Raw genomic sequence first — 57,671 nt, forward strand, 5'->3', positions numbered from 1 at the left:
CGCGCCCGTGTGGCGCTTATCCCCGCATTTTGGTATCTCCACACGCTCATCATATCCACGCTAAGCGACACACTACACATGTTCGATCACCGGTGGCTGCAGAGCGACGTGGCTGGTCAGCGGCCTGCGCCGACCCAGGACGCGCCCGGCACCCCGCACGGGCCCGGGCCGCGGGACCGGGCTGGCACCGCGGACGTGGCCGGCTCGCAGGTGATGCCGGCTGGGTGGGTGGAGCCGTCGGCGGACCTGGTGGCCCTGTGGGCCGCGATCGATGCCGCGCTGGGCGAGCCGGACGTCCCCGCCAGCTACGCCGAGACGGCCGCGGAGCGGTTGGACGACTTTGACCTGGTGGAGCTGATCGCCCGGCTGGAGCGGGACGCGTCCCACGCCCGGGCCCGCCAGCTGGTCGCGGTCGAGGTCCTGTCGCGGCGGGCGTCGATGAACCCGTCCTGGCCGATCACAGTGGCCCAACCGAACGTGGCCGGGGAGGAGGTCGCCGCCGCGCTGGGCACCTCCCGGGCCGCCGGACGCGAGCTGGTGGACACCGCCCGCCTGTTCGCCGGCCCGCTGCTGGCCACCGCCACCGCCCTGGAGGCCGGGCAGATCGACTGGGGCAAGGCCCGCATCGTGGCCGCCGTGCTCGGCGACGTGGCGGTCCAGGTCGCCGCCGACGTCCAGGACCGGGTCCTGCCCCACGCCGGACGCCGCACCCACACCCAGCTGCGCGCCGACCTGGCCAAGGCGTTGATCGTGGTCGACCCCACCGACGCCGAGCAGCGCACCGTGCGCGCGGTCGACCACCGCCGGGTGTGCCGACCCAAGGTCCTGGCCGACGGGATGGCCGGGATCTGGGCCGTGCTGCCCGCCGCGGTCGCCGCCGCGATCGACACCGCCCTGACCGCCACCGCCCGCCACGCCACACACGCCGGCGACCCGCGCACCACCGACCAGCTCCGCGCCGACGCGTTCGCGGCCGCCCTGATCGGCACCGGCACCGGCGCCCACCGGCACGGCCCGGGCGGGTCAGGCGGGTCGGGCGACGCGGTGTCCTCCCACTGCCCCGGCGCCTCGTTCGGCCCCTCCGCCACCACACCCGCAGCCACCGAACCAGCCCTCGCCGGGGTGGCGCCCACTGGACCGGCCCCCACCGGACCGGCGCCGAGCGTGCCGAGCCCGCCGAACCCGCTCACCCTGGCCGGCGGGGTGCACGTGGACGTCACGGTGTCCCTGGCCACCCTGCTCGGCCTGGACGAGAACCCCGGACAGCTCGCCGGGTACGGGCCGATCACCGCCCAGACCGCCCGCCAACTGGCCGCCGCCGGGACCTGGCGGCGCCTGGTCACCGACCCGCTCACCGGCACCGTCTTGGACGTGGGCACCACCCGGTACCACCCACCCGCCGACCTCGCCGCGATGATCCGCGCCCGCGACCACCACTGCCTGTCCATGATCTGCGCCGTGGCCGCCGACCGGTGCGACCTCGACCACCGCGAACCGTTCCACCCCGACGGCACCGGCGGAGCCACCTCCGCCGCCAACCTCGGCCCCCTGTGCAGGCGCGACCACCTGATCAAGACCCACGCCCGATGGCACCTATCCACCGACCCCCAGACGCCGGGTTCGTACACGTGGACCACCCCCACCGGGCACAGCTACCCCTACCGACCCGACCCACCGCCCGGGCACGAACCCCCACTGACCCGCGACTTCGACTGGGACACCCCACCCCCGTTCTGACGCGCGACCCCACCGTTCTCACGCACACACCCCGGCCTGACGCGCGCCTCGGCCTGACGCGCGCCCGGCTCTGATCCCGAGTCCCCTTCTCGCGACGCACTGTGAGCCCCAAGCGCGCGACCCATCGTGGGCCCCAAGGACCCTGGAGTGCTGACAGCCTGTCGGGCGCCGCCTCCGGATCAGACCTTGCGGCGGTAGGCGCGCATGGCGAGCGGGAGGAACACCGCCACCAGTCCCACGCACCATACGAGCGTCCACCAGACGTGGTTGCCGATCGGCTCGCCCAGGAAGAGCCCGCGCATCGACGCGACCAGGTGAGTCAGCGGGTTGACGTTGACGAACCCCTGCATCCAGCCGGGGAGCGAGCCCGTCGGGACGAAGACGTTCGAGGCGAAGCTCAGCGGCATGACCAGCAGGAACATGATTCCCTGCACGGCACCCGAGGTGCGCACCTTCATCCCGACGAACACGGACACCCAGGAGAGCGAGAGGGCGAACAGCACCGCGAGCAGGCAGCCGGCCACGGCCGAGGCCACGTTCGTCTGGATGCGGAAACCCATGGCGTAGCCGATCGCGAACGTGGAGATGGTCACGAGCACGTAGCGCACGACGTCGCCGAGCACCGCTCCGATGAGTGGTGCCGACCGCGGGATCGGCAGGGACCGGAACCGGTCGAAGATGCCCTTCTCGAGGTCGGTGTTGAGATTCACCCCGATCGCGATCGCGCCCTGCGCGATGGTCTGGGCGAGGATGCCGGGCAGCAGGAACTGGAGGTAGTCGCCGGTCGAGCCCGCGACCGCACCGCCGAAGATGTACACGAAGATCACCAGGAAGATCACCGGCTGCAGCGTGACGTCGATCAGCGCCTCGGGGGTGCGCCAGGTCTTGATCAGGCTCCGCTTGGCGAGCGTGAGCGAGTGGCGCAGCAGGGGAAGGGGCCGGGGCTTGGCAGCAGCGACGGGGACTGCGACAACGACGCCGCTGCCCGACGCGTCGCCCTGACGCAGCGGCCCGACCGAGGGAGGACTGGCGGCGGGGTCGGCGGTGAGGTCGGCGGCGGGATTCGTGGCAGCGGTATTGGTGGTCATCAGGCCACTTCCTCGGTGGTGTCGGACGAGGTTCGACCCGTCAGGGTGAAGAAGACCTCGTCCAGGCTCGGCAGGTGCAGGGACATTTCGGTGACGGCGATGCCGGCGGACGCGAGACGCGCGACCGTGGCCGACAGGGCATCGCCGTCGGACACGGGGACGGACAGCAGGCCCTTGCGGGACTCCTCCGGCGCGCCGGCGGCGGACACCGCCGCGAGGATCGTCGCGGTCTCGGCCAGGCGGGTGACGTCGGAGGGGCGAACCTCGAGGGTCTGGCCGCCGACGATGCGTTTGAGCCCTTCGGGGGTGTCGTGCGCGATGACGCGGCCGTGGTCGATCACGGTGATCTCGTCGGCGAGCGCGTCAGCCTCGTCGAGGTACTGGGTGGTGAGCAGCACCGTGGAACCGTCCGCGACGAGCGAGCGGATCACGTTCCACATGTCCTCGCGCTTGGACGGGTCGAGGCCCGTGGTCGGCTCGTCGAGGAAGATCACCTCGGGGCGACCGACCAGGCTCGACGCCAGGTCGAGCCGGCGTCGCATCCCGCCCGAGTAGGTCTTCGCGGGCCGGTCCGCCGCATCCGTCAGATCGAACCACTCGAGCAGCTCCGCGGCGCGCTGCCGGGCCGCCGGGGCGCGCAGGTCCAGCAGGCGACCGATCATCACGATGTTCTGCCGCCCGGTGAGGTCTTCGTCGACGGACGCGTACTGGCCGGTCAGGCCGATGGACTGCCGCACCCGCTGGGCGTCGTGAGCGACGTCGTGCCCCGCGACGCGGGCGTGCCCGCCGTCGGCGGTGAGCAGGGTGGCGAGGATACGGACGGCGGTCGTCTTGCCAGCGCCGTTCGGGCCGAGGACGCCCAGCACGGTGCCGCGGGCGACGGACAGGTCGACGCCTTGCAGCGCCTTGGTCGTGCCGAAGCTCTTGGTCAGGCCCTCGGCCTCGATCACCAGGTCGTGGTGTGTTGTCATACCGCCGAGCCTGGCGGGCTCCGCTGAGGCGACGGTGACATCCGCCTGACACCGTGGGTGGATCGCAGCGAAGGACCGGCATCGGTCACCTGTCCGCGCAGGTCAGCGCGGGGCGCAGTCCGTCAGCGCGGGGCGCAGTCCGTCAGCGCGGGGTCGGCCGCCACAGGACGAGAGTCCCGGGCGCCGTCGTGCGGGCGGGGCGGCGGCCCCGGGGCACGGCGACGACCTCACCTCCGGGGCCGGCCGTGAAGACCCGGTGACCGGGCTCCGCGAGCGCGCGCAGGATCTCCACCTGGTTGCGCAACCGGTGGACCTCGGACTCCAGCGCGAGGATCCGCTTGATGCCGGCGAGATTGATGCCCTCCTCGTGGGAGAGCCGCTGCACCTCACGCAGGCTCGCGATGTCGCGCAGCGAGTAGCGGCGACCCCGACCGCGGGCCCGGCCGGGCGACACCAGGCCGAGCCGGTCGTACTGCCGCAGGGTCTGCGGGTGCAGGCCGGCGAGCTCGGCCGCGACCGAGATCACGAAGACCTGTGCGTCCTCGGGAACCATCTCCACCTCCGCCCGCTCTGCCGTGCGCCGTTGCGTCGTACTTCGTGCCGGTCGATCCACTGCCGGTCGATCCACTCGTCACTCCACCGCGCGGGCCGCCAGGTCGGCTCGCGGGTCGTCGCCCGCCGTCGCAGCGGCGAAGGCCTCGACCGCGTCCCGCGCAGCGCCGGTCAGCTTCTGCGGCACCACGACCTGGACGGTCACCAGCAGGTCGCCCGTGCCCTTGACCGTCGTGATGCCCTTGCCGCGCACGCGCAGCACCCGGCCCGACGGCGTGCCCTCGGGCACGCGGAGCCGGACCGTGTCGCCGTCGAACGTCGGGACCGTCACGGTCGCGCCGAGCGCCGCCTCGTCGAAGGTCACCGGCAGGTTCAGCCGCAGGTTGTTCGCGTCGAGGGTGAACACCGGGTGCGGGCTGACCTTCACGGTCACGACGAGGTCGCCGGCGGCTCCACCGGGCTCGCCGGCGCGGCCGCGACCGCGGAGCCGGATCTTCTGCCCGTCGCGCACCCCGGCCGGGATCCGCGCGGTGACGTTGCGTCCGTCGACCCCGAGGGTCACCGTCGAACCCTCGACCGCCTGCCGGAACGGCAGCGTGGTGGACGCCGCGAGGTCGACCCCCGGGCGGGGCGCACGGAACCCGCCGCCGCCACCACCGGCGGCGCCACCGCCGAACAGCCCGCCGAGGAGGTCCTCGAAACCGGCGCCGCCGCCCTGCTGGCTGTACCGCGCCTGCGGTCCGCCGGCCCGGCCCCCGCCACCGCCACCGAACATCCCGCCGAACATGTCCTCGAACCCGGCGCTCGAGCCGCCGCCTCGGCCCGAACCGGCGGAGAACCGCGGCCCGCCCGCCATCGCGCGCAGCTGGTCGTACTGCTGCCGCTGCTTGGGGTCGGACAGCACCGCGTAGGCCTCGCCGACCTCCTTGAACTTCGCCTCGGCCTTCGCGTCACCGGGGTTGTGGTCCGGGTGCAGCTTGCGAGCGAGCTTGCGGAAGGACTTCTTGATCTCGGTGTCGTCAGCGGTCTTCGACACGCCGAGCACGGAGTAGAAGTCCTTCTCCAACCAGTCCTGGCCGGTCATCGTGCCTCAATCTCTCGCCCATGGTTCTCGATGACGTGGTTCTCGATACACGCGCGTTCGCGCCCCGTGGGACTTCTCCCAGCGGGACGCGAACGCACGGCCGTGCCTTGTCGACCTGTCAGGCGTCCGGATCCGCGACGGCGACCCGGGCAGCTCGCACGACCCGGCCGGCGACCCGGTGACCGGGCTGCATCACGAGCGACACGGTCGGTTCGGTCACGTCGTCCGAGTGCTGGTGCATGAGCGCCTCGTGCACCTGCGGGTCGAACACCTCACCGATCGCGCCATACCGCTCCCACCCGAACCGGGTGAGCGTCGCCTCGAGCTTCTCGGCGATCGCCGCGAACGGCGTCCCCTCGAGCTCACCGTGCTGGCGCGCCAGGTCGATGTCGTCGAGCGCCGGGATCAGGGCCTCGAGGACCTGGCTGACGGCCTGGTCCCGCGCGACGCTCCGGTCCCGCTCGACGCGCCGACGGTAGTTGACGTACTCCGCCTGCACGCGCTGAAGGTCCGACAACCGTTCCTCGGCGAGCGCGACGGCACCGATCAGCTCGGCATCCGCGCCGGCGGGCTCGAAGTCGAGCCCCTCGAGCGGATCCACGTCGAACTCGCCCGACGAACTGTCGCCCGAGACCGGGGCGGGCTCGTTCGCCGCACCGGTCTCGGGGTCGAACTCGTCTTCCCCACCGGGGTTCACAGCGGGGTGCTCGGTCACTTCGACGCGTCCTCGTCGTCCACGATCTCGGCGTCGACGATGTCGTCGTCCGCACTGGCCGACGGCGTCTCGTCGTCGGCCGGGGCGGCGCCGTCGGCCGGGGCGGCCGAGCTCGCGGCGTACAGGGCCTCGCCGATCTTCTGGCTGACGGTCACGAGGATGGCCTGCTTCGCCTTGACCTCGGCGACGTCGGTGCCCTCGAGCGCCGTGCGCAGCTCGGCGACGGCGGCCTTGACCTCGGTCGTCACGTCCTCGGGCAGCTTCTCGGCGTTCTCCACCAGGAGCTTGTCGGTCGAGTAGACGAGCTGCTCGGCGGAGTTGCGCGCGTCGGCTTCCTCACGGCGCTCCTTGTCCTCGGCGGCGTGCGCCTCGGCCTCCTTGACCATGCGGTCGATCTCGTCCTTCGGCAGCGCGGAGCCGCCGGTGATCGTCATCGACTGCTCCTTGTTCGTGCCACGGTCCTTCGCCGAGACGTGCACGATGCCGTTCGCGTCGATGTCGAACGTGACCTCGATCTGCGGGACACCGCGCGGCGCCGGCGCGATGCCGGTCAGCTCGAACGTCCCGAGCGGCTTGTTGTCCCGGGCGAACTCGCGCTCACCCTGGAACACCTGGATCAGCACCGACGGCTGGTTGTCGTCCGCCGTGGAGAAGATCTCGCTCCGCTTGGTCGGGATGGCCGTGTTGCGCTCGATGAGCTTGGTCATCACCCCGCCCTTGGTCTCGATGCCGAGGCTCAGGGGCGTGACGTCGATGAGCAGCACGTCCTTGCGCTCACCCTTGATGACGCCGGCCTGCAGCGCGGCGCCGACGGCGACGACCTCGTCCGGGTTGACGCCCTTGTTGGGCTCCTTGCCGCCCGTGAGCTCACGCACGACGTCGGCGACGGCCGGCATCCGGGTCGAGCCACCGACCATGACGATGTGGTCGATGTCGCCGACCTTGACGCCCGCGTCGCGGATGACGGAGTTGAACGGCGCCTTGGTGCGCTCGAGCAGGTCAGCGGTCATCTGCTCGAACTGCGCGCGGGTGAGCTTCTCGTCCAGGTGGATCGGGCCGTTCTCGCTCATCGACAGGTACTGCATCGACACGTTGGTGCTCGTCGCGGACGAGAGCTCCTTCTTGGCCTGCTCGGACGCCTCACGCAGACGCTGGAGGGCGATCTTGTCCTTCGACAGGTCGACGCCGGTCGCGTTCTTGACCTGCTTGATCAAGTACTCGACGATCCGGTTGTCCCAGTCGTCGCCGCCGAGGCGGTTGTCGCCCGAGGTCGAGCGGACCTGGATGGTCGAGAAGTCGTCCTCGTCCTTGCCCACCTCGAGCAGGGAGACGTCGAACGTGCCGCCACCGAGGTCGAAGACGAGGATGAGCTCGTCCTCCTTGCCCTTGTCCAGGCCGTAGGCCAGCGCGGCCGCGGTGGGCTCGTTGACGATCCGGAGCACGTTGAGGCCGGCGATCTGGCCGGCATCCTTCGTGGCCTGGCGCTGAGCGTCGTTGTAGTACGCCGGCACCGTGACGACCGCGTCGGTGACGGGCTCGCCCAGGTACTCCTCGGCGTCGCGCTTGAGCTTGCCCAGGATGCGGGCCGAGATCTCCTGCGCGGAGTACTGCTTGTCGTCGATGGCGACGGACCAGTCGGAGCCCATGTGGCGCTTGACCGAGCTGATCGTGCGGTCGACGTTCGTGACCGCCTGGCGCTTGGCGACCTCGCCGACAAGCACCTCACCGGTCTTCGAGAACGCGACGACCGAGGGGGTCGTACGAGCTCCCTCGGCGTTCGCGATCACGGTGGGCTCGCCACCCTCAAGGACAGAAACCACAGAGTTCGTGGTGCCGAGGTCGATTCCGACCGCTCGTGCCATGGTCATTTCCTCCACTGCGTGCTGGTGCCCGCGACGACTTGCCGGGGCTCTTGAGCCTGCTGGGCTCAAGTCTGCAACGGTTGGCCTCGCGGCGCAAATTCGTGACGCCAGACTTGAGTCTGTCAGGCTCAACTACGTCGAGAGGCGGGGCATTCCCCCTGCCCAGGCCGCCGTGCGACCTCGATCCACCCGTGCTCGCCAACGGTGACCTTGGTGCCGTCGCCTCTGAGCGACACGGGAGGCGAACGGCTCATGCCCGACCCGAAGCGTCAGGTGGGACCGGGGTGATCTTGTCCGATCGCGGCCAGGCTGACGAACGGTTCCGACGACGCGCGTGCGACCAGCTCGCTGAAGGCGTCCGCGAAGAGCTGCTCATCGAGAGCCGTCATGTCAGTCCCCTGTGAGTCATCGATCGTCGAGTGCACCTCAGTGGTCGTCGTGATCACGCTCGGAGTCTGATCACGCTCGGAGTCTCGGCCATCGAGGTGGACGACGGATGACTGGCGTGCAGCTTCGTGACGCACCGCAGGTGACGATCACGCGAGTGCCTCAGAGTGCCGCCCGAGCCGCGTCGCGCTCAGACGAGCGTCGTGCCTCAGACGAGCAGCTGGTGCCGGGCGAGCTCGTGATAGAGCGCGCTGGCGACCAGGAGCTCGCTGTGGGTGCCGATCGCGACGACGCGGCCGGCGTCGAGCACGACGATCTGGTCCGCACTCGCGACGGTGGCCAGCCGGTGCGCGACGATCACCACGGTGCGCCCGACGGCGGCGGACGCGATGGCGGCTTTCATCGCCTGTTCGTTCCGGCCGTCCAGGCTCGACGTCGGTTCGTCCAGGAGCAGGAGCGGGGCGTTGCCGATCAGCGCCCGGGCGATCCCGAGGCGCTGGCGCTCCCCGCCGGACAGGCCCGCGCCGCCGTCCCCCACCACGGCGTCCAGGCCGTCGGGGTGCTGGTCGACCCGGGCGAGCAGGTTCACCGACGCCAGCACGCGCCGGCACTCCTCGTCCGTGGTGTCGGGGGCGGCGAGCACGAGGTTGTCGCGGATCGTGCCCGCCAGCACGGGCGCGTCCTGCTCGACGTAGCCGATCCGGGCGCGCAGCGCGGCTCGGTCCCGCGCGCGGATGTCCGCGCCCTCGAACCTGATCGTGCCCGCATCGGGTTCGTAGAACCGCTCGACCAGGGCGAGCAGGGTCGACTTTCCCGCGCCCGACGGGCCGACGATCGCCGTCGTGGACCCCCGCGGAACCGCGAACGTGACGTCGTCGAGGATGACGTCGGCGTTGCGGTCCCGGCCGGAGGCCCGGACGACGCTGCGGTACCGGAACGAGACCCCCTCGAACGAGAGCACCGGGTCGTCGTCGGTGAGCCGGTCGGGCTCGGTGAGCCGGTCGAGCGAGGGGACGACGACGGCGGCGTCGTGGGCGTCGGCGTGGGCGTGGGCGTGGGCGTCGTCGGCGGCGTCGGCTTCGTCCTGGGTGTCCTCATCCTCGGTCGGCAGGTCGAGGATCTCCTGGATCCGGGCGAGCGAGCCGAGCGCGCTGCGGACCGTGCTGATCGCACTGAACGCCTGCCCGAGCGGCATCAGCATCATGAACAGGAACAGGATGAAGGTGATCAGGTCGGCCACGGACAGCGTGCCCGCGGCGACCCGGTACCCGCCGACGCCCAGCACCGCGAGGAACGCGCCCTGGATGGCCAGCCCGCTCACGGGCCACAGGATCGCGCCGACCCGGGCGATCGCGACTCCGAAGCTGTACGCCGACTCGGCGTCGGCCTCGAGCCGGTCGCTCTCCCGCTCGGTGGCCCCGGTGGCCCGCACCGTGCGAATGGCCGTCAGGGCCCGTTCGACGCCGGCCGCGACCCGACCGACCGCCTCCTGCGACGCGCGCGTGAGGGTCTGGATCCGCGCGCTCGCCACCACGACGCTCACCACGGCGAGGCCGATCACCGCCACGGTCAGGCCGAGGAGCGCCGGATCGATCAGGGCCATGGCGACCAGCGACCCGACGAAGACCAGAGCGCCCCCGAGCGCGTCGACGAGCCCGCCGGTCAGCACCGCACGGAGCAGTGTCGTGTCCGACCCGACCCGGGACACCATGTCGCCGGTGCGCCGGGTGTCGAACTCGCGCACGGGCAGCCGCAGGAGGTGCCGGATCAGCTTGCGGCGGGCACTGAGGACGACGCCCTCCGCGGTGCGCTCCAGCAGGAACTGCTGCACGGCTCCGAGGAGTCCGGCGCCGACGAGCAGCCCGATCAGGACAGCCACCGCGGGGCCGTAGGGCTCGCCCGCGCCGACGGCGGTGATCACCCGGTTCACGGCGAGCGGCTGCGCGAGGCTCAGGGCGGCGGCGACCAGCGAGATGACCACCACGACGCTGAGCACCGGCCGGTGCTCGCCGAGGTAGGCGAACAGGTCTCGCAGCCGGGCCGGGGGTGCGGCGGGGACCTCGGCTGGGGCGTCCGGCGGGGCGTCCGGCGGGGCGTCGGGCGGGAGGTCGGGCGGGAGGTCGGGCGGGGCGTCGGGCGGGGCGTCGGGCGGGAGGTCGACGCCGTCAGCGACCGGCGTCACCCGCGGGTCCGTGTCACTCATCGGTTGCCCTCCTGTGAGCCGACGCCTGCGTAGCCGACGCCCGGGTGAGCCGACGCCCCGTGCGGGCCCCCTCGCCATCGCATCGCCAGCGTAAGACGACTCCGCGCGGAAATCGCGTGACCGGCACGGGGTGCCCGAGGCATCCTGACCGGGTGAATCCCGCCTGGCAGGTCCATCCCGTCCCGGTCCCCGACTCGCTCGAGGACGACGACGCCTGGGCGTTGCACGCCATGACCGACCTCGATCGGCTGGTCAACGAGGCGGTGTGGGGGCACGACGACCTCGCCTACCCGGCCGCCGCGAGTCTCGCCAAGATGCGCGACGAGCACTACACGCGCAGGGCCCACCTCGTCGCCGTCTCGCCCGATCGCCCTCGCGACGTGGTCGGGGCCGCCCTGGTCCGGCTGCCTCAGCACGGCAACTCCCACCTCCTCGAGGTCGATCTCCTGGTGCACCCGGAGCACGAGGGCCACGGGGTCGACGACGCGCTGCTGACCGCGACGCTGGCCAGCGCCCGGGCGGCGGGCCGCAGCGTCGTGGTCCTGTCGAGCGAGCACACCCGCGAGCCGGCGGCCGGCGACCCGGACGCCCTCGTGGCGCCGACCGGCAGCGGCCGGATCTCGCGCACCGACCCGGGCGCCACGCTCGCCGAGCGGTTCGGCTTCACCCTCGAGCAGGCCGAGCGCTACAGCCTGCTGCCGCTGCCGGTCGCACCCGAGCGGCTCGCCGAGCTGCACCGGTCCGCCGCTGCCCACGCGGGACCGGACTACCGCACCCTGACCTGGCAGGACCGCTGCCCGGACCGGTGGGTCGACGACTACGCGCGGCTGGAGACCCGCATGAGCACGGACGCGCCGTCCGCCGGGCTCGAGACCGCCGAGGACCCGTGGGACGAGCAGCGGGTCCGCGTCGCCGAGGCCGCCACCGCCGAGGCCGGCCGCGGCAGCCTGGTCACGGTGGTCGAGCACGTCCCGACGGGCACGCTGGCCGGCTTCACGATGGTCGAGTTCCCGCGGCAGTCACCCGAGATCGTGTTCCAGCAGGACACCCTCGTGCTGCGCGAGCACCGCGGACGCCGGCTCGGGCTGCTCATCAAGGCGGTCAACCTCGAGCATCTCGCGACGCTGCGACCGCACGCCCGACGGCTGCACACGTGGAACGCTGAGGAGAACGCGCACATGCTCGCGATCAACATCGCGCTCGGCTTCGTCCCCGTCGGGGTCTACGGCGTGTGGCAGAAGCACGTGGAAGCGGCCACTCACCGATAGCGTGATGGCCTCGCCGATCTCAGGAGGTCTCGTGGCCAAGCTCGACCAGTCCACCAAGTCCAAGCTCATCGGCACGGCGGTCGCTCTCGTCGGCGCGATGGCCGTGCAGAAGGCCGTCTCGTTCGTCTGGACGGCCATGAGCGGCCATCGACCGCCCCCCGACGACGACACCAGCGCCGGTCTCGGGGAGATCGCCGCGGCCGCCGTGATCACCGGCGCGGCGATGGCGCTCGTCCGGGTCCTGGCGGTCCGTGGCGCGCGGCGCGCGATCGACTAGAGGCCCGGCGCGGCTAGAGGCCCGGCGCGGCGTCCCGCGCATCGGCCTCGCTCTCGGCCGCGTTCTGGTCGGCCGTCAGCTCGTCGACCACGAGCAGCTCGCTGCGCACCTTCCCGGTCCGGTAGCCCGCGCGGCCCACCATGTGCGAGGCCACCGGCGAGGTCAGCAGCTGGAAGGCCACCACCAGCACGAGCATCCACACCGCCGGCCCGTTGCGCAGCCGCAGCGCGAGCCCGATCAGCACCAGGATCAGGCCCAGCACCTGCGGCTTGGTGGCGGAGTGCATCCGCGCGAGCAGGTCCGGGAAGCGCACGAGCCCCACCCCCGCGGCGAAGGCGAGCAGCGAGCCGCCGAGCAGGCAGATCGCCGCGACGACGTCGGCCACCGTGGTCCAGCTCATCAGCGCACCTCCCCGGGGGCGAACCCGCCGTGGTGCTCGGCGTCGTCGCTGCCGAGGTTCGCGGCCCGGTCGGCCTCGGCCCGCTGCGCCTCTTCGAGGGCGATCTCCTCGCGGGTGCGCACCTTGCCCTCACCCGCCGCCTCCCGCGAGGCGAACCGCGCGATCGTGACCGAGCCGACGAAGCCCACGAGCGAGAGCACGACCAGCACCGGGATGGTGTCGGCGCGCCGGTTGTACGCCGCCTCGAGCCCGACGAACGCCACCAACGTCGTGGTCACGACGTCGAGCGCGATCGTGCGGTCGAGGATGCTCGGGCCGCGTTCGGCGCGGTACACGGCACCCACGAGCGCCCCGGTCAGCAGGATCGTGCACACGATGGCGACGGCGATCATGTGGTCACCCCTCTCTTCCGGTTCGCGGCCGGCACCGGGCCGAGGCCGGCGGCGGCGAGCTGGGCGTCGGACGCGATCGCGCGCAGCACCCGCTCCTCCTGGTCGAGCACCGACTGCCGCGCCGCCTCGATGCCGCCGGCGGTGTCGACGTCGAGCACGTGCAGGTACAGCGTGCGGGTCAACCGGTGCGCCTCGACGACGATCGAGCCCGGCACGAGCGAGCACAGCTCGGCGGTCAGGGTGAGGTAGAGGTCCGACGAGCTGCGCAGGCGCACCCCGATCACCGCGCTCACCGGTGGTCCCGGCCGGAATGCCTGCACGCCGACCTGCACGCTCGCCACGACGAGGTCGCGCGCGAAGTGCGCCACCAGCCGGATCAGCCCGAAGGGTCGCAGCCGGCCACCGGAGGCGACCGCCGGCAACGGCAGCAGGACGGTCACCGCGAACGCGATGGCCAGCCCCGCGAGCACGTTGCCCAGCCGCAGGTCGCCCCACAGCAGGACCCAGACGATGGTCAGCCACAGCATCGTCGGCCACTGGACGGCCACCGCCCGGCGGCGCGGGTGCAGGCTCACGGGGTCACCGCCTCGGCCTCGTCGACGGCCTCGTCCGCGGCCTCGCGCGCCTCGGCCGCCTCGCGGGCCACGCGGTCCGAGATCCCCGAGCCACGGCCGCCGTCGGGCAGGACGGCGGTGATGTAGCCGTCGCGGTCGTCCAGGTCGTGCGCGGCGCGTTCGGTGTACGCGTAGAGCGGGCCGGCCACGACCGTGAGGCCGATGCCGAACACGACGAGCACGGCCGCGGAGCCGACCATGCCGCGGGGCAGGTGCACCGGCTCCACGGGGGCGGGCGCCGTCTGCCAGAACGCCTTGTTCCAGGCCTTGACCAGCGCGTACAAGGTCAGCAGGGAGGTCACCACGCCGCCGGCCACGAGGGCGTAGGTCATCGGCGTCCCGGCGGCGACGCCCGCCTCGAGCAGCCCGACCTTGCCGAGGAAGCCCGAGAACGGCGGGATGCCGGCGAGGTTCATCGCGGGCACGAAGAACAGCACCGCCAGCAGCGGCGCGATCTTCGCCAGCCCGCCGAGGTGGTCGAGGGACGTGGTGCCCCCACGGCGCTCGATGAGGCCCGCCACGAGGAACAAGGTGGTCTGCACCGTGATGTGGTGCACCACGTAGAAGATCGCCGCGGCCATCCCGGCCTCGCTCGACAGCGAGATGCCGAAGATCATGAACCCGATGTGGCTGACCAGCGTGAACGACAGCAGTCGCTTGATGTCGTTCTGGGCGACCGCGCCGAGGATGCCGACCAGCATGGTCGCCAGCGCCGCCCACATCAGCAGGTCGTCGGCGCGACCGCCGGGGAACAGCAGCGTCTGGATCCGGATGATCGCGTACACGCCGACCTTGGTCAGCAACCCGGCGAACACCGCCGTGACCGGCGCCGGCGCCGTCGGGTAGGAGTCCGGCAGCCAGGCCGAGAGTGGGAAGATCGCCGCCTTGATGCCGAATGCGAGCAGCAGCAGCAGCTGCAGCGCGAGCGAGATGCCCGGGTCGATCTCAGGCAGCCGCTGCGCGAGCTGCGCCATGTTCACCGTGCCCGTGGCCGAGTAGGCCAGGCCGATCGCGAACAGGAAGATCACCGAGCTCAGCAGCGCCACGACGATGTAGATCGTGCCCGACCGGATGCGCTCGGCGGTTCCCGTCAGCGTGATCAGCACGTAGCTGGCCGCGAGCAGCACCTCGAAGCCGACGTAGAGGTTGAACAGGTCGCCGGACAGGAACGCGATGGCGATCCCCGCCGCCAGCACGAGGTACGACGGGTGATAGATCGCGACCGGTGTCTCCTCGTCGCCGTCGGCCACACCCTGGGCGAGGGAGTAGACGAGCACGCACAGCACGACCAGCGCCGAGATCGCGAGCATGAGCGAGCTGAGGCGGTCGGCGACGAGGTTGATCCCGACCGGCGCCGACCAGCCGCCGACGTCGACGATCAGCGGCCCCGAGCCGGACTGGGCGAACAGCAGCCCGACCGACGCGACCAGGCTCAGCGACAGCACCACGAGCGTGATCACGCGCTGCGCCGACGCGTGCCGCCACAGCGCGAGCGCGAGCCCCGCGCCGGTCAGCGGGAGCATCACCGGCAGCGGCACCAGCCAGGTGAGGTCGCTCATCGCGGTCCCTCCGACGGGGTCGTCGCGGCGCCCGACAGTCCGATCTCGTCCCGGGCCTCCGCGGCGTCCCGTTCGAGGTCGAGCTTGGCCATGTCGGCGTCCGCGTCCTCGAAGATCGGCTCGTCGCGCGCGGCGATCCGCGCGATGCGCCGGTCCTCGACGTCGTCCTGCACCTCGTCGTGCCGGTGCAGCTGCCACGACCGGTATGCCAGGGCGAGCAGGAACGCCGTCATCCCGAGGGTGATGACGATCGCGGTCAGCACCATGGCCTGGGGCAGCGGGTCGCTCATCTCACCCTCCGGCGTGGTGCCCACGATCGGCGCACCGCCCGCGGCGCCGCCGGCGACCAGGAAGCTGAGGTTGATCCCGTTGCCGAGCAGGATGATCCCGATCAGCACGCGGCTCAGGCTGCGTTCGAGCAGCAGGTAGACGCCGGTCGTGACCAGCACCGCGATCACCACGACGAGCACGAGGTTCGGGCTCATGTCCGGGCTGACGTCCGGGCTCATCGGGTGGCTCCTTCGGCCGGGTTGCCGGCGCGGTTGCCGCCGGGGGTCGACGCGAGGTCGTCGGCGCCGGTCGCCTCGCCCTGCCGGTCGATCTCGGCGCCGAGGCTCCGGAGCACGTCGAGCACGAGGCCGACGACGACGAGGAACACCCCGAGGTCGAAGAACAGCGACGTGACCACATGAAGGGTGCCGATCAGCGGGATCTTCAGGTCGATGATCACGCTCTGCAGCGCCTCACCGCCGAGGATCAGCGCGAGGAGGCCGACGCCGGCCGACAGGAACAGCCCCGAGCCCAGCAAGAGCCCGGGGTGCACCGGGGCGGCCTCCCCCAGCTCGTACCGTCCGCCGGCCAGGTACCGCACGATCAGGGCGATGCCGACGACGAGCCCGGCCGCGAACCCGCCGCCGGGGGCGTTGTGCCCGGCGAACAGCAGGTAGACGGCGAACACGATCAGGGTCGGGAACAGCAGCCGGGTGACCACCTCGAAGATGACCGACCTGCGCTGGGGGGCCAGGGTGCGCTCGGCGCGCAGCCATGCGCGGGAGCCGGTGATCGCGCGCTGCTCGTCCGGTGCCGGCGCCGCGACGCCCCGGCGCCGCAGCGCGGCCATCTTGTTGTCGTCGCCGCCGCCCCAGACCCGGACGCCCTCGCCCTCGCCCTCACTGTCGGCGTCGAGGTCGCTCACCCGGTGGATGTCGCCGCTGCGGCGCTGCAGGAAGATCAGCGACGCGACGCCGGTCGCGGCCACCAGCAGCACCGCGATCTCGCCCATGGTGTCCCACGCGCGGATGTCGACCAGGACGACGTTGACGATGTTCTCGCCGCCGCCGAACGAGTACGCCTCCTCGGCGAAGTCGAGCGACTGCGGCAGGTGGATGCGTGCCCCGGGGGCGACCAGCGTGAGGCCCGCGACCGTGATCCCGACCGCGAGCGCGAGCGCGAGCCGGAGCCACCGGCTGGCGGGGAGCGGCCGGTCGGAGAAGTACGCCGGCAGCCGCCGCAGCACCAGGACGAACACGACCACGGTGATGGTCTCCACGAGCACCTGGGTGAGCGCCAGGTCCGGCGCGCCGTGCAGCAGGTACAGCACGGCGATGCCGTACCCGGAGATGCCGAGCAGCACGACGGCCTTGAGCCGCCGTCGGGCGCGCACGGTGAGGATGGCCGCGACGACGATGACGCCGGCCGCGATGAGCTGTCCCGGCGAGTCCCAGGCGCGCACCGACGTCGGCAGCGACGTGCCGGTGACCAGCGCGGTCCCGCCCAGCGCGACGAACACGATGAGGATGCCGGCGAGGTAGACCGGTAGCGAACCGCGCTGGGTGACGGCGGTGATGTCGGCCGAGAAGTCGTCGAGCCGGCGCATGAACCGGCGGTAGACGAGGTCCGCCTCCGGTCCGGTCCGTAGCGTGTCCTGGAACCTCTCGACCGGTCGGCGGGCCCAGAACAGCAGCGCGCCGCCGCCGAGGATCACCGCGGTCAGCGCGAGGGTCGGGGTGAACCCGGCCCACAGGGTCAGGTGCGACGGCTCGCCGACCGGGTAGGTGTCGGCGTACGGCGAGAGCAGGTCCTCGCCGAGCCCGGGCAGCAGGGCGGCGGCGAGCCCGAGGATCCCGAGCACGAGCGAGGGCCACACCAGCAGCCAGGAGGGCCGCGTGATGGCGGGCGGCACGCCCGGTCCCGTCGGTTCCGGCTCGCCCGCAGGCGTCGCGGGGTGGGTGACCGAGCGCTTGGTCGCGAACGCCCCCCAGTACAGCCGCAGGCCGTACGCGACGGTGAACCCCGACCCGACGACGACGGCGCCGAGGACCACCCAGCCGACCCAGCCGCCGACGTCGTGCTGGAGCGCCTCGAGGGCGGCCTCCTTGGCGACGTACCCCGCGAACGGCGGCAGCCCGATCATCGACGCCGTCGCCAGTCCGGCCGCGAGCGCCGTGGCCGGCAGCGCCCGCCCGACGCCGGACAGGCGGCGCAGGTCGCGGGTCCCGGTGGCGGTGTCGATCACGCCGACGGCGAGGAACAGGGCCGCCTTGAACATCGCGTGCGCGCCGATCATCGCCAGGCCCGCGAGCGCCGCCGCCTTCGTGCCCAGGCCCACGAGCAGCACGATGAGGCCGAGCTGGCTGACCGTCCCGAACGCGAGGATCAGCTTGAGGTCGTGCTGGCGCAGGGCGCGGTACCCGCCGAGCAGCAACGTCCCGCAGCCGAGCACGGTGATCATCACCTGCCAGACGGTCAGCTCCGCGTACGCCGGCGCGAACCGGGCCACGAGGTAGACCCCGGCCTTCACCATGGCTGCGGCGTGCAGGTAGGCGCTCACCGGGGTGGGGGCGGCCATGGCGGCGGGCAGCCAGAAGTGCACCGGGATGAGCGCCGACTTGGTCGCCGCACCCAACAGGATCAGGGCCGCCGCCACCGGGATGGCGGGGCCGTGCGGGGGGTTCGCGATGATCTCGGAGAGCCGGTAGGTGCCCGCGTCGGCGCCGATCAGGATCAGCCCGACGAGCATCGCCAGCCCGCCGGCGGTCGTGATGATGATCGCCTGCATCGCCGCGCGCCGGCTCGCCTTGCGGTCCGCGTAGTGCCCGATGAGCAGGTAGGAGAAGACGGTCGTCAGCTCCCAGAACGTGTACAGCAGCAGGAGGTTGTCGGCCACGACCAGGCCGAGCATCGTGCCCGCGAAGGCGACCAGCACCGCGCCGAACCGGCCGAGCCCGCCGGCCGTCGCCGAGAAGTACGCCGAGGAGTACACCAGCACCAGCGCGCCGATGCCGCCGACCAGCACGACCATCAGCCACGACAGCGTGTCGAGCCGGAACGCGAGACTGAGCTGCAGGCCCGGGACCCACTCGACGAGCTCGACCGGCCCGTCGCCGCGCATCACCGCACCCGTGTGCGCCAGCGCCCACACCATCGCCGAGGCCGGCGCCGCGGCCAGGACGAGGTACGCGCGCCGGCCCCACCACGACACGAGCACCGGCGCGGCCAGCGCCATCGCGAAGTGGGCAACGATCAGCAGCAGCACGTCCACTCCGTCCTCGTGGTGGGCGGTTGGTCGGTCGGGCAGTCAGTCGAGCAGTCGGTCGGGCAGAGCCGAACAGACGCGCCGGGCGGATTCCCCGGGCGTGGGCCGAACTGGGTGTGGGTAGAGGGTAACAAGCCGGCCAGGCGTGGGCGTCCTTCGTTGGCGGCCCCCTGCGGCACTACCGTGTCCGCGTGGACATCCTGCGTGCGGTCGCGATCAGCCTCGTCGTCATCGGTTCGGTGGTCGGCGTCGCGATCTTCGCGCGCGGGCTGCGCGAGATCGTCCGGACCGTGCGGATCGGCCGGCCCGCACCGGAGCGCGCCCGGCCGATCGGCACCCGCCTGGGGGTCCTGGCGCGCGAGGTGCTCGGGCACGAGCGGTTCGCGAACCGGCCCGACATCAAGGTGGCGCACTGGGTCGTGATGGTGTCGTTCCCGGTGCTGTTCCTCACCCTGGTCACCGGGTACGGGCAGGTGGCCCGGCCCACGTACTCGCTGCCGCTGATCGGCCACTTCATCCCGCTCGAGTGGGCCATCGAGGCGATCGGCTGGGCCTCGCTGCTCGGCATCCTCATGCTCATCGTGATCCGCCAGGTGACCCGCCTGCGCCGGCCCGGCCGCTCGTCACGGTTCTTCGGCTCGAACCAGGGGCAGGCGTACTTCGTCGAGGCGACCGTGCTCGCCGTCGTGCTCTGCGCACTGACGCTGCGCGGCCTCGAGTACGCCCTGGCCGCGCAGCTGCCCGACACCGCGCACCTCGCGTCCGCGTGGCACTTCCCGCTGACCGCGTGGTTCGGCGCGTCGTGGGTGGCGGTGGATCGCGGCACCCTCGAGGTGGTGGTCATCGTCGTCTCGACGGTGAAGATCCTCGTGTCGATGTCCTGGTTCGTGGTGGTCGGCCTGCAGCCCTCGATGGGCGTCGCATGGCACCGGTTCCTCGCCGTGGTCAACATCTACGCCCGCCGCGAGACCGACGGCGCCCCCGCCCTCGGCGCCCTGCAGCCGATGCGCGGCGCGGACGGCAGGCCGCTCGACCTCACCTCGCTGGAGGACCTGCCCGACGACGTGCGCCTCGGCGTCGGTGCGATCGAGGACTTCACCTGGAAGGGGCTCCTCGACTTCGCCACCTGCACCGAGTGCGGCCGTTGCCAGGACCAGTGCCCCGCCTGGAACACCGCCAAGCCGCTGTCGCCGAAGCTGCTGACGCTCGCGCTGCGCGACCACGCGTTCGCGACCGCGCCGTACCTGCAGGCCGCGGGTGCGGGCGCACCCGGCGCCCCCGCGACGCCGTCGGGCATCGACCCGCACGCGATGCGCCTGATCGACAACGTGATCGACCCCGAGGTGCTGTGGGCGTGCACGACCTGCGGCGCGTGCGTCGAGCAGTGCCCGGTCGACATCGAGCACGTGGACGCGATCGTGGACATGCGGCGCTACGAGGTGCTGATGGAGTCGGCGTTCCCGTCCGAGCTCGGCGGCATGTTCACCAAGCTCGAGCGCAAGGGCAACCCGTGGGGCATGGCGCCCAAGGCGCGGCTCGACTGGGCCAAGGGGCTGCCATTCGACGTGCCGGTGATCGGGCGCGACGTCGAGGACGCGCGCGGCCTGGACTACCTGTTCTGGGTCGGCTGCGCCGGTGCGTACGAGGAGCGCGCGAAGAAGACCTCCCGCGCGGTGGCCGAGCTGCTGTTCACCGCCGGGGTGAGCTTCGCGGTGCTCGGCGACGGCGAGTCCTGCACGGGCGACCCGGCCCGGCGCGCGGGCAACGAGCTGCTGTTCCAGACCCTCGCGGCGGGCAACATCGAGACGCTCGACGAGGTCGGCGCGCAGTCGATCGTCGTGACCTGCGCGCACTGCTTCAACACCCTCTCGCGGGAGTACCCCCAGCTCGGCGGCCGGTACGAGGTCATCCACCACACCGAGCTGCTCAACCGCCTGGTCGCCGAGGACCGCCTCACCCCCGTCCCGTTCGAGGCAGCCGACGTCGCGCAGGTGATGACCCTCGCCGGGGCCGGCACCGGCACATCGCCCGGGCAGACCGTCACCTATCACGACCCCTGCTACCTCGGCCGGCACAACAAGATCTACGCGCCGCCGCGCGATCTGCTCGGCGCGCTGCCGGGCGTCGAGCTCACCGAGATGCCACGCAACTCGGAGCGCTCCTTCTGCTGCGGCGCCGGCGGCGCGCGGATGTGGATGGAGGAGAAGACCGGCACCCGGATCAACGCCGCCCGCGCCGAGGAGGCGGTCGCCACCGGCGCCGGCACGATCGTCACCGCCTGCCCGTTCTGCACGGTGATGCTCGGCGACGGCGTCGCGGGTCTGCCGGCCGGGGCCGACGGCGCACCTGCCCCGCGCGTGGTCGACGTCGCCCAGCTGCTCCTCGAGCGGGTCCGCCCGCCGGTCTGACGTCGGGGCTAGAGGTCGGCGGGGTCCACCAGGAACTCGGCGGCGTCGACGACCTCACCGCCGACGGCGTGGTGCACCTCGCGCGTGAGCGCACTGACGAGCGGCAGGGCCCGGCCCCGAGCGACCCGGTGCGCGAGCGAGGGCCGTTCGAGCTCGAGCTCCTGGAAGTCGGGCGCCTGCCACCGCACGCGGTACGCGATCGCGCCGTTCGCGGCCCAGGGCAGCGCGCTGAGCACCAGCGGGACGACGTCCTCCCCCGCCGCCTCGAGCACCAGCAGGCCGTCGATCCCCATCTCGGCCTCGACGCCGTACCCGGTGAGCTCGTCGGGGGCCGAGAGCGCGGCGACGTCGTACGCGTCGGCTTCCGCGTGCAGGTTCTTGCGCAGCGCATCGCTGAGCCCCGCGGCGCCGGGCACCTCACGCGTGCCGGTGCCGGGCGGCGGACCGGCCCACGGCACGGGGTCCATCGCGAGCCGCGCGCGCGGCATCACCCGCTTCATCACGGCCAGCGCGGCGGTGGGCTCGAGCCAGACGTCCGAGTAGACCGTGAGGTCGATGACCGCCTCGGCCGGCGGGGTCAGCACGACGCCGCTGCCGGCGATCCGCACCGACCCGCCCAGGCGCCGCGCCGCGGCCACGAGCCAGTGGGCGACCCGCTCCTCGTCGCGCACGGGCATCCCGTCGCTGAACGCGCGACCGAGCCCGTCGCGGTCCCCGCCCGGGTAGGGCGGGTCGCCCCGCTCGTGCGGAGCCTCCACCACGAAGGCGGTGACGGCCGACGTCGGCAGCCCGAACCGGGCGGCGTCGGCGGGACCGAACGCGTACGGGCCGACCAGGCGCGAGTGGCGCGAGAGCCGCAGCACCCGGGGTGCGGCGACCCCGCGGGGCCGCCGGCCACCGGAGTGCGCGCGCCCGGCGGCGGCCGCCGCGTCCCAGCCCGCCGCGAGGAACCGGCTGACGGCGAGCGCCTCGACCTCGTCGGCCCCCACGCCCTCGGGCAGGGCGAGCAGGTGACAGCTCGCGGTCGCCGGGTCGGCGGACGGGAACGGCGGCAGCTCCGGCTGGTTCGCCATCTCGGCTACACCTCGGTGCTGTGGAAGTTCTGCCAGGAGCGGGACGCCGTCGGGCCGCGCTGGCCCTGGTAGCGCGAGCCGGAGTGGGTGGACCCGTACGGGAACTCCGCCGCCGACGACAGCCGGAAGAAGCACAGCTGGCCGATCTTCATCCCCGGCCACAGCGCGATCGGCAGCGTCGCCATGTTGGACAGCTCCAGCGTGACGTGGCCGGTGAAGCCCGGGTCGATGAACCCCGCCGTGGAGTGGGTGAGCAGCCCCAGCCGCCCGAGCGAGGACTTCCCCTCGAGGCGCGCGGCGATGTCGTTCGGCAGCGTCACGGCCTCGTACGTCGAGCCCAGGATGAACTCGCCGGGGTGCAGGATCAGCGGCTCCCCCTTCTCGACCTCGACCAGGCGGGTCAGGTCGGGCTGGTCCAGCGACGGGTCGATCACCGCGTACTTGTGGTTGTCGAACAGCCGGAACAGCCGGTCCAGGCGGATGTCGATGCTGGACGGCTGGATCATCGCCGGCTCGTAGGGGTCGAGCACGACGCGCCCGGAGTCGAGCTCGGCACGAATGTCACGGTCGGAGAGCAGCACCTGGACACGGTAGCGCCCGGGAACCGTGGGTCTGCGCGCCGCGGCGGGGCCATGGGAGCGGGATCGGGTCCGCGCACCTGGCGCGGTTGGGTATGCTCGGTGCCGCGCACCTGCCTTGGTGGGTTTCGCGCGGGTGTAGTTCAGTGGCAGAACTTCAGCTTCCCAAGCTGATAGCGCGGGTTCGATTCCCGTCACCCGCTCCAGACTGAACGTGCAGGTCAGAGAGATTTCTGGCACGAATAGGCCATCTCCCGGTAGGCTCTGTGGCATCGCTTTGCTCCATTACGCTCCATTAGGCGCTGGGGGTAACTGTGCCGAACCGGAAGGGACGCCGCCTGTTCGGCTCCATCCGCCAGGAGGCGTCGGGCCGCTGGATGGTCCGCGTACCCATCCCCGACAGCGGCGGCAAGACCCGGTCGATCGGCACCTTTGCCACCAAGCGCGCCGCGGAGGACGCCCTGGCGATCGAGCACGGCTCGATCGCCACCGGAACCTGGGTGGACCCCAACCGAGGCAGCGAGCTCCTCGGTCAGTACGCGGCCACCTTCGTCGCCACGAACGGGTACCGCGAGCGCTCCCTTGCCCTCAACGAGCGCCTGCTCGCGGAGTGGATTGACACCACCCACTTCCTCACCGTCGGCGGCAGCCGCCACGCGATTGGTCTAGGCATGCGATCGCTGAGCTCGCTGACGACCCAGGACATCCGACTGTGGCATGCGGCGGTGACGGCGGAGTCCCGCCGACGCGCCGTGCAGCGCCTCGAACGAACGGCGAAGCACCCGAAAGCCGTCAACAAGGCGGTCCGCGCCTGGGCCCAAGGCGCAGGCATCGCCGTGGCCGCGACTGGACGCATCCCGACAACTGTCTTGAGCAAGTGGGAAGCCGCCGGAGGTCGCAAAGCCCTGGCCCCAGACATCCCGCCGACTGCCGGCGCCACGGAGGCCGCGCAGGCCTACCGTCTGCTGCACGCTGTGCTCGCACGTGCCCGACGCGACGGACTGATCAAGGAGAACCCTGCAGCGATCGAGGGGGCAGGTTCGGTGGCGACGCTTGAGCGCAGACCCGCCAGCATCCCCGAGCTCCGGGTGGCTGCGGGCGCCATGACGGCCCGATACCGAGCCGCTGTCTGGGTCGCAGCAATGACCTCGATCCGCAGCGGTGAGCTGTTCGCGTTGCGTCGCTCCGACTGGGACCCCCAGAGGCACACGCTACGGATCGAGCGCTCCGTCGAGCTCGAGACGTCCGACGACGACTTCGGCCAGGTCAAGGCCTCGGCCTCGCTGCGTACCGTCGTCGTGCCCAAGATCGCGGCGACGGCTCTGGAGGAGCACCTGGAGCAGTTCACGGCGAAGGCGCCCAGGTCGCTGATCTTCACCACCTCGACCGGTGGCATCGTGTACCCGAGCCGAGTCGGCAAGCAATGGGCCCGGGCGCGTTCGGCCGCGGGCCGCGAGGATCTTCATTGGCACGACCTGCGCCACACCGGGCAGAGCCTCGCGGCCGCCGCTGGCGCCGGGATCAAGGACCTGCAGGCTCGCGCCGGTCACTCTACGACGACGGCGGCCATTCGCTATCTTCACCAGGTCCAGGACAGCGACCGCCGGGTCGCCACCGCGTTGGACGAGCTCGTTGCCCGCGAGGATCAGTCAGGTGAGGATTCGTAGCCACGTCTCCCGCCCGAAGGAGTCCGTACGGACTGGACGCTGGGCCGGCGTTGTGCACGCCTCGATCAACCGATCGGCCGTCGACCGACGCACGCGTAGGAGGCGGCCGATCGCGACGACCTCGATACGCCGTTCCTCGATCAGCGTGCGGGCCCGCCGCTCCGAGATGCCGAGGTACACGGCCAGCTGCACTCGGTCGAGCAGCGGGTCTGGGTTGGCGACTTCAACATGGTCACGCGCAGCCTCGATCGTTGCGCGGTCGTGCTCCGGACGGCCTGCCATCACGTTTGAGTCGCGAGTGCCCACAGCTTCCCTCCCTGATCCTCGTTGTGCTGTCTTGATCTCCGAAGGCGCGACGCAGCCGTCGGGAGGTCACAACGCATGGTCGGTCACATTGGCGGTCCCACGATTTCGCCGCTCCCGCCCTCGACATCACGAACTGTGGAGCGCGAGCTCTCAGCGCGAGTGCGGCCGACGTGGTCCTCGACGACGCCGGGGGTGGACCTCCGCTCCGTCCCCAGTTCGGACGCCAACGCGCCGAACTGGGTGCGCCAACGCAGCAAATCCTCAGCGGAGTCGCCGGCTGTGCTCAGGACGATCTGCCGGACGTAGTCCGCCTCCCACGACCCGGGACGACCGGAGAGCAGCCTCTCCACGCCGCCGACGTTGGCCGCCACAGCAGTCAGGACGTGACAGGCGATCTCTCCGAAGTCGACTCGCTCGCGATGTTCGTGCGGGCTACCCGCGCCGGTGGTCCGGGTACCCAGTGCCGCCTCGGTCAAAGCAGCGATCGCTTCGCCAACCGGGTCTTTGCTTCGCATGGCGTGTCCTCTCGATCGTCTCGTCACCGGTCTGTCACCGCTCGCAGCCATAGGCCGGGCCCGGGCCCGGCGGCACACCGATCGCGCGCTCCGCATGCTCGCGCCCGTTCAGCCGTGGGCCGGCTGGGCTGAGGTCACGGTTCGCGCCCAGGAACGTGCTGGCCGAATCGACCTTCACCGCCGCAGCCACGACGTCGGCGCTGCGCTCGGCCAGCGAGTCGCGAAGGGCTTCGGGGATGGGTATCGAACGGTTGGCATACAGGTCCCCCATCTCGACCCAGGCCGCATCGTCGGACCGGACGAACAGAACCGTGCAGGCAGCAGCCACGCCACGGGCCGGGGCGAAGAACTCCGGATCGGTGACCGCCTCACGCAGTACGTAACCGAAGTCGACCGCGGCGACCATCCCTCGCTGCACCTCCAGGCTCGCCGCGCCCAGGTCCACGCGTCGCGCCATCGTCTCTGGTCCGGCATGGCCTCCGAGGTCTGCGGTGATCTCCCGCAGAGACGCGCGAAGCTCGGCGCCAGCGTGCAGGAGGTCGGGGTCGACTCTCCGGGCACGTCCGGCGATCTGCTGGAGGTCGACACCCAGCTGCGCCCAGGCGTCGTCGAGCGAGCCGAGCGCCGGCTGCAGACGGTTCGCGTGCTGGTCGGCATCGATGGCACCGAGGTGAGCGGCGGCGGCGAAGATCCTTCCGCCGGTCACGGTCAGGTCTCGTTCGACCTTGACCGTGAACAGGATGTCCGTTGCAGTCGGCGATGCCGCCAACGTCCGACGAGCTTGGACGTCCCAGCGTGCGATGGCACGTTCGAGGCGGGCCGGCTCGACGGGGTCGAGGTGCTGCCCGGTCAGCGCGGCGGGCCAGCGGCCCGCCAGATAGGACGCCGCCAACTGTTCGGCGGTGCCCACCCGCACCAGGAGGTCGTGCGACTGGTCTGCCGAGTGCCCCTGCTCGACGCGTTGCTTCGCGTCAAGCACGCGGCGCAGGTCGCGGTTGTAGTGATCGAGCGACTGGCCGACACCGTGCGAGGCGACGTAGACCACGTGCATGATCCGCGTTCGGGCAGCCTCGGAGTCCAGGTGCCCCGGTTCGCTGAGCGGCGCAGTGGGGTGTCGGCGGGCGGTGACCAACTCAGCTGCCAGCCAGAGATTCTCCACAACCCGCTCCAGGAGCGGGTCGCCCGCACCGACACCCGGCCAACCGGTCCGCAGCTGGGTGCGGTGCATCCCGAGCGCGATCTTATGAATCCGCCCCATGCTCGGGTCGCCGGTCCGATCTGGGATCGACGCCCACAATCCGGCCGCCGCCTCAACAACCTCGCCCCACGAACGCGCTCTGGCCTTGGCCGTATGTGGCGGCGCCTCCCACAAGAGCTCACGTGCGGCGAAGTCGGCGTCCTGCAGCAGATCTCCTACCGTCCGCTCATCGGGCGGCACCGGCGGCGCAGTGGCAGACGACGGGCCCATCGCCGCCGTCACGATGCAGCCTCGGATTCGGCGACCAAGTCGTCTAGCTCGGAGATCACTGCGGCGGCACCGGTAGGGAACTCGTCGACCGGGTACCGACGAGCGGCGTGTCCCGCCGCCCGGATGAGCTCCCGCACAGCGGACGAACCAGCGACCTCCAGGACGATGTCCTCGAGGTCGCCGTCGGAGTCAATGGGCAGCAACGCCACGGCCCTCGACGCGACGATCTGTGCGCCCAGGGCCAGGGAGTGCAGGTCCGGCCTGCCGGCAGCCGTCGTCTGTGGGCTGTCGGCTGCGGCCGTCAGGATCGCGATGATCTGCATCCACGTGGCCGTCGGGTTGACGGCATTGAACTCGTTCATCGTCCCGCTCCCTTCCTCTGGGGCCTTCTCCCATGGGGCCACGATCGGCCGCCCGTGCGGGGGCAACGGCAGTTGGTTGTGGATAGCGCGGTCATGTCGGTGGCGCGGTGGACAGTTCATTCACAGGCCGAAGGCCGGCCGACGACGTGTGGTGGTCAGCTGGATCGACTGGCGTCGTTTCGCTCTCGTGCGAATGGAGGTGGCGGCGATGCCGGTGTGGGTGGTGAAGACCCTGGCGGTCGGGCCAGGGGTAGTGGTCAGCGTTGTCGTGGTTGCACTCACGCTCGCAGCCGCACCTGGGCCGATTGCCGCGGGCGCGGCACTGGTGCTGGCCGGGGTCGTCGCGGCGGCCGGCCACCGCGCGTGGGAGGGGCCGGCAGCTGCGATCGTTCTGGGCGCGCGTCGGCTGCGGCCGTCTGAACGCCACGACCTGGCGGCGGTGCTGACCCAGTTGTGCCGGGCCGGGCTGGGTCCGCCGCTGGTGGACGTCCGCGTGAAGCGATCTCGGGCGATCGGAGCCATGGGTTCCGGTCGACGCACCATCATCGTGTCCACGGGACTGATCGAGGCCGTCGTTCGCGGCGACCTACCGAGCCATCAGGCAGCCGCCGTGGTCGCGCACTCAGCCGTACTGGTCCGCGAGGGGGCAACACGCGCGGATCTGCTCATCGGTTGTGCGTCGGCGCCATGGCGAGCGACGCGCGCGGCGATCCACGGCATCTGCGGTTCGCTGCACAGGTTGCCGTTGACGCAGGCCTCGTGGCGGCTGCGAGTTGTCGTGGTGGCCGTGGCTGTCGTGCAGGCCGTCCAGGCTGGGCGAGTAGATCTCGCGGTCGCGATCGCCGCGATCGGAACGCTCAGCTACGGGCTTCCGGTGTGGGAGCGCCGGTGGCATCAACTGCTCGTGAGAGTCGGCGACGAAGGAGTAGCGCGTGTTGGCTTCGGTGACGACCTCGTCGCGTTCCTGCACACCTGCCCAAGAACCGACGACACGAGGACGCGACTCCGAACACTGCTCCCATCCGGCACGCGGCGACCGGCATTGGGAATCGTCACGCACTGACGATGATCAAGCAGCCGACCAGCACCGCGACGACGATCAGCGCGGCAGACCGATCGCACCGATCGGATTATCTGCTTGGCCGACGACCCTGCTGCTCGGCCAGGAGTCGCGGGGTCACCCGCGCGACCGTCACCTAGGGTGCCCACCGCTGGTCGACCCGCGAGGTCGCGGCCAACCGCTCGGCGGTGTGCGCGCTCGACTGCACCGGCCCAATGCTGTTCAAGTCCGCCGACAAAGCGCGGCCCTGCTCCTCCGTCGCGGCAAGTGGCACTGCTCCAAAAGGGCCTGCCCGGTCGCCGCTACAGGGCCCATTGGGCGTAGCAGAGATCCCGTTCCCCTTTCGCGTTCCCCCTGAAGCCGTCGCCGACTTCCTTGTCTCCGCCGGAATGCACAACGAGCGAGGCCAGTGACGGTTCATTGCGGTCGCGACAGTCGATGGTGATGGCGTCCAGGGCTTTACCGAAGCCGCGAACCGAGTAGGCCCCACCGGTGGCCGCGGCGAGCCCCTTGTAAGAGGTCGTCGCGCGGAGCTGGGCGACGGTGATTAGTGCCGCCCGTATCCGGTCAAGGGCATCGAGCATGTGCGGAGTGACGTTGACGGTTGTGCCGCGAAAGTCGATGTCGAGCGGGCCGAGCTGCACCTTCAGAGTGTCCATGCCCTCAAGTATCCCGCCCGTTTCTGCGTATGGTCGAAAATCTGGATCCAAGCCGTGACGTGACCGACCCAAAGCCACAGCAATCCGGACCTATCAGCCTGCCCGAGCTCCCCGCACAGTGTCCTGAACATGGCGCGGCCGCCATACTTGAGGCGTCCAGTCGGATGCCCTGCTGTCGCCAGGTTTCGCCAATCCGCCACTGTGCCTAATTCGGGATCCCCGGGCTCCACCATCATGGCGCCCCTAATGGTGGCCGGGTAGCCCAGCGACCTGACGGGTCGGCCGTCCTCGCCGACCGACGAGTCCTTGGGACCGTCCGAGCCGACTGAGTGCTCTCTGCGCGCAGAAGAGCAACGTTGGCAGGTACTAACGTCCCCGCAGTTCCCGCTCCAAACTGTTCGCCAGCCCAGTCTTACCTGCTGCGCGAAGTTCGGCGATTGCGCGCAAGATGATCTTCTGAAGGCGCTGGATCTGATCCCGCAACAACCCGACCTCCCCCGCCCCCGCCCACTGTCGAACGAGCGCGTGCCCTGGGCGAAGCTCCCGCAGAATGGAGTGGGACGAGCGGTGCCCGGGAAGGTACCCCTCCGCGCGAAGTTTATCTTCTGCCTCCTCGATGTAGTGCATGACTGGCTCAGGCTCGGCTGCGGCGAATGCGCGAGCGAACTTGAGCGCACTGAGGTGCGAGAGATGCGCGGCACCGAAGCGGTCCAAAAAAGCCTGCGGTTCGTTCATTGGAACGTCCGTCAACCCAGCCCGAATCCATAATCGCTGTGCACGTTCGGGGTTGACGATCCACGTTCGCTGGAACCCTGTCTCGTCCCCCGTGGCCTCGAAGACGGCACTTATCGCATCCTCGACAACGCGATCCAGCTCTGAACGCGCAAGTGCATCAAGCGCGTCCTGCCGGTCTCGATCGCGTTCAAACCGCACCCTCTCGGACCAACGACACAAGACGCTCCGAGAAGTCACCCACTCCTCGAGCCCAGCGAGGTCGCCGACAACCCTGCGCACCTTCACCTTGCCCGCACGGGCAGGACCAACGAACACGACCTTGGAGAGAGCTGCCTTTGAATCCCGTGGTGCCTCACTCCACGCGTAGCTTGTGCCAAGCACCAGATCCTTCGTCCGCACCCAACCAGTTTGGACCACTTGCCGACGGTTTGCCGTCGAGTAGGCCCAGCGGCAGCCCAGGACGCGGCTTGATCGACTAGTTCAGCAGGACGGTTTGGCCGGCTGGTTCGGCAGTCGCTGACCGTCTGGCACGGGAGCGAGGGTGCCGCCGGCGCGCTTTTCGGCGTCCGAGACCGCAACGGCGATGGCCTCGTGGATCCACGATGACCGGCTCAGCATTCGACCTGCCTGGCGGTCGTCGATGATGGCCTGTTCCATCGCGGCCCGCGTCGACGCGCGCAGCGAGTGGTGCCGGTTGAGGCCGGCGGTCGCGGTGATGACGGCCCGCGGTGGGACGGCGAGCGCTGCGCGTCCCTGAGTGCCGCGCGCCACGTGGGCCTCCAGAACCCAGTGCAGCCACTGGATGAATCCGGCGGGCGCGTTGGCGTGATGGTCGAGGTCGTACACGTAGGCCGCTCGGGCACGCGCCCACATCTGCGGGTCCCACCACGCCCCGGTCGCTACTCGAGATTCGCTCATCAGCTCACGACCAGGGCTAACACCCAGCTGCATTGACGGTTGGTCGCGACGACCGAGCGCCGGAAGGAGCGGCCGGGGCCTCCTCTGTCCACAGCGGCCGCGCACAGCCAAGTCCGTCCACAACGACGGCTGAGCGACACCACGGAACGACTCATTTCGGAAGCATAGGGCATGTCAGTTTGATCTATTCGATACCGAGGAGCAGCGATGAGCACCACTGCAGAAGCGCCGGTCTACGAGGTCGGTCGCGTGTACGAGGTCACGCCGGGCGACCTGCGGATAGGGACGAACGTGCGCAAGGACACCCGGCCTGACGCGAAGGACTTCGCCGCCTCGGTCCGGGCGCGCGGCGTGATCGTCGCGATCGATGCGCACGTCGACGAGCAGGGTGGCCTGCGTGTCCTGCGCGGGCAGCGACGGGCGCTGGTCGCCGCGCTGGTGGGCACCCCGTCTGGCACTGTGCCGGTCCGGGTCGTCGCGACCCCGGAGGAGGCAGACCGCATCACCGATCAGTTGGTGGAGAACCTTCACCGCGCCGACATGCACGAGCGCGAGGCTCGCGACGGTGTCGAGCAGCTCGCGCTGCTGGGTGTGTCGGTCGCGCAGATCGTCAAGCGCACATCCTTGCCCCGCCTGGTCGTGGACAACGCGTTGAGCGTCGCCGAGCACCAGGCCAGCAAGGAACGGATGGACACCCACGACATGACCCTGGAGCAGGCCGCGATCTTCGCCGAGTTCGAGGACGACCCCGACGCCGTCGCGGCTCTGGAGAGCGCGTGGGAGAGCCAGTGGGAGCGGCCCCGGCTAGTGCACATCGCCCAGCGACTGCGCGACGAGCGCACCGAGCGCACCGCACTGCGCGCCGAGGTCGAGCGCTTGCGCGCCGACGGGCTGCCGGTCCTCGACCCCGCCGACATGCCCTCGGGCTTCCGGCGGCTGGCTTTCGAGGATCTGCGCGACCAGGACGGCCAGGCGGTCCCTGCCGAGGCGTGGGCAAGCACGCCCGGCGCGGCCGTCGTCGTCACCGTCGAGTGGCGGCACGACGACCCCGAGGACGCCAGCCCCGACGACGAGGGGGACGACGACGATCAGGACTCGACCGAGCTCCGCAAGGCCTATGTGCCGGTGTGGGTATGCACCGACCCGACAGGCGCCGGGCTGCATCACTACTGGGACGGCGCACCCCCACGCGATGCCCTGCCCGCCGCCGACAGCGACGACGAGCGCGCCGCCCGGGAGCAGGCCGAGCAGGCCCGCCGCGAGGCCGAGTCCGCCGAGCGGCGCCGGGTGCTGGCCAACAACGCCGCGTGGCGCTCCGCCGAGGTCGTGCGCCGCCAGTGGCTGGCCTCGCTCCTGGCCCGTCGCCAGGTCCCCAAGGGTGCCGAGATCCTCATCGCCCGCGCCGTGCTCGAGCGGCAGTACAGCCTGACGCACGCTCTGAGCAACGGGCACGATCTGCTCGGTGACCTGCTCGGCCTGCGCCCCGCCGACGGCGGCGGCTACCAGTTCGGCGCCCAGGTCGCAGCCCGCGTCCTGGACCAGGCCAGCACGCCCGCCGCCGCGACGATGCGCACCCTCGCCGCCGTCCTGGCCGCATGGGAGGCGCGCAGCGGCGTGCCCACCTGGCGCAACCCCGGCGCGTACGACGCCGCGATCATGGCCGCGTTCATCAGCTGGGGCTACCCCGCCAGCGACGTCGAGCAGTTGCTGACAGGTCCCGCCGAGAACGACGAGGCCGACGACGCCAACGAGCCGGACCACGACGTCGCGGCCGGCTAGTCCACAGCCCCACGGATCACGACTGGCGGGAGTTGCCCCGGTGGACAACTCCCGCCAGTCGAATAGATCAAATAGATTGATCTTGTCAGGTCAACCACCCAGGAAGGGACACCCGTCATGGCCCACGAGATCGAGACCCACGGCCGCCAGGCCGCCGCCCTGTTCGCCCGCACCGACCCGTGGCACCGCCTCGGCACCACCGTCGCCGGCGAGGCATTCACCGCCGAGGACGCGATGACCCTCGGGCACCTGGGCGGGTGGCAGGTGCGCAAGGTCCCGCTGACCGCCTCCGAGGTCGGCGCCGATGGCGTGACCACCCTGGACGTGCCCGGCTTCGCCACCGTGCGGACCAACCCGTTCACCGGCGCCCCCGAAGCGCTCGGCGTCGTCGGCGCCGGGTACACCCCGCTGCAGAACGAGAAGCACGCGGAGTTCCTCAACACCCTGGCCGACGCGTCTGGCGCGGTCTTCGACACCGCCGGATCGCTGCGCGGCGGCCGTCAGGTCTTCGTCACCATGCGCTTGCCGCAGCACCTGAGCATCGGTGGCACCGACCGCGTCGACCTCAACATCGCCGCCCTCAACAGCCACGACGGCACCAGCGCCTTCCGCGTCCTGGTGACCCCGGTCCGCGTCGTGTGCGCGAATACCCAGAGCGCGGCTCTGCGCGACCACGTGTCGTCCTGGTCGATCCGCCACACCCGCAATGCCAAGGCCGCCGTTCAGGCGGCCCGCGACTCGCTCGGTCTGACGTTCGCGTACGTCGAGGCCTTCCAGGCCGAGGCCGAACGGTTGATCAACACCACGACCACGGACTCGCAGTTCTTCGACCTGGTCGCTGACCTGTTCCCCGCCCCGGCCGCCGACGCGCCCACCCGCGTGCGACACACCCACACCCAGCGCCAGCAGACCCTGGCCCACCTGTGGCACGACGCCGACACCCAGACCGGCATCCATGGCACGGCGTGGGGCGCCTACCAAGCAGTGGCCGAGTACGTCGACCACTTCGCCCCGGTGCGCGCCCGGCTCGACCCCGCCGCCGCACGCGCGGTGCGGCTGCTGACCACCGAGGAGCCCGCCCGACTCAAGGCCCGCGCCTGGGCCGCACTTTCCCCGGCCTGATCGACCCCGACCGCGCCCGGCACACTTCCCCGGTGCCGGGCGCGGTCGCGCGTCACCACAGCGACGGCTGCTCACCGAACACCCGCCGCAGCCGCACCAGGTCGGCCGCCACCAACGCCGGATCGGTGCGGGCTAGGTCCCGCAGTTCGCGCGCCCGACGACGAGACCCGCGCACGTCACCCAGCGGCGAGCCGGTCACGTCTCGTCGCGCCGCCCACTCCCGCCGGTTCTCCACATACGACGACGTAACCACGTGCCCCGGCCCCACCCGCTGGCACAACGGGTTGTCGCACCGGTGCCCGAGCACCTCGGCCGCCGCCAGCGCCGCCACACCGTTCGCCAGCGCGAACGCGAACCGGTGCGCCACGAGCACCCGCCCCCGCGCGAGCCAGAACCGGCCGTGCCCTCGTCCGCTCACCGCGCCGGTCCACCACTGGCACCCGCTGCCGTCGACCTGAACCAACTTCGCCCGGTACCGCGCGACGACCTCAGGTGACGCGCACCCGGCCGCGAGCGCCGCCGATCCGGCCTCACCGAGCCGCACGGTCGCCACCCGAACCACCGTCGCCCGCCCCAGCGTCCCGAGCACCCTCGGTGGTCGCGTCCGCGCTCGTCGTCCGAGTCCCCCGCACTGGCGCTATGACGGCCGCCGGCTGCGACAGCTGCCGAAGCCGCGCTGCCTCGCGCACGGTCAGCAGTTCCGCGCCGCCGCACCACTCGACCGCCTCGGTCAGGTTCAGTCCTTCCCGCTCGGTCAGCTTGACCAGCGCCGCCCCGGCGCGCGCCTCGCACACCGAGACCACCGCGTCGCGCTCGGCCAGCGCCGTGATGACCTCGACCCCCAGTGCGTCGCGCCGCCGCTCCTGCTCCGCCCGCCGCGCTCGCATCCGCGCCTGCGCATCCAGCGCCGTGCGCCGTGCCCGCTGCCTCGCCGTCTGATCCACCATCGCAACTCCCCTTCTCGTTTGACCTCACCTCCGAAGGCCGACCCGAGCCCTCACGCGCTCACCACGTAGCCCGCGCAATGCCGACGTCGTCCCCCTCCACGACGACGACCGACCACAGCACCGCTCCGACACGACCCGAAAACCCCAAAGCACTGCCCCACACACCTCTTGCATTGCCGGAATTCGACGCCTCCTCCACCGATCGCCAGGGCCACTTCAGTTGCCTTCGGGAGGTGTGACGATGTCGATCCACAAGCTGACGGCCGGGAGCGGGTACGACTACCTGACTCGCCAGGTCGCGGTTCACGACGCGACCGAGAAGGGCCACACAAGCCTGGCGTCCTACTACGCGGCCAGGGGCGAGGCCCCGGGCACGTGGATCGGGTCTGGCCTCGTCGGAATCGACGGGCTGGACGAGGGCGACGAGGTCACCGCCGAGCAGCTGCGCAACCTGTTCGGTGCAGGAAAGCATCCGCTGGCCGAGCAGCTGCGCGCCGCCGCCGCCGAAACCGGGCTCAGCGAGCGCGAGCAGGAGACCGCCACCTGGTTGGGCACCCCGTTCCGGGTCTACGCGAACGACACCTCGGCCTTCCGCATCCGAGTGGCGAAGGAGATTGCCGCCCTCAACGCCAGCAACGGGCGGCGCTCCGCCGACCCGGTGCCGCTGGCCGACCGGGCTCGCATCCGAACCCAGGTTGCGGCCGAGCTGTTCCGCGAGGAGCACGGCCGCGAGCCCGCCGACGCCCGTGAGCTCGCGGCCACGATCGCCAAGCACTCCCGCCCGCGCACCAACGCCGTGGCCGGGTACGACCTGACGTTCTCCCCGGTCAAGAGCGTGAGCACGCTGTGGGCGATCGCCGACCGACCGATCGCGGCCGCGATCGAGCGGGCCCACCAGACTGCGGTCAAGGACGCTCTGGCGTTTCTCGAGAACACGGCGCTGTTCACCCGCGAGGGCACCAACGGTGTCCGGCAGGTCGAGAGCCGCGGGCTGGTCGCGACCGCCTTCACTCACCGTGACAGCCGCGCCGGTGACCCCGACCTGCACACCCACGTCGCGGTCGCGAACAAGGTCCAGACCCGCGACATGGGTCGATGGCTGGCCATCGATGGGCGGCTGATCTTCGCTGCCACCGTCGCGGCATCCGAGACGTACAACACCGCGCTCGAGCGGCACCTCACCGACACCCTCGGCCTGCGGTTCGAGGTCCGCCCAGGCGACGACCCACGCAAGCGCCCGGTCCGCGAGATCGTCGGCGTCGACCCCGCGCTGGCTTCCCGATGGTCCACCCGACGAGCCAGCATCGAGGTCCGCCGCGCCGAGCTGGCCAGCACCTTCCAGGCCACCCACGGTCGCCCGCCCACACCCGTGGAGTCCGTGCAGCTGGCCCAGCAGGCAACCCTGGAGACCCGGCAAGGCAAGCCCGAACCGCGCAGCCTCGCCGAGCAGCGCGCCACCTGGGCGGCCCAGGCGCGGGGTGTCCTGGGCGGCGAGCGTGGGGTGCAGGCGATGCTGCGCCGGGTCCTGCGCCCGGCCGAGGCCCCGACCCGGCGGGTCGACGCGGCGTGGGTGCGCGAGACCGCCGCCGTCATCCAGAACACGCTCCAGGCGAACCGCTCCTACTGGCAGCGGTGGCACGTCGAGGCCGAAGCCCAGCGCAGGGTCCGCGGCGTCGCCGTGCGCACGCGCGACGTCGAACGAGTCGTCGGGCTGCTGGTCGACGAAGTCCTGACCCGCAGGTCGGTGCCACTCACCCGCTCCGAGCGGGACATCGAGACCCCCACCGAGTTGCGCCGCAGCGACGGCTCGAGCGTGTACACGATCGCCGGATCTACCCTGTTCACCTCCCCCGACCTGCTCGCGGCCGAGGCGCGCATCGTCGCCCACGCCGGCCAGCACGACGGCACCCGCGCCACCGCCGCCGCCGTCGGGCAGGCGCTCACTCAGTCGGCTGCGGACGGCCTGCCGCTCAACGCCGGGCAGGCGTCGCTGGTCACCGAGATGGCCACCTCCGGCGCTCGGGTTCAGCTCGCAATCGCGCCGGCCGGAGCGGGCAAGACGACCGCCATGCGCGCCCTGGCCACCGCGTGGACGGCCGGCGGTGGAGACGTCGTCGGTCTGGCGCCGTCCGCCACTGCCGCGACGGTCCTGGGCGAAGCCATCGCCGCCCGCACCGACACCATGGCCAAGCTCCTGTGGCACCTGGACCACGACCCAGAGCACCTGCCCGGCTGGGCGCGGCGCATCGGCCCGGCGAGCCTGGTCGTCGTGGACGAGGCAGGCATGGCCGACACCCTCTCGCTGGACCGCCTGATCGAGTTCGTCACCGCGCGCGGCGGGTCGGTGCGCCTGGTCGGCGACGACCAGCAGCTGTCCGCCGTCGGCGCGGGAGGAGTGCTGCGCGATGTACGCGCCACCCACGGCGCACTGCACCTCACCGAGCTGATGCGCTTCGCCGACCCGGCCGAAGGCGCCGCCTCCCTGGCCCTGCGCGACGGGCTGACCGAGTCGCTCGGTTTCTACCTCGACGCCCACCGAATCCACGTCGGAGACCTCACCACCCTGACCGACGACGTCTTTGACGCCTGGCGCACCGACCGCGAGGCCGGCCGCGACGCGGTCATGCTCGCCCCGACCCGCGAGCTCGTCGGCGAACTGAACGATCGAGCCCGCGCCCACCGGCTCGCCGGCCAGACCCCGGAGCGCACCGTGTCCCTGGCCGACGGGTCGACCGCCTCGGCTGGCGACACCGTCATCACCCGGGCCAACAACAGGCAGCTGCGCGTGACCGGCACCGACTGGGTCAAGAACGGCGACCGGTGGCACGTCACCGCCGTCCACTCCACCGGGGCACTGACCGTCCGGCACACCACCAGCGGCTGCAGCGTCGACCTGCCGGCCGACTACGTGCGCACCGCAGTCGGCCTCGGCTACGCCACCACGATCCACACCGCTCAAGGCGTCACAGCGGATACCAGCCACACCCTGCTGACCGGGCAGGAGTCGCGGCAGCTCACCTACACCGCCGTCACCCGCGGCAAGGCCGCCAACCACCTCTACCTGGAGGTCGTCGGCGACGGCGACGAGCACAATGTCATCCGCCCCGACTACGTCCAGCCGCTCACCGCGACCGACCTTCTCGAGCGGATTCTGGCCCGCGACGAGTCCGCCAAGTCGGCGCACACCACCCGCCGCGTCGCCGACGACCCCACCACCCTGCTGAGCCAGGCGGCTGCCCGGTACGTCGACTCGCTGTACGTCGGCGCCGAGCAGTTGCTCGGACCCCAGCAGGTCGAACGCCTGGACCGTGCAGCGGACCTGGTCGTGCCCGAGCTGACCCGGGCCGCCGCCTGGCCGACCCTGCGTGCACACCTGCTCCTGCTCGCAGCACAAGAGGGCGACCCCGTCGCGCACCTGCGCGCCGCCGCGGATGCGCGCGAGCTCGACACCGCCGACGACGTCGCCGCCGTGCTCGACTGGCGACTGGACGACACCGGCCTGCGCAACGCCGGCACCGGCCCGCTGCCCTGGCTGCCCAGCATCCCCGCAGCGCTTGGCGAAGACCCCCAGTGGGGTCCGTACCTGGCAGCGCGCGCCGCGCAGGTACGCGACCTCGGCCAGCAGGTCACCGAGCAGGCGCAATCAGGCGACTCGATGCCGCAGTGGGCCCGCACCGGGCAGCACCGCCCCGACGACGACCTGCTCGTCCAGGTCTCCGTATGGCGCGCAGCCACCGGCGTGCCGGACAGCGACCGGCGCCCCACCGGTGCTCCGCATCTTGGCAAGGCCGCCGCCCGTTACCAGCAGACGCTCGACACCCGCCTCGCCACCCAGCACACCCCGGCCCTCGCCGAGTGGCAGCCCCTGCTCGACCGCGCGCTCACCGATGACCGACACGACGCCTTCATGCCTGTGCTCGCCGAGCGACTGTCGGCCCTGGCGCGCGCCGGCCTCAACGCACCGCAAATCGTGCGCAGCGCGCTGGCCGACGGCGGCCTTCCCGACGACCACGCCGCGGCGGCCCTGTGGTGGCGCATCACCGGGCGCCTGTCTCCCGCGGTCGCAGCACAGGCCGAGTCCGACCAGCACCTCACGACCGCGTGGACTCCCCGCCTCGCCGACCTCGTCGGCCCGGACACCGCCGACATGCTGCAGGCCAGCCCGTGGTGGCCAGCGCTGGTCACCAGCGTCGACCACGCCATCGCCCGCGGCAACACCCTCGAGTGCCTGTTCGCAGCTCCGATCGTCGACGACGACGTCGACCCGTGCCAGGCACTCGTCTGGCGGATCTCCGTCCTGACCGACCCCGTCGGAGAGAGCTCCGAGCGGTACCGACAAGGGTTCACACTTGGTGGCGACGAGGTCGACCCGTTCGGGCAAGACGACCCGCAACACGGGCTCGTTGCCCTCACTGACAACGAGTGGCAGCACCTGTTGCCCGCGGTCGACCAGACCCAGGACGACCGGTTCGCGCCCGAGCCGGACGAGCCCGACACGACGGATCCCTTCGACGACCCCGCCTTCGTCGAGGCCTTCCTCACCCTCGCGGCGGCCGCGCGAGCCCACGCCACCACGCTGCCGCCCACCGACCGGATGGTCGACGCGCAGGCAGCGCGGGAGTTCGACGCCGCCATGGCCCCCGTCAGCCCGGCCCGCATCCTCGAGCTCAACCGCCTGGCCACCGACTTCTACGTGCGCCAATTCCCCGACTCCTGGGCCCAGCGCTACCTGACCGAACGGCTCCGCACCGACCTCACAGGCGACCCGTACGTGCTCCCCGGATACGCCCCGGCCGGCTGGACCCGACTCGTCGACCACCTACACCGCCAGGGCGTCACCGACCTGGAGCTCACCGAGTCCGGCCTGGCCAGCGTCGCGCGAACCGGTCGCCTCATCGACCGCTTCCGCGACCGCCTCGTCTTCCCGATCACCCGCCTCGCCGCCGACGGCGAGCTCGAACCACTCGGCTTCGTCGGCCGGCGCCACCCCGAGGCGACCGACCAAACGGGCGGGCCGAAGTACCTGAACACTCCGAATTCGGTGCTGTTCCACAAGGGCGCGCAGCTCTACACCGTCCGCGCCGACCGCCTCGAATCGGGCGCCGCGCCCGTTCTCGTCGAAGGGCCGGTTGACGCCGTCGCTGTCGCGCTCGCAGGTGGGAGTCGCTTCGTAGGCGTAGCGCCGCTCGGAACGTCCCTTACCAATGAGCAGGCCAGAGAGCTCGCAGCATTGGTGCACAGAAATGGCGCATCAACCCTCGTTGCTACCGACGCCGACCTAGCCGGCCGCCTCGCCGCTGAGCGCGACTACTGGCTGCTCGCCCAGCACGGTCTCGCCCCAGCCGCGACCCTCCTACCCGCCGGCTGGGACCCCGCGAGCCTGCTCGAGGGCTCAGGTGCAGCCAACCTTCGAGCAGCACTTCGAAGCACAACCGACCTCGCTGAAATCCTCATCACCGAAAACCTGGGCAGCGCCACTGGACTGGAGGCTGTCAGGGGATCGGCGCAAGTGCTCGCGTCCACCCCCCCATACGCTTGGGGCCCCGGCACATCTCGCATAGCCCTCCACACCCGCATCCCCGAACATGTCGTGCGTAGAGAACTCGCGCGCGCGCTCCAGCAGTGGACTAAGAATCCTGGTGGCCATGCTGCGGAGCGTCTCGCCGAACCGAGCACTGAGCGAAGAAGAATGGGGCCATCCACTCATCCGGCACCGCTCCCCAAGACCCCACGGATCGTCGAAGCGTCGAGGCCGAGCGCCGATCCGACGAGCCCATCCCGATGATTCAGATGCGGGTGATGGTCGCGCCATAGAACGAGGCCTGAAGCCATCCGCGCTTCGCGGAGGCGACGAATCGCAGGGCGTCCTGCCTCAAATTCACGCTGCGGGACGCCAACCAGCATCGCTGGCTCGCTCGCAGCTACCGCTAGGCCGACCAGACACCTCATCCGGCCCGGGAGTTGGCGTTTCAGTCGCGAACAAACCGACGTGAGGCTGCCATACTCACGCCAGACGCCCGACGGAGGAGCACCATGGCATCGCACGTGAGTGAAGCCCAACATCTCGGAGACGCGGCAAGGTCAAAGTAGACATGCTCCGCGACCTCCAGAGCCTGAAGCCGCACTACGCCACCGGCCAGGACTCGCTTCTTGACGACTTCTACGTGCCCTGCCTCAAAAACGCAAGCCGTTACGACCGGGCAACTGGATACTTCAGTAGCGCGCTTTACGCGGTCACGAGCGCCGCTTACGCCCGATTTATCGCCGCCGGCGGAACGATCCGACTGATCACCTCGCCGCACCTCTCGTCGGAGGATGTTCAGGCCCTCGCAGAGGGCGCAGCCGCGAAGGAGGTAGGGGAAAGCGCCCTCCGAAATGAACTGGTCCTCCTGCTGGGTCGGCAAGAGACAGCGGCGCCGACGCGGCTGCTCGCGACTATGGTTGCAACCGGGGTCCTAGACCTTCGGGTGGCCCTCCAGCCAGGCGCGGGTATCTTCCACGACAAGGTCGGAATCTTCCAGGACGAAGAAGACAGACGCGTGGCATTTATCGGATCGGCAAACGAGACCTTCAGCGGCTGGGGTGCAAATCATGAATCTATCGAAGTCTTTGCAAGCTGGGAAGGAACCACTGACCTAGCCCGGGTACGGCGGCTCGCCGCCTACTTCGAGCGGCTTTGGGCTGGCGGGGAAGGCGAGATTGAGGTGCTCAGCCTCAATAAGGAGATACTAGATCTACTACGCGAGAACGCGCACGACTCCGTAGAATCTGCTCTCGCCGCTACATCACTGCGCGCGACCACGGATTCTGGCAAGAAGAAGCTCATGGAATTTCAAGCGGACGTCCTCGATTCTTGGAAGTCCACCAACCATCATGGAATAGTCTCGTTTGCCACCGGTGCAGGCAAGACGATCACCGCTATCGAGGGTATCCGGCGCTGGTCCGCTGATGAGCAAGGTGGCGCAGCGGTCGTCATCGTCCCGAGCGCTGATCTCCACAAACAGTGGGCAAGAGAGATTAGGGCTGAACTACCGGAAGCGAATCTAATCCTTGCCGGCGCTGGACATTCCGAATGGCGCGGAGAGCTTCGATGGATCCTTTCAGACCATGCCAGGGATGGACAGCCACGGCTCGTTCTGGCCACCAACAAGACTTTTGTTTCACCCCAATTTCAGGAGTCTATTGACTCTCGTAGGCCAGAACTTCTGCTCGTTGCCGATGAACTGCACCGAACGGGCTCGCCAGCGGTGCTTCAGGCCCTACAGAACGCGCCGTTCAAGGCAACCCTTGGACTAAGCGCCACGTACGCGCGCCAATTCGATGAAGGCGGAACCCAAAGCCTCCTCGAATTCTATGGTCCAGTTCTTGAACCAGTAATTGGCCTCACAGAAGCGATTATGCTTGGCCGGCTCGTTCCCTACGATTACTTTCTCCACAGAACCTCACTGGACGACCAAGAGCAGGAGCAGTACGACAAACTCACGGTAGAAATCAAGAAGATCGCGGCGCGCGACCGCGACGCAGACTCGTCTAACTCGTTCCTCAAGATGCTGCTAATTAGGCGAGCGCGAATCCTGAAGCAGGCACACGCGAAGGTACCGGCCGCCCTTGACGTACTTCAGGCCGAGTTTCAAGAAGGCGATCGCTGGCTGGTCTATTGCGATGACACTACACAGCTCAAGGCGATGATCCAAGCCTGCCTCAGTTGCGGTCTGCCGGCGTTGGAATACCACTCACAGATGACCTCCAGCCGCGACGATGTGATGGCCAGTTTCGAGCGCCGCGGAGGCATCATGGTAGCCATTCGATGTCTCGATGAAGGCATCGATATCCCTGCCTGCGACAAGGCTCTCGTCATCGCCAGCTCGACAGTCGAGCGCGAGTACGTCCAACGGCGCGGACGTGTTCTCCGCACAAGCCCCGACAAATATTCAGCTGCCGTTCACGACATGTTGCTGGTCGACAAGGCCGGTGGAGTCCTAACGCGAGGCGAAGCGCTCCGTGCGCTTGAATTCGCGAGGCTTGCTCGTAACGAGACTCCAACTTTTGAACTTCAACACATGTTGGCCCTAAGTGCCGACTTCGGAGCAGAAATTTCAGCGATACTGGAAGGTTTTGAGGATGAGTAGTGCGTATTCAAGAGATCAGCAAGATCCAAAGGAGCGCGCAAAGGCGGTACTCTTGACGGTAGTCCACCGTAGCGATTTCCGGCGCGACCACCCAACCATCTCCTCTGTCGTCACTGATGACATCGTCGAGGACGCTGTCGAAGCAGCGTATAAGACACAGTTCGACGAGAATAGGGCCCAATTCCGTCAGAAAATCGCTGCCCTCGGTGAGCTTGTGGCGCAGAATCTCCGACCGGAGAGTGAATAGATGAGTCTCGAGCTCATTAGCCTGACTCTAAGAAATTTCGGGCCATACTACGGAGAGAGCCATCTTGAATTCGCCGCGCCCGGCGAGCATCCGCTGACGTTGGTCTACGGCGAAAACACCCTCGGCAAGACTCAGATGTTCAACGCGTTGCGGTGGTCTCTATACGGAACATGGAATGGCGCACGAGGAGCCCAGCCGACTGCGACTGAACTCGAGAACCGGTTCAACCGGCGAGCGCATCGCGAGGGCGAAGACGAGATGAGCGTGACGCTCCGGTTTTCAGCCAACGGAAAAAACTACGACTTGCATCGATCCGCCTCTGGTTTCGCAACCGGCGCTGCGAGACAGGCAGCTGACCTTCGCATCGACTCAGACGCGATTGCCGCGAACCGGATTCCAGCGGAGATCGGGAACCTCCTGCATCCTCAAATTGCTGACTTCTTCTTGTTCGATGGAGAACTCCTAGAGCGCTTTTTCGAACGCTTGCGGACGACCGATCAGCGCCGAGAAATCCGCAACTCGATCGATCGTGTCTTGGGAGTTCCCGCTCTACAGCGCGCTTACGACGACATCGCAGAAATGACGACAACAGCAGGTTTGGCAGCAGCCAAATCAATGAAAGCAGGAAACGAGCGTACGCGGGTCCAGGCCGAGTACAAACGGTTGAGCAGCAACTCCATCAGCATCCAGAAGGACCTCACGGGTCTCCACGCGAGTCTCGGCAGGGTCAAGTTGGACCTCGCCACAAAGTCGGAGGAGCTCCGCTCCGTAGACGCTCTCAAGGAAGACGCGAAGCAACTTGAACACCTTGAGGCACGGCTCGCGGATCTCAAGAAAGATGATGAAGCGGGGAAGATCGCACTACAGGGTTTGCTTACGGATGGCTGGTTCTCTGTAGCCCTTAAGGGGGTTTCCGCAGCCCTCACGCGAACGAAGACCGAGCTTGAAGATGCGCAGGCACAGAGAGAAGTCCACGATGCCCTTCAGCTAAAGGTCCGAACCCTTGAGGCTCGAATCCATGGCGGGAGTTGTGAGGCTTGTGGACAAGTACTTCCGCCGCCCGACGCCACTGTCTACGCAGACCTTGAAACGACGCGGTCAGAACTCGCGGCGCTCGGTAACGCCGTAGATATGCTGTCGATCATCGAACGTGAACGCCAACTGCAAAAGGTTTTCGATGACAGAACGGTGAAGTTATACCGAGAACGTGTAAACAGCCTTCATCGGGCTCGACTGGGGCGGACGGAAACCCAGCGCGAAATCGATGACATCAATGTTCGCCTTGCGGAGCACAGTGCTCCGGCGATCCGGAGCTTGGCGGCGGTGGTCGAGAGTTTGAAACAGCAACTAGAAGATCACGGGAACAAGATCGAGTTGCGAAGCCTTGATTTTCAGGGCGTTCAGGCGGATCTGGCGAAGCTAGCGACGAAACTTGGTCGGCTCCCCTCAGTCGACCCGAAACCAGCCGCGCTCAGCGCGTTCTACGGCTATCTGGCTGATGCCTTCGACAACTCAATTCAGGAATATCGCAATAGTGTCCGAGAGGCTGTCCAGGCCGACGTCACAGATCAGTTCAAGCGACTAATCCGCGACCCGCAAGCGTACGGCGAGGTCAAGATTGGCGCGGACTTCGATATGCAGCTACTTGATCCACATGGACGTGAGCGCCAGACGAGCGAAGGTGGGCGGCAACTCTTGGCTCTGGCGTTCATTGGTGCACTAAAGCGCGTGGCGGTGCGCGGAGGACCGGTAATCCTCGACAGCCCTCTTGGTCGCCTCGACAAGGAACACAGAAGCAACGTCCTGAGAACTTGGATCCCGCAACTCGGGTCTCAGGCTTCACTCTTTGTTCAGTCCGGGGAGCTTACTGAGCAGGAGGCAGCAAGCATCGTTGGTGACATCGTTGGGGCCGAGTATCGACTCGTACGACCCGACCGGGATCCGGAGAACGTTGTGATCGAGCGCATAGGGAGGGCATCGTGAGCGATGACAAGGTGCAGATCGGTCTGGGGCAAGACGCCGACAACGCACTCAAGGCGCTTGTTGACCAAGGCATATTCCCGAACGAGGGCGTGGGCTACAAGTTCGGCGTCGCCTACGCCCTTTCGCTGGGCACGACCCCCGAAGAGGTGGAAATAATCGGCAATAAGACGAAGTTTGCCGTGGCTGGACTTGATCCAGATGGGCGCCTATCCATTTTAATTACCACCTTTCTTCCGGACTCCGATCGTCCCTACTGGGCCGCTGAAAAGCTTGCCGACTGGGGACTCCGCGATCTCGCTCGCAGACTGGCCGCTCACGAGGATCTCGCCGAGATCATGGAGCAAGCCGTCCTCTGAAGCCAAGGACTCGACCTCCCAGCGCCGACGCGGTCGCCTATCGGTACCGTCCGAGCCATGTCGGCGCCGGGGGCTGTCGGTACCAGCGCGTAGCCTTGGACCAGCACGGCGGTCGGTAGCAATGGCGGGTCACACGCGAGTGTGTCGGCGGATCACCTTGACGACGCGCTCTGGCAGAATCCGTGTTGACGACAAGAGGGGTTGGTACCAGTGGAGAGCTCCGAGAGAGTCGACCAGGGAGGCACCTCCGTTGGCGGTTCTGGTACCTCGTCCGGGGTGACGACCGTCACTCACGTGCAGGTCGACCGAATCCGGCCTGAAGATGGCTTGGGCCGCAAGAGAGACCGCGAAGGTCACCTTGAACTGCAACGATCCATTCGACAGTTTGGGGTTCTTACGCCGATCACCGTCCGCCCCGCTGGCGACGGCACTGACGACTATCTTCTTATCAAGGGCCAAGGGCGGACCCTCGCTTGTCGTATTCTCGGCATGCAAGAGATTCCGGCGATCGTCGTCGACGAGGCCTACGGCCAGGACGAAAAAGTACGCCAGTTCCTGGTTGAGAATGTAGCGCGGCTCCGAATGCGTCCAGTTGATCGGGCGCTTCTCATTCGGAGGGCACGCGAAGATGGTGAAGAGACAACCGAAATCGCCCGTAGATTCGGGGTGACCGCGACAACTGTTCGCCGGCTACTTGCCCAGTTCGAAGGTGCCTCGACTACTGAGGTAGCCGCGCTGCGATCAGGCGAGATAAGCCTCTCGCTGCACGCTGTAATCGCTCGGCATGTTGACCCAGGGGAACGGGATGATGCCGTCAGAGTTGTTTCGGGGGCCGATATCCGAACAAAGGAGCTCGACGCAATTTTCGTCGGGCTCGGGTGGAGTGAATTGACCACCCTAGGGCTAACTCAGCGGGCCCAACGAATGGCCTTGCTGAGTTGGGCGTGCTATTCGATCGCAAACCTCCCCGGCGGTACTGTCCGTGATCGAATTCGCGGGCTCGCCACGCATTTTCCTCTTGAGTTTGAACCTGACGGTGCGACATTGGCATTGGTGTCCCGATGAAGATCGTCGAGATTCGACCTGATGACCTTGAATTAAGCCCCGACTTTGCTCGTTCGACAAGCGCCCGGTCGTTCGCGGACCGTCTGCGCTCATCGATCGACGCAATAGGCCTCACCGAGCCCCTCAAAGCAGTTGAGAAACCCTCGGGTGGGTACCTCGTGATCGATGGGGTCTTGCGGCTTCAAGCGATGAGAACAATTCGGTTGCGCGATCCTCTGAGATTTCCGACGGTTCCTGTTTATCTCCTTGATTACTCGAAGCGGTTCGAGATTCGGTTCCAATCTGACATCTATCAGGATCTACTTCCGAGCCAACTGGCCACGCTCGTAGAGCACTTGCATCGAACCGAGGGTATTCGCAAAGTTGAAATAGCGCGCTTCATCGGTGTTTCCCCGGCTACGCTCCGAAACTACACTGGGCTTTGGCGCTTGCTTGACCGTGGCGGACTTTTCGCACGAATCGTGGAGCTAATGGATTTTGGAGTGCTTCCTGCCTCCAACCCCTACGCCTGGCTTCGCCTCACTGAGACTGGCCTCGATCGGGCCCTCAGGACCCATTTCTCTAACGGCCAAGAACCCGACGCTTGGGTCGATGACGTTATCCACGACGTGCGGCTAGGCCGAAGCGTGCGGTATCAACTCAAAGACGCCGAAACCGCCACGGCGTCCTTGCCCCCGGAATGTTATCGCGTCGGTGAAGACGTTCGTGCGATAAAGCGGGATTTGGGGCTTCGGCGCGCTGCAGACCGCGCAGTACTTGAGGACCTCCGGGAAGTGAGGGGGAAGCTTGTTCAGGTCTCCCAAAACTCGCGAGAACCTGTTCTCAGAATTGCCGCCATAGCACTCTCGGAGTACGTCGGATGACCAGCGAAACTGATTGGTCGCAAGAGGCATATTTCGAGTCTCCGGAACCTGAGTCGCTAGATGGTGGCACAACTTCGAATGGAGATCTTTGGCATACAGTGAGCTCTCGCTGGGGGCACGCAATGCACTCCATGTGCTCATACTATGGGATGTTTCCGGCGAAAGTTGCCCACTACTTCATTCAGCGATACTCCGTCCCTGGGGACCTTGTTGTTGATCCATTCAGTGGACGAGGTACTACGGCACTACAAGCAAGAGCACATGGTCGTCGAGCGCTCTGCAACGACCTGAGCCCTCTTGCGTACGTTCTCTCGAGCGCAAAAGTTGCCCCGCCGACGTGGCGCCTCGTCAACGCATACGTGGACGAACTCGAACGAGAATTCCGGTTGTCCGCCTACAGAAATGTTGACGTTTCGGCCGACATCGCGATGCTTTACCACGACAACTCGCTTAAGCAACTTGTCTACTTGCGAGAACGCCTCCTGAGCACTCCGATTAAAGAGTGGTCAGCGAATGAGTTTATGGTTGCCGGTGCCCTGGCCGGAATCATGCATGGCGGATGGCGCCGCGATGGAACCTCCCAGTACCTTAGTATCAGCATGCCCAATACCTTTAGCATGTCACCGACTTACGTGGCCAAGTTCATTGCAGACAATGGGCTTGAGAAACTCGACCAAGATGTCTTCGATCGGTTAAGAGACAAACTTGCGCGCCTCTACCTTGATGATTACTCCGGGGAAAGTGGCGCGGCCTTCCATCAGGATGCAGTTGAGATGCTAACTGGGTCCGAATCCATCCGCGGCAAGGTTGATCTCATCGTGACTTCGCCTCCATACCTAGGAGTCGTGAACTACGGTGCGTCGAACTGGATCCGCCTCTGGCTTCTAGGTATCGACGAGGTCTCCAGGGATCAGGGAGCCGGCCGCAAACAACTCGATGCAGCCCTTGACCACGGACACAACTACACCAACTACCGAGACTTCATGTCACGGACCCTCCACGGTGTCGAGCGCTCACTGAAGCGTGACGGCGTCGCAGTCCTCGTAATTGGGGACGTCGCAGAACCGGGAAAGCGACCAGTGCCGCTTGCCGCAAAGTTGTGGAATGACGTGAAGGCTGACACTGGTCTCCGCCTCCTCGAGATTGTCGAGGATGATCTCCCCACACAAAAAAAGGTAAGCCGGATCTGGGGCGAAACCAAAGGGCAGGCAACCAACCGTGATTGTGCCCTCATCCTCACCCACGCTGGCGGTGACCCGGATCTAAGTAGAACGGCGATCGATTGGTCCGAGCCGTACCACGACGGCGGGCCCGACGCCGCGCACGACCGCCTTCGCCGTAGCCGTACGAGGTGAAATTGGTGCCGGCTGAGAGTCGCGCAGAGAAGACTCTCCGCGCCCCGGCTCAACTAGCAGTAGTCTGCCTAAATCCCCCCAGCACCACCACGGGAAATCGCACCCTCGGTGCGGTAGGCCGGCTCGCCGATGGTCTCGGAATCAACGCTAGCCTCACGATCAACCTGCTTGATGTCCCATCGCGCTCGTTCGACGACTTTCCAGCTGTAGGGGATGATGAGCGCCCTTGGGCTTCATCTCGCAAAGACCTTCGGTCTTCGCTGTCGACGTTCTGTCCACAGCGGGACATTATCGTCGCAGCGTGGGGTCTCTCACAATTCCGAGGTCCGTCGCGTGCTCTCCTTGTCGGTCAAATCCAATGGCTGATCGGTTTCCTCGGGTCTCAAGGCTGGACAGAGTTGCACACGTTCGGCGGGCGTCCCCGACATCCGTCACGTTGGCATCAGTTCGTAAGCGACAAGCACGGAAGATTCCCGGAGTGCGAGCCGACCGCGAGGTACGCTGCAGCTCTGGTACCTGGGCCACTCGCGGACCTCCTGTGAGTCGGCGCGCGCTGCCGCTAGCGCCGTAAACGCCACTGTTGACTCGGACTGTGGGTGGTTGAGGATGTCGACTCTTTCGGAACTCGTTGAGGCGTTAGACCGTGAGGGCGCTCCTGCCCGGCACGAACGCTCGAATATTGTTCTGGCAAAATACGGCGACGCGCCGAATATCTTCGACCTTCTGTGGTGTTTCGCTGGGGGGCACGTATTCGTGCGCGCAGAAACTCGCGGCGTGAAACCCTTCGAATGCGACCGACACTTCGTTCATAGATCTACGACACGTACAGGAACATCATTGCGGCCCATTGTCTCACACCCGATATCAGTGACTCCCGCCGAAGTTGTAGGTCTTTTTCCACGTGCTGAAGTGGTTTCGTCCCCGAACGGCGGTGGCTATATTTCGGTTCGCTTTGCACATGATGCCGTCACTGTTCCTGGTGTTGTTCGAGATGTAGTCAATGCGGTTGTCGCAGGCGTGCCGGCACTAGCCGACAAAGTTACTCCAGCAGGAGGAGTCAATAGGCTTCTCCTCCGAGAGGCAATCGAGCCAATTCTGAGGGCGAACGGTTTGGGATCAGGAATCCCTTCGGGGAGTTTTGCCGAATGGGAAATCGATTACGTGAGCTTGGATCGGGCGCTGGCAGTGAGTATCCAAACTGGACGCGCCGCCGCGAATAACTCTGCTCTGCTTGCTCTTCTCGCGGCATCTGCATTACCCGAGGTCGAGTGGGTTCTCGTGGTGCTTCCGCACAGATACAAAGGAGCTAACACATTCGATGCGGTGGCCAATCAGTTTCAGTCCCTGACAGCCGCACATGGAATAGACCTTTCACTTCAGGGTGCGTTTATTGTGGGTTTTTAGGATGGTTTTTCTTGCTCCGCGTAGCGACTGAGTTCGACGATAATTTTTGCGCTTTATTTGGTCCATTAGGACGATTGCACTGGCTGCAACGAATCTTTCACGCAAACAAGCTCTTTCTTGGCCTTAATAGCGGTTACCCCATTTTTCGGTGAAGTGCCTGACGGCAGTGCAAGCCGTTACTTTACTTATTGATCGGTTGCGGCGATGTCACCGGGTGCATCGTCTATCCTGACTCGGATTCACCAGGCGATATCAAGTAGTTGCCCCGTGCCGGGGCTACTAGAGATTCAGGCAGACCCAAGGTGAAAGCCGGTATCAATCCGATTCTTCGCCGCTGAAACTCTCGTCGCGCATCTGGTCGACGATCTGCAATTTCATCCTGCCGATGCTGAGACGTTTGCAGTCCCGCGAGGCTCGACGAAGGTGCCGATGTCGGCGCCGTAGGTCGTAGCTCGGTCTTGACGGGAGTCCTCGCTCTGATGGCGGGTATGCCGCCCCTGCGCGGGCCACGGCTGGTGGCCGCCGTCCTGGCAATGCTGACGAAGCCGCTGCCGCATCCGGTCAACGAATGAGGGCAGCGCATATCGGTGCCACTCTTCAAGGGCGTCGGCGGTCAGGGCAAGGCCGGAGCGACGGCGTAGGTCCGCAATGACCGCGAGGTCGTGAACCAGGTGGGGGTGGCGTGGCCAGCAGGTCGGAATCATTGCGTCGGCGTCCCACGCGTACTCGTGGTTGAGCCAGGCAACAACCTGCTCGAGCCACTGCCAGAGCTCAGCGCGCAACTGCGGGTCGACGCAGGTGGCCGGGTCCCAGGGGCGGGCCAGCAGGCGGGGATCCCCCAAAGCGTTCCGCTGCTGGAGCGTCCCGCCACCTCCGGCAAGGTCGAGTTCGGCATAAGCGTGCTCCACCCGACGGCCCACCTGGGGGAAGGCACTAACCATGGCTTGAGGCGCTCGGCTCGGCGCAGTATTGGACGCCTCGTCACTCACTGTCGAGTGTCCCCAGACCCATCAACGAGGCCGCTGCGTCGAGCCTGGGTGAGCGCCGCGAAGGCGCGGACCTCAGGAGTGATCTGGTCCCGGTGGCGGGCGGCTAGTTCCGCGCGCAGGGTGGCCTTGCCCGCAAGTAGTTTCCTGCCCACCTTGCCTTCGATACACCGGTGCAACTGGGCGATGATCGGCGCACCGTTCTCCGCCAGCACCAGGGCCTGGCCCTCTTTGAGTTGACGGACCTCCGCCGGGGCGAGGATGGCGATGTCCTCCCCGGACGTCTGTCGGCCGCCCATGCGTCCGCCGTTCCAGCTCGTGCGCGCGACTCGTACCTGGCCGAGCAGGTCAGAAATCTCCTTGTTGAAGGAAACGTCCTTGGAGCCACCAAACACGATCAGGTTGTTGGTCAACCCGAGCAGGGTGCGGGCCTCCTGCTCACCGAAGACCGCAGCCAACTGAGGCCAGGCTTGGGCTGCCCAGATGAAGCTGATGCCGAGGGCGCGCTCGTTGGCCATGCGGGTCCGCAGGCTCGGTAGCGGTGCCGTTGAGGGCAACTCGTCTAGCACGGCGTGGAGCGGCGGGCACAGGCGCCCCCACGGGCTGGCGTTGGCCACCTCGAGAGCAGTGTCGAGAACATGCTCGGCAAAGGCCGTCATCAGCGGGGATGCGGAAGCGTAGGGATCCTCCCGCCCCAGTAGGTAGATCGTGCCGCGTGCAGCGATGACGTCTGCGATGGCCGTGGACGGGCGACCGGGGCCCGGCACGCACCGGTGACGGATCTCATCTTGGAAGAACAAGGACATCGCTTGTTGGACGGTGGTGACGGTATTGCCGGCGGTGCGATCGTCGCCGTGCAGGGCGCCGTGCAGCAGGCCATCCCAGAAGGACGCGGCGTGGGGATGCTCCCGCAGGATCTCTGTCGCCTGAGTGGCTGCCATGGGCCGGGCTACCCAGCGCAACACGTCGTTGAGGCTGCCGCCGGTGAGCGCCGCGGCGTGGAAGAAGCCCTGGAGGACCTTCGCAGCCTCGGCGGCGTAGAAGCGGGCGGCGGCGTCGCCGTGGCCGCCCGCCACCGCGCCCTTGACCGTCCCGGCAGTGAACGCCTTGGCGCGTCGCTCGGCCACGAGCGGGTCGACGCAACCTCGAATCGGGTCCCAGACCACCTCCGGGAGGCCTGGCACGAGGCCGAACGGGTCAAGGACCACGCATGGGCGGCCGCCGGTGGACCGCGGACTGAAAGACAGCAACAGGTCGTCAACCTTCGTCAGGGTCACCATCGCGGCCCCGGGCGCGTCGAGGAGCGCGGGAACGAGCAGGTCCAGGGTCTTGCCCGAGCCCTGCGGGCCGATCACGCCAGCGGTGCGGTCCCACGGCACCCACAGCTCGCCGCCGCGAGGCTCTGTCGCCCGGCCGAGTTTCCAGCCGACGTCGGCCGGCCGCAGATGCCGCAGGCCGCGGGTCATCGCCGACCGCCCTGATGAGCGCCATAGAGGTCTGGGCGGATCACCTTGGCATGGTGGCGCAGCCGTGTTCGGCCGAGCAGCGCCTCGGCCTGCGCGGCGGTCGCCATGCCTCGCAGGCGAGCGGGTCCCCAGCGGTCGAGCCCGAACTTCACCGCCCATCCGATCGCCACGAGGACGAGCAGTTCCACGATGCCGACGCACGTCCACAACACCTCAACTGACGCCGGGCGGATTGCGGCGGGCAAGCCCGCCTCGGCATGCCCGCCGAGCAGCGGACCCAATGTGGTGAACAACGCTACGCGGTCGACGAACACCCATCCGTTGCCGGCGACAAGGTTCGCGAGCGACCGCCCGGTCTGCAGGCCCAGGATGACGGCCAGCAGCACTGCCAGCAGGGTCCCGACCGGGATCTCCCAGGTGAATGGGTAAGGCGTCGTGCGACGTGATCGTTGCATGTGCCACCTCCGCCTTCCGAAGGCCGCACAGGGGCGGTCCGTGCTCACACGGCACTGGAGTGGGCACCCCGCTCTTCTTGCTCAGTCGCTCCGGTCCTGGCAGCGCAGGACCGGTTCAAAATCACGGCAGCCGAAGAACACCCCCCGGACCACGACGGCAGGGCGCACGACGATGGGCGAAGGCTGGCAGAACGACAAGATTCCCGACGCCCTCAGCAAGCGGATTCGAGGGGAAGACGAGGACGATTCATTTCGAATCCCACGCATCCGTTTGGACTGGCTTCCAGTCCTTGCGGAAGTCGCGGTGGTCTGTGTGTGCCTGGGCCAACTGCCAGAGCACCTTGTAGCCGTACTCGGCCACCGCAATGGCTTGAGCAGCGTCAGGACCAGGGCGCAACCGTTCGGCGTCGGATGCGATCACGGCATGATCGAAGAGTTCGATGACGCGCCGCGTCGCCTCACACTCGGCGAGCGCCCGTGTCGGATCCCATCGAACGATGTGATCCGACAGTTCGGCGTAGGGAGACGAGAAGAGCGCGCCGGCCTCGATGCCTGAGGTGATGACGGCGGCAGCACGTGCCAACTGCGCATCTTCTTCGACGCGAGAGAGAAGGAAGTCAGAGAGGGAGACCATGACGCCGATCATCGCACCGGATTCTGGCGGCGCTGATTTGGACTCTGTGTAGAGCGACGGCGGCAGGTCCCCACGGGCCGTTCGTGTACGGGGTGAGGACCTGATATCCAGGGGGCAGGACGTGAGGTGGATGTAGTCACGTCACACCTGCTCCGACCCGCCAGATCGAGAAGAGGTTGTGCTCGGTCCAGTGGCCGTAGTCGTAGTGGCCGACCCGTGATCCGCCCGCCTCGATCGTGAGCCGCGCGGCCGGGTCGAAGACGATCATCACGTGGCCGACCCGGTTTGGGCCCAGGTAGCTGTCCGTGAAGATCAGGTCGCCGGGCCGCTCTTGGCCGAGCGAGACCTGGTAGCCGTGGCCCTGGGCCACCCAGTTCTGCTGGGCCGCAGCCGTACGCGGCAAGGTCACGCCGATCTGGGCGAACGCGGCGCGGGTGAACGACGAGCAGTCCCACGAGGTCGGCCCGTTGGCCCCGTAGACGTAGGGCTCGCCAAGCTGCGCAGTGGCGAACGCGAACACAGTCGCGATCTGCTGGTTCGGGAGCGGGGGCAGGGCCGGGTTCCCCTGCCCGCCGATTCCGCAGTCGGACGGGTCGCCCGCGACCACTCCTCCCCCGTACGCCGCGGCGTAGTACAGGACGTCGTTCACGTACCAGTCGGCGTGGTTGTAGGCGAAGAGCGCGCGTCGCACGCCGGCGATGCCGGCGGTGACTCCTGAGGCGGTGAGGTAGTTCGCGGCGCTCATCACCGAGTCGGCGTCGTCGCGAATGTCGGCGCGCCCGTCGCCGGAGCCGTCAACGCCGTACCGGGCCCAGGTGGCGGGCATGAACTGCATGAGGCCCTGCGCGCCGGCCGAGCTCGTTGCGCGAGTCCGCCCGTGGGCGGTCTCTTCCATCCCGACTCCCGCGAGCAGGGTCCAGGGCAACTGGTATCGGTCGGCGGCGGCGAGGTAGTGCGCCTTGACGTCGTCGGGGATGGTCGCGGCCGGGTTACGCAGCGACGCGAGCCGAGGCGTCGCCGGTGCTGGCAGCTCGAAGCCGAGCCCACCCTCGCCGGCCGGATCGCCGTCGGCGATGACGACCGACTCGGCTGACGCTTCGTCGGGGACCACGCAGAGTGCCTGGACGGCTCCGCCGGAGACGGTGGACACGATCGCCGCCGCGCCCATCAGCATCAGCATGACCGGCAGGCAGAGGACCGCCGCGGCCCAAATCACGGCCATCTTCATGCCCTACGCCGCCCCGGCGATGGCCTCGTTAGTCCACGTCAGCCGCTCTTCGACCGGGTGTAGCCGTGTCTCGACCTTGTACGGGTGCTCGCCGACCATCCATAGCGCTCTGCCTTTGCGCTGCATCGCCCAGCCGGTGATCGCTGCCGTGGCTTGCGGGCCGAGTCCGAGCATCGCGTCGAGCTCGCCGGCGATCTCGGGCTTTTGCCCGTGCAGGATCTTGATGTCGGCCAGGTGCATGAGGTCCCGGGCGATGTTCGCAGCCTGGGAGCCGGCGTCGCCGACGGTGAGCATGTCCGAGGGCTTGTGCGCGTTGGCCCACTGGATGTCTCCGCCCTTGCCGGCCACCCCGCGGGAGAGGCGGAAGTCCTCGTCGAGCGACTTCACCGCGTCGACGCCGAGGCGCATGATCTTCCACACCTCGTCGCGCACGACGACGCGCAGGTCTCCTGGTGGGGCGATCTCGCGCATGCCGCGGCCCCAGGAGTTGAGCGCGAGCAGGGCGATCCCGACCGCTTCGTCGCCCAGCGGGCTCAGCCGCGACAGCGACAGCGACTGGATCGGGGCGGCCCAGTCGACGGCGATGTTCGTGTGGTCGTCGAACAGGCCGGCCAGCGCCCCCGAGACGAGCTGGCCCAGAGCGTCGCGCAGCAGGCGGCTCTCGTCGAGGAACTGCTGGCGGGTGGCGAAGCGGCACTGCTCGATGAGGGCGTCGCTGGGCTCGTCGAGGTGGTGCCACAGCCTCGGGATCGTCGTCTCGGTAAGGGTCGAGGCGGCGTGCGTGTAGCCGGTGAGGTCGCGCAGTGCGGTCTTGATGATCACCTCCTCGGATGGTCCGAAAGGGACGCGTTGCTCGCCGATTCGTTGGCTGCCGACCAGGCCGCGGACGAGCGTTAGCCAGCGGGAGAAGACGATCGCGGCGCGCTGCTGTGCCTGCCGGGCATCCAGGCGGTCCCAGCCGTCGCCGAGGGGGCCGAACGCGAGCGGGTTGACCCGAGCGGGCATGCCCGGGCCGAGAGCGATGGGGTCGACGCCGAAGAACCGGCACAGGGGCTCGTACTCGTCCTTCGGGTCGCCGAGGATGAGGATCCGGTAGCCGAAGTCGGTCATCCGCAACGCGAACGCCTTGGTCGTGGCGGACTTGCCTGTGCCGGGCTTGCCCATGGTGATGACGTTGGCGTTGGTGACGGGGATGTCGTCGCGCAGCACCCAGCCGATCGGGTCGGCGTAGAACGCGGTGCCGGACATCGTGTCGGCGCCCATCTGCGCGCCGGTCTGCGGCAGCCCGGGGCCAGCGACGAACGGCCAGAACGCTCCGGCCTGGTCGGAGGTCATCTGGTAAGAGACCACCGGCGCCGACGCGGGCGCCCAGCCTCGGCCTCGCCGTCGGTCGCCGCGCGCTCGGACGTGCCGGAACAGCTTCTCGGGCGAGGTGGCGGGTGGCGGCGCAAGAGCGGTCGGTAGCTCGTGCCCGAAGTCTGCGAGAAGCCGGGAAACGTCCCTGCCCGTCGTTGCCGGCCGCGGACTCATGCGTCCCCCGTGCGGGTGAGGCTCACGCCGAGCGGTACGACCGAGGCAGCGAACGCGACATCGTGGCTGACGTCCAGTCGCAGCGGGGCGAAACCGGCGCGGCGGATCGCCGCGTCCAGGCGGCGCCCGTACTCGGCGACGCGCACCGTCTTGGGCACGGTGACGGTGCACACCGCGTAGGGGCGGGTGAGCGCGCTCCCGCGGGCCTGCTTGGACTCGAGGGCTCGCACCTGCGCTGCGGCGTCGCGGACCTTCGTCGTCGAGCGCATTCGGGCTCGCTCCCGCAATCCTTGCCCCATGTCTGCGGCCCATTCCTTCGACGCCGTCTGCCGAGCGGCCTTGGACTGGCTCAGGATCGGAAACGCGACCAGGACGCTCCGCCGCTCCCCGGGCTCGGTCGGAGTCAGGACAGGAGCGAGCGCACCCAGGACGGCGCCCTTGACCGGGAGCTTGATGGTCGCGCTGATCGAGTTCCATGCGTCATGGCTGTAGTGCCGGGCGACGACGTCGGCGCCGGACGGGCCAGCCATGGCCCACGGAACGTCCGCAGTGACGTCCTCACCGTTTGCCGCAGCGAGGAGCGCATCGACGATCCCGACTCGATCACCGGGGGCGAACCCCGTGCGGCACGCCACTGCGAGCTCGGGGCTCGTCAGCCAGGTCACGGCGACCGCGCCGAGGCCGCCCTTGAGCTGGGACTCGACCTCGGCCATGAGCCCGTACATGACCTGGGCCCGTCCCTCGACCCCCCGGCCGGCTTCTCGTGCTGCCTTCGCGATCCGAGCCTCCGGCACCACGATCGTCACGAACGCCTCGGTGCGGACCGACGCCTGGGTCAGGACGCGCTGCAGGTCGTCGTTGATCGCCCGCACCTGCACCGGGCCGTCAGGGCGGCGGTGCCGGCGGATCCACTCGTCGCGCTCGGCACCGTCCTCGGGGACAGTGCGCACCAGGAGCACGACCTCGTCGATCAGCTCGGTGCGCCCGGCCTGGTCGATGAGGTCGGTCAGGCCCTTGGCCATCCGCGCCCGGTCGTCGACCCCGCGCATCCCGATGCCAGGGTGGACGATCGCCGCGGTCGCCGCCCAGGTGCGCGCGACGTGGTTCTGGATCAGAGCTACCCGCGTGGCATTCAGTCCGGCGGGCGGCCCTTCGTGGACCTCGATGCCGGTCAACGATCCGGGCAGGTCGAGGATTGCGAGGTCGTCGGCCTGCCCGCTCGAGGCGTGGGAGCGGAACCGAGTCCAGCCCGCGAGCGCGCCGATCGCGAAGGCAGTGCTGGCCAGCAGCCAGCCCATTGCCGAGCGGCCGCGCACCGGGACCACGGTCACCACGGCGACCGCACCGGCTATCAGGAAGAGGACGGCGGCCGACGCCCACGCTTGTCGGCTCAATGCCCAGAGCACGGGCAGGACGCAGACGGCCAGCACGGCTGCCTGCCACCCCGTAAGCCCGAATGGGAACCAGCCGATCCGGGCTCTGGAGTACTCGCTGTAGACCTGACTCACGGTCGATCTCCTTCTCTCAGACGACGACCGCGGCGGCCGCGACCTCGGGTGCTGCGGCTGCGCCGCCACCGGCAGCGCCGGCGGCGCCACCGGTCGGGGTTCCACCGACCGGTGCATTCCCGACGGCGCCCGGGCTGGGACCGAAGCCGGCGTCGTCGTCGGGCCCCGAGCCGTTGATGTCCGGGGTGTCGTCGTCGCGCGAGCGGCCCCGCTGACCGGGA

At 68.8% G+C, this 57,671-nt stretch carries 48 protein-coding genes, 1 tRNA gene and 1 pseudogene (1 of these 50 running past the window's edge); 18 read left to right on the top strand and 32 right to left on the bottom strand.

What is annotated here, in order from left to right:
* Nucleotides 1–78 precede the first annotated feature (78 nt).
* Entirely contained in the window at nt 79–1,737 is a 1,659-nt protein-coding gene (locus tag EUA98_RS10630; RefSeq protein WP_130102661.1) for a DUF222 domain-containing protein, read from the top strand.
* 179 nt (nt 1,738–1,916) lie between these two features.
* On the opposite strand, the gene EUA98_RS10635 is transcribed toward EUA98_RS10630, so the two are convergent.
* The 7 genes from EUA98_RS10635 to EUA98_RS10665 all read right to left on the bottom strand — a co-directional run bounded on the left by EUA98_RS10635 (nt 1,917) and on the right by EUA98_RS10665 (nt 10,599).
* Nucleotides 1,917–2,825: an ABC transporter permease gene (locus EUA98_RS10635; RefSeq protein WP_130102662.1), complete on the bottom strand. Its 909-nt coding sequence runs from the start codon at nt 2,823–2,825 to the stop codon at nt 1,917–1,919.
* Nucleotides 2,825–3,796 carry an ATP-binding cassette domain-containing protein gene (locus EUA98_RS10640; RefSeq protein WP_130102663.1) on the bottom strand — a complete coding sequence of 324 codons (972 nt, stop codon included), beginning with the start codon at nt 3,794–3,796 and terminating at the stop codon, nt 2,825–2,827. Before EUA98_RS10640 ends, EUA98_RS10635 begins: the two co-directional genes overlap by 1 nt.
* A gap of 142 nt (nt 3,797–3,938) precedes the next feature.
* Entirely contained in the window at nt 3,939–4,349 is a 411-nt protein-coding gene (locus EUA98_RS10645) for a heat shock protein transcriptional repressor HspR (protein ID WP_130102664.1), read from the bottom strand.
* A gap of 78 nt (nt 4,350–4,427) precedes the next feature.
* On the bottom strand, nt 4,428–5,432 hold the full coding sequence (locus tag EUA98_RS10650) for a DnaJ C-terminal domain-containing protein (protein WP_130102665.1): 1,005 nt from the start codon (nt 5,430–5,432) through the stop codon (nt 4,428–4,430).
* 118 nt (nt 5,433–5,550) lie between these two features.
* Complete coding sequence (gene grpE, locus EUA98_RS10655) at nt 5,551–6,147, bottom strand: nucleotide exchange factor GrpE (protein ID WP_130102666.1); 597 nt, start codon at nt 6,145–6,147, stop codon at nt 5,551–5,553.
* Nucleotides 6,144–8,009 (bottom strand): molecular chaperone DnaK, encoded by a 1,866-nt coding sequence (gene dnaK / locus EUA98_RS10660; protein WP_130102667.1) that lies wholly within the window; start codon nt 8,007–8,009, stop codon nt 6,144–6,146. Before dnaK ends, grpE begins: the two co-directional genes overlap by 4 nt.
* Before the next feature lie 595 nt (nt 8,010–8,604).
* Nucleotides 8,605–10,599: an ABC transporter ATP-binding protein gene (locus EUA98_RS10665; protein WP_130102668.1), complete on the bottom strand. Its 1,995-nt coding sequence runs from the start codon at nt 10,597–10,599 to the stop codon at nt 8,605–8,607.
* Between the two features lie 152 nt (nt 10,600–10,751).
* Between EUA98_RS10665 and EUA98_RS10670 the strand changes: the two genes are divergently transcribed.
* Nucleotides 10,752–11,867 carry a GNAT family N-acetyltransferase gene (locus EUA98_RS10670; protein WP_130102669.1) on the top strand — a complete coding sequence of 372 codons (1,116 nt, stop codon included), beginning with the start codon at nt 10,752–10,754 and terminating at the stop codon, nt 11,865–11,867.
* A gap of 31 nt (nt 11,868–11,898) precedes the next feature.
* Nucleotides 11,899–12,144 (top strand): DUF4235 domain-containing protein, encoded by a 246-nt coding sequence (locus tag EUA98_RS10675; protein WP_242511389.1) that lies wholly within the window; start codon nt 11,899–11,901, stop codon nt 12,142–12,144.
* Between the two features lie 13 nt (nt 12,145–12,157).
* On the opposite strand, the gene mnhG is transcribed toward EUA98_RS10675, so the two are convergent.
* The 6 genes from mnhG to EUA98_RS10705 are packed head-to-tail and all read right to left on the bottom strand — an operon-like array spanning nt 12,158 to nt 18,644.
* Nucleotides 12,158–12,544 carry a monovalent cation/H(+) antiporter subunit G gene (mnhG, locus tag EUA98_RS10680; protein WP_130102671.1) on the bottom strand — a complete coding sequence of 129 codons (387 nt, stop codon included), beginning with the start codon at nt 12,542–12,544 and terminating at the stop codon, nt 12,158–12,160.
* Complete coding sequence (locus tag EUA98_RS10685; RefSeq protein ID WP_130102672.1) at nt 12,544–12,936, bottom strand: MrpF/PhaF family protein; 393 nt, start codon at nt 12,934–12,936, stop codon at nt 12,544–12,546. The genes mnhG and EUA98_RS10685 overlap by 1 nt, the downstream gene beginning before the upstream one ends.
* The gene (locus tag EUA98_RS10690; protein ID WP_130102673.1) at nt 12,933–13,511 is read right to left on the bottom strand and encodes a Na+/H+ antiporter subunit E; all 579 of its coding nucleotides are present in this window, start codon (nt 13,509–13,511) and stop codon (nt 12,933–12,935) included. The genes EUA98_RS10685 and EUA98_RS10690 overlap by 4 nt, the downstream gene beginning before the upstream one ends.
* Nucleotides 13,508–15,109: a Na+/H+ antiporter subunit D gene (locus EUA98_RS10695; protein WP_130102674.1), complete on the bottom strand. Its 1,602-nt coding sequence runs from the start codon at nt 15,107–15,109 to the stop codon at nt 13,508–13,510. Before EUA98_RS10695 ends, EUA98_RS10690 begins: the two co-directional genes overlap by 4 nt.
* Nucleotides 15,106–15,618, bottom strand: coding sequence for a Na(+)/H(+) antiporter subunit C (locus EUA98_RS10700; protein ID WP_130102675.1), 513 nt, complete (start codon nt 15,616–15,618; stop codon nt 15,106–15,108). Before EUA98_RS10700 ends, EUA98_RS10695 begins: the two co-directional genes overlap by 4 nt.
* Nucleotides 15,615–18,644 carry a Na+/H+ antiporter subunit A gene (locus EUA98_RS10705; RefSeq protein ID WP_130102676.1) on the bottom strand — a complete coding sequence of 1,010 codons (3,030 nt, stop codon included), beginning with the start codon at nt 18,642–18,644 and terminating at the stop codon, nt 15,615–15,617. Before EUA98_RS10705 ends, EUA98_RS10700 begins: the two co-directional genes overlap by 4 nt.
* Nucleotides 18,645–18,835: 191 nt before the next feature.
* Between EUA98_RS10705 and EUA98_RS10710 the strand changes: the two genes are divergently transcribed.
* A complete protein-coding gene (locus EUA98_RS10710) occupies nt 18,836–21,052 on the top strand; it encodes a (Fe-S)-binding protein (protein ID WP_130102677.1) in 2,217 nt (738 codons plus the stop codon).
* 8 nt (nt 21,053–21,060) lie between these two features.
* On the opposite strand, the gene EUA98_RS10715 is transcribed toward EUA98_RS10710, so the two are convergent.
* Nucleotides 21,061–22,125 (bottom strand): hypothetical protein, encoded by a 1,065-nt coding sequence (locus EUA98_RS10715; protein ID WP_165372792.1) that lies wholly within the window; start codon nt 22,123–22,125, stop codon nt 21,061–21,063.
* Nucleotides 22,126–22,130: 5 nt separating this feature from the next.
* Nucleotides 22,131–22,706 (bottom strand): dCTP deaminase, encoded by a 576-nt coding sequence (gene dcd / locus EUA98_RS10720; protein ID WP_165372793.1) that lies wholly within the window; start codon nt 22,704–22,706, stop codon nt 22,131–22,133.
* A gap of 129 nt (nt 22,707–22,835) precedes the next feature.
* Between dcd and EUA98_RS10725 the strand changes: the two genes are divergently transcribed.
* Nucleotides 22,836–22,909 (top strand) — tRNA-Gly (locus EUA98_RS10725).
* A 108-nt stretch (nt 22,910–23,017) separates the two neighbouring features.
* A complete protein-coding gene (locus EUA98_RS10730; RefSeq protein WP_130102679.1) occupies nt 23,018–24,370 on the top strand; it encodes a site-specific integrase in 1,353 nt (450 codons plus the stop codon).
* Here the strand turns inward: EUA98_RS10730 and EUA98_RS10735 are convergent.
* From EUA98_RS10735 to EUA98_RS10750, 4 genes are all read right to left on the bottom strand, one after another.
* Nucleotides 24,353–24,676 (bottom strand): MerR family transcriptional regulator, encoded by a 324-nt coding sequence (locus tag EUA98_RS10735; protein WP_130102680.1) that lies wholly within the window; start codon nt 24,674–24,676, stop codon nt 24,353–24,355. The genes EUA98_RS10730 and EUA98_RS10735 overlap by 18 nt on opposite strands.
* A gap of 83 nt (nt 24,677–24,759) precedes the next feature.
* Nucleotides 24,760–25,191, bottom strand: coding sequence for a hypothetical protein (locus tag EUA98_RS10740; RefSeq protein WP_130102681.1), 432 nt, complete (start codon nt 25,189–25,191; stop codon nt 24,760–24,762).
* Between the two features lie 34 nt (nt 25,192–25,225).
* A complete protein-coding gene (locus tag EUA98_RS10745; protein ID WP_130102682.1) occupies nt 25,226–26,671 on the bottom strand; it encodes a hypothetical protein in 1,446 nt (481 codons plus the stop codon).
* Complete coding sequence (locus EUA98_RS10750) at nt 26,668–27,063, bottom strand: hypothetical protein (protein ID WP_165372794.1); 396 nt, start codon at nt 27,061–27,063, stop codon at nt 26,668–26,670. The genes EUA98_RS10745 and EUA98_RS10750 overlap by 4 nt, the downstream gene beginning before the upstream one ends.
* Nucleotides 27,064–27,172: 109 nt before the next feature.
* Here EUA98_RS10750 and EUA98_RS10755 point away from each other — a divergent pair, with 109 nt between their 5' ends.
* Nucleotides 27,173–28,084: a hypothetical protein gene (locus EUA98_RS10755; protein ID WP_130102684.1), complete on the top strand. Its 912-nt coding sequence runs from the start codon at nt 27,173–27,175 to the stop codon at nt 28,082–28,084.
* A gap of 299 nt (nt 28,085–28,383) precedes the next feature.
* Here EUA98_RS10755 and EUA98_RS10760 read toward each other — a convergent pair whose 3' ends face one another.
* From EUA98_RS10760 to EUA98_RS10770, 3 genes are all read right to left on the bottom strand, one after another.
* Nucleotides 28,384–28,740, bottom strand: coding sequence for a hypothetical protein (locus EUA98_RS10760; protein WP_130102685.1), 357 nt, complete (start codon nt 28,738–28,740; stop codon nt 28,384–28,386).
* A gap of 366 nt (nt 28,741–29,106) precedes the next feature.
* Entirely contained in the window at nt 29,107–29,874 is a 768-nt protein-coding gene (locus EUA98_RS10765; RefSeq protein ID WP_130102686.1) for a hypothetical protein, read from the bottom strand.
* 81 nt (nt 29,875–29,955) lie between these two features.
* The gene (locus EUA98_RS10770) at nt 29,956–30,393 is read right to left on the bottom strand and encodes a hypothetical protein (RefSeq protein WP_130102687.1); all 438 of its coding nucleotides are present in this window, start codon (nt 30,391–30,393) and stop codon (nt 29,956–29,958) included.
* A gap of 207 nt (nt 30,394–30,600) precedes the next feature.
* Here EUA98_RS10770 and EUA98_RS10775 point away from each other — a divergent pair, with 207 nt between their 5' ends.
* Both EUA98_RS10775 and EUA98_RS10780 read left to right on the top strand, forming a co-directional pair.
* Complete coding sequence (locus EUA98_RS10775) at nt 30,601–32,172, top strand: ParB/RepB/Spo0J family partition protein (RefSeq protein ID WP_130102688.1); 1,572 nt, start codon at nt 30,601–30,603, stop codon at nt 32,170–32,172.
* Nucleotides 32,173–32,289: 117 nt separating this feature from the next.
* Nucleotides 32,290–33,294 carry a DUF932 domain-containing protein gene (locus EUA98_RS10780; RefSeq protein ID WP_130102689.1) on the top strand — a complete coding sequence of 335 codons (1,005 nt, stop codon included), beginning with the start codon at nt 32,290–32,292 and terminating at the stop codon, nt 33,292–33,294.
* Between the two features lie 52 nt (nt 33,295–33,346).
* Here EUA98_RS10780 and EUA98_RS10785 read toward each other — a convergent pair whose 3' ends face one another.
* Nucleotides 33,347–33,847, bottom strand: a complete 501-nt coding sequence (locus tag EUA98_RS10785) for a hypothetical protein (RefSeq protein ID WP_130102690.1) — start codon at nt 33,845–33,847, stop codon at nt 33,347–33,349.
* Complete coding sequence (locus EUA98_RS10790) at nt 33,825–34,241, bottom strand: hypothetical protein (RefSeq protein WP_130102691.1); 417 nt, start codon at nt 34,239–34,241, stop codon at nt 33,825–33,827. The genes EUA98_RS10785 and EUA98_RS10790 overlap by 23 nt, the downstream gene beginning before the upstream one ends.
* 241 nt (nt 34,242–34,482) lie before the next feature.
* Here EUA98_RS10790 and mobF point away from each other — a divergent pair, with 241 nt between their 5' ends.
* From mobF to EUA98_RS10830, 9 genes and pseudogenes are all read left to right on the top strand, one after another.
* Entirely contained in the window at nt 34,483–40,026 is a 5,544-nt protein-coding gene (gene mobF / locus EUA98_RS10795; RefSeq protein WP_130102692.1) for a MobF family relaxase, read from the top strand.
* Between the two features lie 307 nt (nt 40,027–40,333).
* Complete coding sequence (locus EUA98_RS10800) at nt 40,334–42,370, top strand: DEAD/DEAH box helicase family protein (RefSeq protein ID WP_130102693.1); 2,037 nt, start codon at nt 40,334–40,336, stop codon at nt 42,368–42,370.
* Between the two features lie 247 nt (nt 42,371–42,617).
* Entirely contained in the window at nt 42,618–44,600 is a 1,983-nt protein-coding gene (locus tag EUA98_RS10805) for an AAA family ATPase (protein WP_130102694.1), read from the top strand.
* Nucleotides 44,597–44,956, top strand: a complete 360-nt coding sequence (locus tag EUA98_RS10810) for a hypothetical protein (protein ID WP_130102695.1) — start codon at nt 44,597–44,599, stop codon at nt 44,954–44,956. The genes EUA98_RS10805 and EUA98_RS10810 overlap by 4 nt, the downstream gene beginning before the upstream one ends.
* A gap of 276 nt (nt 44,957–45,232) precedes the next feature.
* Complete coding sequence (locus EUA98_RS10815) at nt 45,233–46,021, top strand: ParB/RepB/Spo0J family partition protein (RefSeq protein ID WP_165372795.1); 789 nt, start codon at nt 45,233–45,235, stop codon at nt 46,019–46,021.
* Nucleotides 46,018–46,884 (top strand): ParB/RepB/Spo0J family partition protein, encoded by an 867-nt coding sequence (locus EUA98_RS10820; RefSeq protein ID WP_130102697.1) that lies wholly within the window; start codon nt 46,018–46,020, stop codon nt 46,882–46,884. The genes EUA98_RS10815 and EUA98_RS10820 overlap by 4 nt, the downstream gene beginning before the upstream one ends.
* A 131-nt stretch (nt 46,885–47,015) precedes the next feature.
* Nucleotides 47,016–47,165, top strand: a pseudogene (locus EUA98_RS20535) (DNA methyltransferase); the annotation flags it as partial.
* Nucleotides 47,166–47,243: 78 nt separating this feature from the next.
* Entirely contained in the window at nt 47,244–48,239 is a 996-nt protein-coding gene (locus tag EUA98_RS10825) for a hypothetical protein (protein ID WP_242511391.1), read from the top strand.
* A gap of 867 nt (nt 48,240–49,106) precedes the next feature.
* On the top strand, nt 49,107–49,643 hold the full coding sequence (locus EUA98_RS10830; RefSeq protein ID WP_130102699.1) for a hypothetical protein: 537 nt from the start codon (nt 49,107–49,109) through the stop codon (nt 49,641–49,643).
* Between the two features lie 374 nt (nt 49,644–50,017).
* Here the strand turns inward: EUA98_RS10830 and EUA98_RS10835 are convergent, their stop codons facing one another.
* From EUA98_RS10835 to EUA98_RS10870, 8 genes are all read right to left on the bottom strand, one after another.
* On the bottom strand, nt 50,018–50,551 hold the full coding sequence (locus EUA98_RS10835; RefSeq protein WP_130102700.1) for a hypothetical protein: 534 nt from the start codon (nt 50,549–50,551) through the stop codon (nt 50,018–50,020).
* Between the two features lie 77 nt (nt 50,552–50,628).
* Nucleotides 50,629–52,095, bottom strand: a complete 1,467-nt coding sequence (locus EUA98_RS10840; protein ID WP_130102701.1) for a type IV secretory system conjugative DNA transfer family protein — start codon at nt 52,093–52,095, stop codon at nt 50,629–50,631.
* A complete protein-coding gene (locus EUA98_RS10845; RefSeq protein WP_130102702.1) occupies nt 52,092–52,550 on the bottom strand; it encodes a hypothetical protein in 459 nt (152 codons plus the stop codon). Before EUA98_RS10845 ends, EUA98_RS10840 begins: the two co-directional genes overlap by 4 nt.
* Nucleotides 52,551–52,797: 247 nt before the next feature.
* Nucleotides 52,798–53,196, bottom strand: a complete 399-nt coding sequence (locus tag EUA98_RS10850) for a DUF6221 family protein (protein WP_130102703.1) — start codon at nt 53,194–53,196, stop codon at nt 52,798–52,800.
* Between the two features lie 124 nt (nt 53,197–53,320).
* Entirely contained in the window at nt 53,321–54,412 is a 1,092-nt protein-coding gene (locus EUA98_RS10855; protein WP_130102704.1) for a C40 family peptidase, read from the bottom strand.
* 3 nt (nt 54,413–54,415) lie between these two features.
* On the bottom strand, nt 54,416–55,747 hold the full coding sequence (locus EUA98_RS10860) for an ATP-binding protein (protein ID WP_242511393.1): 1,332 nt from the start codon (nt 55,745–55,747) through the stop codon (nt 54,416–54,418).
* Nucleotides 55,748–55,938: 191 nt separating this feature from the next.
* The gene (locus tag EUA98_RS10865) at nt 55,939–57,450 is read right to left on the bottom strand and encodes an SCO6880 family protein (protein WP_130102706.1); all 1,512 of its coding nucleotides are present in this window, start codon (nt 57,448–57,450) and stop codon (nt 55,939–55,941) included.
* A gap of 16 nt (nt 57,451–57,466) precedes the next feature.
* A protein-coding gene (locus tag EUA98_RS10870; RefSeq protein WP_130102707.1) for a TrbL/VirB6 family protein crosses the window boundary here: on the bottom strand, nt 57,467–57,671 show its 3' portion. The gene runs 1,211 nt beyond the window's last position; the window shows 205 of its 1,416 coding nt (coding positions 1,212–1,416); its start codon lies beyond the right edge, outside the window; its stop codon occupies nt 57,467–57,469.

The sequence above is a fragment of the Pengzhenrongella frigida genome, assembly GCF_004168625.1.
Taxonomy (GTDB): Bacteria; Actinomycetota; Actinomycetes; order Actinomycetales; family Cellulomonadaceae; genus Pengzhenrongella; species Pengzhenrongella frigida.

Coding starts and splice junctions, on each gene's coding strand:
- EUA98_RS10630 (WP_130102661.1), top strand. CDS start 79: ATGTTCGATCACCGGTGGCTGCAGAGCGACGTGGCTGGTCAGCGGCCT.
- EUA98_RS10635 (WP_130102662.1), bottom strand. CDS start 2,825: ATGACCACCAATACCGCTGCCACGAATCCCGCCGCCGACCTCACCGCC.
- EUA98_RS10640 (WP_130102663.1), bottom strand. CDS start 3,796: ATGACAACACACCACGACCTGGTGATCGAGGCCGAGGGCCTGACCAAG.
- EUA98_RS10645 (WP_130102664.1), bottom strand. CDS start 4,349: ATGGTTCCCGAGGACGCACAGGTCTTCGTGATCTCGGTCGCGGCCGAG.
- EUA98_RS10650 (WP_130102665.1), bottom strand. CDS start 5,432: ATGACCGGCCAGGACTGGTTGGAGAAGGACTTCTACTCCGTGCTCGGC.
- dnaK (WP_130102667.1), bottom strand. CDS start 8,009: ATGGCACGAGCGGTCGGAATCGACCTCGGCACCACGAACTCTGTGGTT.
- EUA98_RS10665 (WP_130102668.1), bottom strand. CDS start 10,599: ATGAGTGACACGGACCCGCGGGTGACGCCGGTCGCTGACGGCGTCGAC.
- mnhG (WP_130102671.1), bottom strand. CDS start 12,544: ATGAGCTGGACCACGGTGGCCGACGTCGTCGCGGCGATCTGCCTGCTC.
- EUA98_RS10685 (WP_130102672.1), bottom strand. CDS start 12,936: ATGATCGCCGTCGCCATCGTGTGCACGATCCTGCTGACCGGGGCGCTC.
- EUA98_RS10695 (WP_130102674.1), bottom strand. CDS start 15,109: ATGAGCGACCTCACCTGGCTGGTGCCGCTGCCGGTGATGCTCCCGCTG.
- EUA98_RS10700 (WP_130102675.1), bottom strand. CDS start 15,618: ATGAGCCCGGACGTCAGCCCGGACATGAGCCCGAACCTCGTGCTCGTC.
- EUA98_RS10715 (WP_165372792.1), bottom strand. CDS start 22,125: ATGGCGAACCAGCCGGAGCTGCCGCCGTTCCCGTCCGCCGACCCGGCG.
- EUA98_RS10740 (WP_130102681.1), bottom strand. CDS start 25,191: ATGCGAAGCAAAGACCCGGTTGGCGAAGCGATCGCTGCTTTGACCGAG.
- EUA98_RS10760 (WP_130102685.1), bottom strand. CDS start 28,740: ATGGACACTCTGAAGGTGCAGCTCGGCCCGCTCGACATCGACTTTCGC.
- EUA98_RS10770 (WP_130102687.1), bottom strand. CDS start 30,393: ATGAGCGAATCTCGAGTAGCGACCGGGGCGTGGTGGGACCCGCAGATG.
- EUA98_RS10775 (WP_130102688.1), top strand. CDS start 30,601: ATGAGCACCACTGCAGAAGCGCCGGTCTACGAGGTCGGTCGCGTGTAC.
- EUA98_RS10780 (WP_130102689.1), top strand. CDS start 32,290: ATGGCCCACGAGATCGAGACCCACGGCCGCCAGGCCGCCGCCCTGTTC.
- EUA98_RS10790 (WP_130102691.1), bottom strand. CDS start 34,241: ATGGTGGATCAGACGGCGAGGCAGCGGGCACGGCGCACGGCGCTGGAT.
- mobF (WP_130102692.1), top strand. CDS start 34,483: ATGTCGATCCACAAGCTGACGGCCGGGAGCGGGTACGACTACCTGACT.
- EUA98_RS10800 (WP_130102693.1), top strand. CDS start 40,334: ATGCTCCGCGACCTCCAGAGCCTGAAGCCGCACTACGCCACCGGCCAG.
- EUA98_RS10805 (WP_130102694.1), top strand. CDS start 42,618: ATGAGTCTCGAGCTCATTAGCCTGACTCTAAGAAATTTCGGGCCATAC.
- EUA98_RS10820 (WP_130102697.1), top strand. CDS start 46,018: ATGAAGATCGTCGAGATTCGACCTGATGACCTTGAATTAAGCCCCGAC.
- EUA98_RS10840 (WP_130102701.1), bottom strand. CDS start 52,095: ATGACCCGCGGCCTGCGGCATCTGCGGCCGGCCGACGTCGGCTGGAAA.
- EUA98_RS10845 (WP_130102702.1), bottom strand. CDS start 52,550: ATGCAACGATCACGTCGCACGACGCCTTACCCATTCACCTGGGAGATC.
- EUA98_RS10850 (WP_130102703.1), bottom strand. CDS start 53,196: ATGATCGGCGTCATGGTCTCCCTCTCTGACTTCCTTCTCTCTCGCGTC.
- EUA98_RS10855 (WP_130102704.1), bottom strand. CDS start 54,412: ATGAAGATGGCCGTGATTTGGGCCGCGGCGGTCCTCTGCCTGCCGGTC.
- EUA98_RS10860 (WP_242511393.1), bottom strand. CDS start 55,747: ATGACCTCCGACCAGGCCGGAGCGTTCTGGCCGTTCGTCGCTGGCCCC.